At 67.6% G+C, this 55,527-nt stretch carries 56 protein-coding genes, 5 tRNA genes and 1 riboswitch (1 of these 62 running past the window's edge); of the genes, 19 read left to right on the top strand and 42 right to left on the bottom strand.

Annotated features, from left to right (window positions below; all coding sequences use genetic code 11):
• The 4 genes from pstC to AB6732_RS06430 all read right to left on the bottom strand — a co-directional run.
• Positions 1-413, bottom strand: the 5' portion of a protein-coding gene (pstC, locus tag AB6732_RS06445) for a phosphate ABC transporter permease subunit PstC (RefSeq protein WP_370959180.1). The gene continues 613 nt to the left of window position 1, outside the view; 413 of the gene's 1,026 nt are visible here — the first part of the coding sequence; the start codon lies at positions 411-413; the stop codon falls past the left edge of the window.
• Positions 410-3,193, bottom strand: coding sequence for a hypothetical protein (locus AB6732_RS06440; protein WP_370959179.1), 2,784 nt, complete (start codon positions 3,191-3,193; stop codon positions 410-412). Before AB6732_RS06440 ends, pstC begins: the two co-directional genes overlap by 4 nt.
• Before the next feature lie 64 nt (positions 3,194-3,257).
• Complete coding sequence (locus AB6732_RS06435; protein ID WP_370959178.1) at positions 3,258-4,601, bottom strand: Ig-like domain repeat protein; 1,344 nt, start codon at positions 4,599-4,601, stop codon at positions 3,258-3,260.
• 35 nt (positions 4,602-4,636) lie between these two features.
• Positions 4,637-5,701, bottom strand: coding sequence for a substrate-binding domain-containing protein (locus AB6732_RS06430; RefSeq protein ID WP_370959177.1), 1,065 nt, complete (start codon positions 5,699-5,701; stop codon positions 4,637-4,639).
• 730 nt (positions 5,702-6,431) lie between these two features.
• Here AB6732_RS06430 and AB6732_RS06425 point away from each other — a divergent pair.
• Genes AB6732_RS06425 through AB6732_RS06410 form a run of 4 tightly spaced genes read left to right on the top strand, consistent with a single transcriptional unit; the run spans position 6,432 to position 8,681 of the window.
• Positions 6,432-6,770 carry a PadR family transcriptional regulator gene (locus tag AB6732_RS06425; RefSeq protein ID WP_066212415.1) on the top strand — a complete coding sequence of 113 codons (339 nt, stop codon included), beginning with the start codon at positions 6,432-6,434 and terminating at the stop codon, positions 6,768-6,770.
• Between the two features lie 2 nt (positions 6,771-6,772).
• Positions 6,773-7,144, top strand: a complete 372-nt coding sequence (locus tag AB6732_RS06420; protein ID WP_144628562.1) for a DUF1048 domain-containing protein — start codon at positions 6,773-6,775, stop codon at positions 7,142-7,144.
• Complete coding sequence (locus tag AB6732_RS06415) at positions 7,141-7,917, top strand: ABC transporter ATP-binding protein (RefSeq protein WP_370959176.1); 777 nt, start codon at positions 7,141-7,143, stop codon at positions 7,915-7,917. The genes AB6732_RS06420 and AB6732_RS06415 overlap by 4 nt, the downstream gene beginning before the upstream one ends.
• Complete coding sequence (locus AB6732_RS06410; protein ID WP_066212411.1) at positions 7,914-8,681, top strand: ABC transporter permease; 768 nt, start codon at positions 7,914-7,916, stop codon at positions 8,679-8,681. The genes AB6732_RS06415 and AB6732_RS06410 overlap by 4 nt, the downstream gene beginning before the upstream one ends.
• Positions 8,682-8,762: 81 nt before the next feature.
• Here the strand turns inward: AB6732_RS06410 and idi are convergent, their stop codons facing one another.
• Genes idi through AB6732_RS06395 form a run of 3 tightly spaced genes read right to left on the bottom strand, consistent with a single transcriptional unit; the run spans position 8,763 to position 10,490 of the window.
• Positions 8,763-9,320, bottom strand: a complete 558-nt coding sequence (gene idi, locus AB6732_RS06405; protein WP_370959175.1) for an isopentenyl-diphosphate Delta-isomerase — start codon at positions 9,318-9,320, stop codon at positions 8,763-8,765.
• Positions 9,317-9,697, bottom strand: coding sequence for a hypothetical protein (locus AB6732_RS06400; RefSeq protein WP_370959174.1), 381 nt, complete (start codon positions 9,695-9,697; stop codon positions 9,317-9,319). The genes idi and AB6732_RS06400 overlap by 4 nt, the downstream gene beginning before the upstream one ends.
• Positions 9,698-9,701: 4 nt before the next feature.
• Entirely contained in the window at positions 9,702-10,490 is a 789-nt protein-coding gene (locus AB6732_RS06395; RefSeq protein WP_370959173.1) for a tryptophan-rich sensory protein, read from the bottom strand.
• Between the two features lie 121 nt (positions 10,491-10,611).
• On the opposite strand from AB6732_RS06395, the gene AB6732_RS06390 reads away from it, so the two are divergent.
• Genes AB6732_RS06390 through AB6732_RS06365 form a run of 6 tightly spaced genes read left to right on the top strand, consistent with a single transcriptional unit; the run spans position 10,612 to position 15,894 of the window.
• Positions 10,612-11,739, top strand: coding sequence for a polyprenyl synthetase family protein (locus AB6732_RS06390; protein WP_370959172.1), 1,128 nt, complete (start codon positions 10,612-10,614; stop codon positions 11,737-11,739).
• The gene (locus AB6732_RS06385) at positions 11,739-12,695 is read left to right on the top strand and encodes a phytoene/squalene synthase family protein (protein WP_370959171.1); all 957 of its coding nucleotides are present in this window, start codon (positions 11,739-11,741) and stop codon (positions 12,693-12,695) included. The genes AB6732_RS06390 and AB6732_RS06385 overlap by 1 nt, the downstream gene beginning before the upstream one ends.
• A complete protein-coding gene (crtI, locus tag AB6732_RS06380) occupies positions 12,692-14,323 on the top strand; it encodes a phytoene desaturase family protein (RefSeq protein WP_370959170.1) in 1,632 nt (543 codons plus the stop codon). Before AB6732_RS06385 ends, crtI begins: the two co-directional genes overlap by 4 nt.
• A complete protein-coding gene (locus AB6732_RS06375) occupies positions 14,320-14,658 on the top strand; it encodes a lycopene cyclase domain-containing protein (RefSeq protein WP_370959169.1) in 339 nt (112 codons plus the stop codon). The genes crtI and AB6732_RS06375 overlap by 4 nt, the downstream gene beginning before the upstream one ends.
• Positions 14,655-15,005 carry a lycopene cyclase domain-containing protein gene (locus tag AB6732_RS06370; RefSeq protein WP_370959168.1) on the top strand — a complete coding sequence of 117 codons (351 nt, stop codon included), beginning with the start codon at positions 14,655-14,657 and terminating at the stop codon, positions 15,003-15,005. Before AB6732_RS06375 ends, AB6732_RS06370 begins: the two co-directional genes overlap by 4 nt.
• The gene (locus tag AB6732_RS06365) at positions 14,989-15,894 is read left to right on the top strand and encodes a prenyltransferase (protein WP_370959167.1); all 906 of its coding nucleotides are present in this window, start codon (positions 14,989-14,991) and stop codon (positions 15,892-15,894) included. Before AB6732_RS06370 ends, AB6732_RS06365 begins: the two co-directional genes overlap by 17 nt.
• 54 nt (positions 15,895-15,948) lie before the next feature.
• On the opposite strand, the gene AB6732_RS06360 is transcribed toward AB6732_RS06365, so the two are convergent.
• From AB6732_RS06360 to AB6732_RS06345, 4 genes are all read right to left on the bottom strand, one after another.
• Positions 15,949-17,193: a lipase family protein gene (locus tag AB6732_RS06360; protein ID WP_370959166.1), complete on the bottom strand. Its 1,245-nt coding sequence runs from the start codon at positions 17,191-17,193 to the stop codon at positions 15,949-15,951.
• A gap of 282 nt (positions 17,194-17,475) precedes the next feature.
• Entirely contained in the window at positions 17,476-17,748 is a 273-nt protein-coding gene (locus tag AB6732_RS06355) for a DUF1345 domain-containing protein (RefSeq protein ID WP_370959607.1), read from the bottom strand.
• Positions 17,749-17,751: 3 nt separating this feature from the next.
• Complete coding sequence (locus AB6732_RS06350; protein ID WP_370959165.1) at positions 17,752-18,120, bottom strand: hypothetical protein; 369 nt, start codon at positions 18,118-18,120, stop codon at positions 17,752-17,754.
• Positions 18,121-18,267: 147 nt separating this feature from the next.
• On the bottom strand, positions 18,268-19,494 hold the full coding sequence (locus AB6732_RS06345; RefSeq protein WP_370959164.1) for a PucR family transcriptional regulator: 1,227 nt from the start codon (positions 19,492-19,494) through the stop codon (positions 18,268-18,270).
• 170 nt (positions 19,495-19,664) lie between these two features.
• Here AB6732_RS06345 and AB6732_RS06340 point away from each other — a divergent pair, with 170 nt between their 5' ends.
• The 3 genes from AB6732_RS06340 to AB6732_RS06330 all read left to right on the top strand — a co-directional run bounded on the left by AB6732_RS06340 (position 19,665) and on the right by AB6732_RS06330 (position 22,386).
• Positions 19,665-20,282, top strand: a complete 618-nt coding sequence (locus tag AB6732_RS06340; RefSeq protein WP_370959163.1) for a hypothetical protein — start codon at positions 19,665-19,667, stop codon at positions 20,280-20,282.
• A 4-nt stretch (positions 20,283-20,286) separates the two neighbouring features.
• A complete protein-coding gene (locus AB6732_RS06335) occupies positions 20,287-20,847 on the top strand; it encodes an HdeD family acid-resistance protein (RefSeq protein WP_370959162.1) in 561 nt (186 codons plus the stop codon).
• A 336-nt stretch (positions 20,848-21,183) separates the two neighbouring features.
• Positions 21,184-22,386 carry an NAD(P)/FAD-dependent oxidoreductase gene (locus AB6732_RS06330; RefSeq protein ID WP_370959161.1) on the top strand — a complete coding sequence of 401 codons (1,203 nt, stop codon included), beginning with the start codon at positions 21,184-21,186 and terminating at the stop codon, positions 22,384-22,386.
• Between the two features lie 379 nt (positions 22,387-22,765).
• Here the strand turns inward: AB6732_RS06330 and AB6732_RS06325 are convergent, their stop codons facing one another.
• From AB6732_RS06325 to AB6732_RS06315, 3 genes are read right to left on the bottom strand one after another with little or no spacing between them, the layout of a single operon-like run.
• Entirely contained in the window at positions 22,766-23,623 is an 858-nt protein-coding gene (locus AB6732_RS06325) for an aldo/keto reductase (protein ID WP_370959160.1), read from the bottom strand.
• A complete protein-coding gene (locus AB6732_RS06320) occupies positions 23,620-24,048 on the bottom strand; it encodes a cupin domain-containing protein (protein WP_370959159.1) in 429 nt (142 codons plus the stop codon). Before AB6732_RS06320 ends, AB6732_RS06325 begins: the two co-directional genes overlap by 4 nt.
• Before the next feature lie 12 nt (positions 24,049-24,060).
• Positions 24,061-24,948, bottom strand: a complete 888-nt coding sequence (locus AB6732_RS06315) for a helix-turn-helix transcriptional regulator (RefSeq protein WP_370959158.1) — start codon at positions 24,946-24,948, stop codon at positions 24,061-24,063.
• Positions 24,949-25,079: 131 nt separating this feature from the next.
• Here AB6732_RS06315 and AB6732_RS06310 point away from each other — a divergent pair, with 131 nt between their 5' ends.
• Entirely contained in the window at positions 25,080-25,418 is a 339-nt protein-coding gene (locus AB6732_RS06310; protein WP_370959157.1) for a carboxymuconolactone decarboxylase family protein, read from the top strand.
• Between the two features lie 168 nt (positions 25,419-25,586).
• On the opposite strand, the gene AB6732_RS06305 is transcribed toward AB6732_RS06310, so the two are convergent.
• A tRNA-Leu gene (locus AB6732_RS06305) sits at positions 25,587-25,668 on the bottom strand.
• Positions 25,669-25,824: 156 nt separating this feature from the next.
• On the opposite strand from AB6732_RS06305, the gene AB6732_RS06300 reads away from it, so the two are divergent.
• Positions 25,825-26,439 carry an ANTAR domain-containing response regulator gene (locus AB6732_RS06300; RefSeq protein ID WP_370959156.1) on the top strand — a complete coding sequence of 205 codons (615 nt, stop codon included), beginning with the start codon at positions 25,825-25,827 and terminating at the stop codon, positions 26,437-26,439.
• 251 nt (positions 26,440-26,690) lie between these two features.
• On the opposite strand, the gene pyk is transcribed toward AB6732_RS06300, so the two are convergent.
• From pyk to hisI, 11 genes are all read right to left on the bottom strand, one after another.
• Positions 26,691-28,184: a pyruvate kinase gene (gene pyk, locus AB6732_RS06295; RefSeq protein WP_307496970.1), complete on the bottom strand. Its 1,494-nt coding sequence runs from the start codon at positions 28,182-28,184 to the stop codon at positions 26,691-26,693.
• A 71-nt stretch (positions 28,185-28,255) separates the two neighbouring features.
• Positions 28,256-29,713: a glutamate synthase subunit beta gene (locus AB6732_RS06290; RefSeq protein ID WP_370959155.1), complete on the bottom strand. Its 1,458-nt coding sequence runs from the start codon at positions 29,711-29,713 to the stop codon at positions 28,256-28,258.
• Positions 29,706-34,322 carry a glutamate synthase large subunit gene (gltB, locus tag AB6732_RS06285; protein WP_370959154.1) on the bottom strand — a complete coding sequence of 1,539 codons (4,617 nt, stop codon included), beginning with the start codon at positions 34,320-34,322 and terminating at the stop codon, positions 29,706-29,708. Before gltB ends, AB6732_RS06290 begins: the two co-directional genes overlap by 8 nt.
• A 202-nt stretch (positions 34,323-34,524) precedes the next feature.
• Complete coding sequence (lgt, locus tag AB6732_RS06280) at positions 34,525-35,634, bottom strand: prolipoprotein diacylglyceryl transferase (RefSeq protein WP_370959153.1); 1,110 nt, start codon at positions 35,632-35,634, stop codon at positions 34,525-34,527.
• 9 nt (positions 35,635-35,643) lie between these two features.
• Complete coding sequence (gene trpA / locus AB6732_RS06275) at positions 35,644-36,438, bottom strand: tryptophan synthase subunit alpha (RefSeq protein WP_066212376.1); 795 nt, start codon at positions 36,436-36,438, stop codon at positions 35,644-35,646.
• Positions 36,435-37,841, bottom strand: coding sequence for a tryptophan synthase subunit beta (gene trpB / locus AB6732_RS06270; protein WP_370959152.1), 1,407 nt, complete (start codon positions 37,839-37,841; stop codon positions 36,435-36,437). The genes trpA and trpB overlap by 4 nt, the downstream gene beginning before the upstream one ends.
• A gap of 77 nt (positions 37,842-37,918) precedes the next feature.
• Entirely contained in the window at positions 37,919-38,731 is an 813-nt protein-coding gene (gene trpC, locus AB6732_RS06265) for an indole-3-glycerol phosphate synthase TrpC (RefSeq protein WP_370959151.1), read from the bottom strand.
• Positions 38,732-38,734: 3 nt separating this feature from the next.
• Positions 38,735-38,995 (bottom strand): HGxxPAAW family protein, encoded by a 261-nt coding sequence (locus tag AB6732_RS06260; RefSeq protein WP_066212372.1) that lies wholly within the window; start codon positions 38,993-38,995, stop codon positions 38,735-38,737.
• A gap of 95 nt (positions 38,996-39,090) precedes the next feature.
• Positions 39,091-39,723 carry a Trp biosynthesis-associated membrane protein gene (locus AB6732_RS06255; RefSeq protein ID WP_370959150.1) on the bottom strand — a complete coding sequence of 211 codons (633 nt, stop codon included), beginning with the start codon at positions 39,721-39,723 and terminating at the stop codon, positions 39,091-39,093.
• A complete protein-coding gene (locus AB6732_RS06250) occupies positions 39,723-41,300 on the bottom strand; it encodes an anthranilate synthase component I (RefSeq protein ID WP_370959149.1) in 1,578 nt (525 codons plus the stop codon). The genes AB6732_RS06255 and AB6732_RS06250 overlap by 1 nt, the downstream gene beginning before the upstream one ends.
• Positions 41,300-41,773, bottom strand: coding sequence for a phosphoribosyl-AMP cyclohydrolase (hisI, locus tag AB6732_RS06245; protein ID WP_370959148.1), 474 nt, complete (start codon positions 41,771-41,773; stop codon positions 41,300-41,302). The genes AB6732_RS06250 and hisI overlap by 1 nt, the downstream gene beginning before the upstream one ends.
• 152 nt (positions 41,774-41,925) lie before the next feature.
• Here hisI and AB6732_RS06240 point away from each other — a divergent pair, with 152 nt between their 5' ends.
• Positions 41,926-42,567 carry a TIGR03085 family metal-binding protein gene (locus AB6732_RS06240; RefSeq protein ID WP_370959147.1) on the top strand — a complete coding sequence of 214 codons (642 nt, stop codon included), beginning with the start codon at positions 41,926-41,928 and terminating at the stop codon, positions 42,565-42,567.
• A 109-nt stretch (positions 42,568-42,676) separates the two neighbouring features.
• On the opposite strand, the gene hisF is transcribed toward AB6732_RS06240, so the two are convergent.
• From hisF to AB6732_RS06160, 16 genes are all read right to left on the bottom strand, one after another.
• Positions 42,677-43,456 carry an imidazole glycerol phosphate synthase subunit HisF gene (hisF, locus tag AB6732_RS06235; protein WP_370959146.1) on the bottom strand — a complete coding sequence of 260 codons (780 nt, stop codon included), beginning with the start codon at positions 43,454-43,456 and terminating at the stop codon, positions 42,677-42,679.
• A gap of 28 nt (positions 43,457-43,484) precedes the next feature.
• The gene (gene hisG / locus AB6732_RS06230; protein WP_370959145.1) at positions 43,485-44,327 is read right to left on the bottom strand and encodes an ATP phosphoribosyltransferase; all 843 of its coding nucleotides are present in this window, start codon (positions 44,325-44,327) and stop codon (positions 43,485-43,487) included.
• A 137-nt stretch (positions 44,328-44,464) separates the two neighbouring features.
• A complete protein-coding gene (locus tag AB6732_RS06225; RefSeq protein ID WP_066212354.1) occupies positions 44,465-44,728 on the bottom strand; it encodes a phosphoribosyl-ATP diphosphatase in 264 nt (87 codons plus the stop codon).
• Positions 44,729-44,823: 95 nt separating this feature from the next.
• Positions 44,824-45,315: a 6,7-dimethyl-8-ribityllumazine synthase gene (gene ribH, locus AB6732_RS06220; protein ID WP_370959144.1), complete on the bottom strand. Its 492-nt coding sequence runs from the start codon at positions 45,313-45,315 to the stop codon at positions 44,824-44,826.
• 34 nt (positions 45,316-45,349) lie between these two features.
• Positions 45,350-46,006, bottom strand: coding sequence for a GTP cyclohydrolase II (ribA, locus tag AB6732_RS06215; RefSeq protein ID WP_370959143.1), 657 nt, complete (start codon positions 46,004-46,006; stop codon positions 45,350-45,352).
• 34 nt (positions 46,007-46,040) lie between these two features.
• The gene (gene ribB / locus AB6732_RS06210; protein WP_370959142.1) at positions 46,041-46,697 is read right to left on the bottom strand and encodes a 3,4-dihydroxy-2-butanone-4-phosphate synthase; all 657 of its coding nucleotides are present in this window, start codon (positions 46,695-46,697) and stop codon (positions 46,041-46,043) included.
• Positions 46,694-47,314 carry a riboflavin synthase gene (locus AB6732_RS06205; protein WP_370959141.1) on the bottom strand — a complete coding sequence of 207 codons (621 nt, stop codon included), beginning with the start codon at positions 47,312-47,314 and terminating at the stop codon, positions 46,694-46,696. The genes ribB and AB6732_RS06205 overlap by 4 nt, the downstream gene beginning before the upstream one ends.
• Before the next feature lie 9 nt (positions 47,315-47,323).
• The gene (ribD, locus tag AB6732_RS06200; protein WP_370959606.1) at positions 47,324-48,340 is read right to left on the bottom strand and encodes a bifunctional diaminohydroxyphosphoribosylaminopyrimidine deaminase/5-amino-6-(5-phosphoribosylamino)uracil reductase RibD; all 1,017 of its coding nucleotides are present in this window, start codon (positions 48,338-48,340) and stop codon (positions 47,324-47,326) included.
• 69 nt (positions 48,341-48,409) lie between these two features.
• Complete coding sequence (pnuC, locus tag AB6732_RS06195) at positions 48,410-49,120, bottom strand: nicotinamide riboside transporter PnuC (protein ID WP_370959140.1); 711 nt, start codon at positions 49,118-49,120, stop codon at positions 48,410-48,412.
• Between the two features lie 75 nt (positions 49,121-49,195).
• A riboswitch (FMN riboswitch) is annotated at positions 49,196-49,330 on the bottom strand.
• 110 nt (positions 49,331-49,440) lie between these two features.
• Positions 49,441-50,115, bottom strand: coding sequence for a ribulose-phosphate 3-epimerase (rpe, locus tag AB6732_RS06190; RefSeq protein WP_208188896.1), 675 nt, complete (start codon positions 50,113-50,115; stop codon positions 49,441-49,443).
• 26 nt (positions 50,116-50,141) lie between these two features.
• A complete protein-coding gene (locus AB6732_RS06185; protein WP_370959139.1) occupies positions 50,142-51,734 on the bottom strand; it encodes an RsmB/NOP family class I SAM-dependent RNA methyltransferase in 1,593 nt (530 codons plus the stop codon).
• The gene (fmt, locus tag AB6732_RS06180) at positions 51,731-52,651 is read right to left on the bottom strand and encodes a methionyl-tRNA formyltransferase (RefSeq protein WP_370959138.1); all 921 of its coding nucleotides are present in this window, start codon (positions 52,649-52,651) and stop codon (positions 51,731-51,733) included. Before fmt ends, AB6732_RS06185 begins: the two co-directional genes overlap by 4 nt.
• A complete protein-coding gene (gene def / locus AB6732_RS06175; protein ID WP_370959605.1) occupies positions 52,648-53,247 on the bottom strand; it encodes a peptide deformylase in 600 nt (199 codons plus the stop codon). Before def ends, fmt begins: the two co-directional genes overlap by 4 nt.
• A 124-nt stretch (positions 53,248-53,371) precedes the next feature.
• Entirely contained in the window at positions 53,372-54,214 is an 843-nt protein-coding gene (locus AB6732_RS06170; RefSeq protein WP_307496992.1) for a cytochrome, read from the bottom strand.
• A gap of 147 nt (positions 54,215-54,361) precedes the next feature.
• The gene (locus AB6732_RS06165) at positions 54,362-54,697 is read right to left on the bottom strand and encodes a hypothetical protein (RefSeq protein ID WP_370959137.1); all 336 of its coding nucleotides are present in this window, start codon (positions 54,695-54,697) and stop codon (positions 54,362-54,364) included.
• 289 nt (positions 54,698-54,986) lie between these two features.
• A tRNA-Val gene (locus tag AB6732_RS06160) sits at positions 54,987-55,058 on the bottom strand.
• 172 nt (positions 55,059-55,230) lie between these two features.
• Between AB6732_RS06160 and AB6732_RS06155 the strand changes: the two genes are divergently transcribed.
• The 3 genes from AB6732_RS06155 to AB6732_RS06145 all read left to right on the top strand — a co-directional run bounded on the left by AB6732_RS06155 (position 55,231) and on the right by AB6732_RS06145 (position 55,517).
• Positions 55,231-55,303 (top strand) — tRNA-Gly (locus AB6732_RS06155).
• 34 nt (positions 55,304-55,337) lie between these two features.
• A tRNA-Cys gene (locus tag AB6732_RS06150) sits at positions 55,338-55,408 on the top strand.
• Positions 55,409-55,445: 37 nt separating this feature from the next.
• Positions 55,446-55,517 (top strand) — tRNA-Val (locus tag AB6732_RS06145).
• Positions 55,518-55,527: the final 10 nt, after the last annotated feature.

Genomic DNA, 55,527 nt, shown 5'->3' with positions numbered 1-55,527 from the left:
GAAGGCACGGCCGCCATCAGGTCGATCACCGACGTGAGGATGCTCCGCACCCGTCCACCGGCGACTTCGGTGATGAACAGCGCCGTGCCGAGTGCCAGCGGCAGGGAGACCAGCAGCGCGACGGCGGCGATCAGCACCGAACCGGTGATCACCGCCGCGATGCCGAAGTTGTTGTTCTCGGGAGCCCATTCCTGAGTGACGAGGAAGTTCCCCAGACCCACCGAGTTGATCGCCGAGATGCCGTTCCCGGCGAGGAACAGCCCCACCAGGGCCATGACCGCCAGGACGACCACGCCGCCGCTGCGGGTGAGCGCCCTGAACCACAGGTCCTTCCGTTCGAGCACCTGGCGGATCTTGCGGGGGCCGGAGGGCGGCGCTCCGAGAGCCGCCTCGTTGCGGATCGACGTGCTCATGCCTCTCCCCCGCCCCGGAGCCGCTTCAGCACGGGTGACACGATGGCCGCCACGAGCCCGAGCCCCAGGAGGACGAACAAGCCGTAACTCGCCCATGCGGCCGGCGTCACCGCGGTGACACCGTTGCTGACGGGGCTCGCGGCGTCGGCCTGCTGGGCGCCCTTGCCCCCGGTCGGTGCGGCTGGACCGGCGGCTGCCGCCTCGTCGGCCGGTTCCGCAGCGGGCTTTGCGCCGCCGTCGTCGCCCTTGGCGCCCTGCAGGAGGGGGGCAAGCGGGCTCTGCACACCGCTGATCGGCCGTTCCCTGGCCGGGAGGAGCGGGCTGGTCCCGGTGGGTTTGTTCGCCTCCGGCGTTACGGTGGCACACCCCGCCTTCTTCGCACCCGTGAAGGTGACGAGCGCGCACGAGGCGTGTGCCTTCATGGCGGCCGTGACGGGGGCATAACCCGGCGGAAGCTGCCCGACGCCGAAGCCCGGCTTCTGCCCCGGGCCCGTCATGTAGGTGATGACCGTGTCGATCTGCTTCACCACCTCCGGGGTGGCTTTCGCTCCCGGCTTGAGTGCCGCGTACACCGGCACCGTGAGGGGGTATGCCCCCGCGGCCAGGGCCTTGGCGGGATCCGGCTGTGGCGCCGCGTCCGAGGTGAACGTCGACGCCGCCTTGGTGAGGGAGGACTCATCGGCGCCTATGCACTTCTTGCCGTCGTCATCGCAGAGGAGGGCGGTCTGCACCTGGTAGTTGGCGGCCGTCGCGGTGTCGGTGACGCCGAAGACCGATGAGGTGCCTTCCTTGGGGTTCTTGCTGCCATCCGCCGTCCACTTGCCGGGAGGAGGGACCTGGCATCCTTCCGCGGTGCTGCACCACTTGTCCGTGTTCTGGATGAAGAGCATCCGGGAGGTGCGGAGTCCCGCCGTCTCCATGGTGTCCACTCGCGGGTAGGAGTCGGGCAAGGTGCGCGGAAACGACAAGCCGTCGACGACCTTGACCGGGTCACCCTGCGTCCAGAGGACCTGAGGATAGGCGCCGGAATACGGCGGGTAGATCTGCGGTCCATCCACGAACTCGGGGACCTTGGACGCTGCCGCACGCTGAGCCGACGCGCTAGCCTCCAGCGTCTTCGCCTGGGACTCGCAGCCGGTGTAGGTCCTGCTCGAGTAGAAGGGCTGCACCGTCATGCCGTCCGGATCGGGGCATCCGCTGAGGAAGGACGCCGCCGCCTTGTCCTGGCCCAGCCAGGTCCACAGGACCTGGGCCGCATCCGAGTTGAGCGATTCGAGGTTGAAGTTCTGGTTCTGCAGTTCGGCGAGATACGGCGGCTTGGCCGGATCGAAGTTGTAGTCAGGATTCAGCCGCCGGAACTCAGGATCGTCCGAAAGAAAGTTGGGCGAGACGTATCCCGGCGGCTGTGCGATGTCCTTGATCGCCTGTGCATAACTGCTCGTGAGCATCTTGGCGAGCAGCCGGGCGTTGAGTTTGAGTCCTGTCACCGCGCCGTCGAACCGGGGCTGTCCGGGCGCCGGCTCATTCGTGTAACCGGCCCGGTAGGCGATGACGACTCCGGAGAGCGCCACCGGCACATGCTGTGCCCCGTCGGACGGCCGCGTCGTGAACGCCAGTGGATTGCCGCCGGCCTGCTGGTTCCTCGCCGTGGCGTCCGACACCTTGGCGAGAGCAAGTCCCTGTCCTTGACCGCAAAGAGCGGGAATCCAGGACGACCCAGACCTCGAGATCAGTTCGGAACCGGAGGAGATCAGGCGTTGCTGCGTGCTGGAGCAGGGCTTGGGAATGTCCCGGAAGCCGAGTTTGACCTGCAGGCGCTGAGCCCACGCGGCCGGGCTCGCGACCTTGCTGAGCTGGAGCTGACCGACCCGGGGAACCGCCACGAGCCAGCAGCTGCTGGTCGACGGCGCGTCGTCTCGCTTGCCGCAGCCCATGAACTTCGCCTCGGTGCCGGTGTGGACTTCAAAGGGCGCGCTGACGCTCCCCGTCTTGTTCACGGTCAGACGGGACACCTCGTTGGTGGAACTCTGGTTGATGACCGGGCTCGTGAGCGGGTACCCGGACACCACCGATCCGTCGATTCCGGTGACCTTCAGATAGCCGTCCTGGTCAATCAGACCGCGGCGCTCCCAATCGCCGCCTGCAAGCAGCGGATCCCCTCCGACCTGCTGGGCGAACGACGTCGGGCCGTCGGTTGCCCACCGTCCCCACCCCGCAGCCCCGAGCTCGCAGGTGGAGGGATCCGGAGCCTGGGCCCGGGGGTCCGGTTTGCCGTCGGGCCCGGGCGCTCCCCAGCACTGGAAGACCTGGAACTGGTCGTTGTCTGGAGCCGTTCCGCCGGGGTTGATGTCCGGGGACGGATCCGCGAGCCCCTCCAGCCGGACGGAAATGGTCTGGTTCGTCAGTCCCCTGCTCTGGGAGACCGTCATGCGCATCCCGCCGCGGCCGTTGTCCGGCCCGAGGAGGGACTGCACCGAGTTCCTGATCCGGGCCGGGATGTCCGCGTACGTCTTACCCGCGGTGTGGGGCAACGGGGTGTCCCGCTCCCGGGGCACCGTGTTCTCCGGGGCGTTGCCCGTGTTGTCCCACCGGACGGAGACGACGGAATCCGAGTCGAAGGTGCCGTCCGGTCCCCAGGAGCTGTCGTTCGACGGCGGGGGCGCCGCTTGGGACGACGCAGGCACGGTCAGCGGCAGAGCCACGGCAGCGAGCGAGGCCATGGTCACCGCTGCGATGGACGCGCGACGTCGGAGGGCGGACGGAAGAGTTCGCAAGAGCATGAGGTGAGATCTTTCGTGGAACACGAGCTGGAAGAAGGCGGGAACGAGACCGGCGGGTGGTGCCTCAGTGCCCGCGTTTCCGCGCCCGCCGAGTCAGGATGTTGAAGCCGAAGGCGAACCCGGTGACCAGGACCAGGGCGGCCGCGAACAGTCCGGTGATCCCTTCGGGTGAGGAGACCGTCTGGCCGATCCAGCCGGTCAGCGGGGCGAAGCCGCTGTTGACCCCGGGAGTGTGAGCGCCATCGCCGGGAAGAGGAGCTGCGCCGCTGGCCGGACTGCCGGAACCGGGATCGGAACTGTTCTCACTCGGAGAGGACGACGGCGTTTCCGACGTCTCGCTGGGTGTCGGCGTGGCCGAAGGGGTGCCGGTGGGTGTCGGCGTCGTGGGTGTCGTCGCAAGGACCGTCACGGACACCGCCGTCGACTCGGAACCCCTATAGGAGGGCCCGGAACCGCTCGGTTCGGCGGGGACGAACTTCGCGGTGTAGCTGTGGACGGAGCCCGGGACCAGGTTCTTCACCGTGAGGGCGGCTTTGCCGGCCGAAACCGTCTGCTGACCGACCTTGGTGGCACCCTCGTAAAACTCGATGACGCCCTGAGCGTCGTCGGCGAGTCCGCCCACGACCTCCGCGTCGACCTCTGCCGTGAGATCCACGGAGCTCGCCTTGCCCGCACCGCTCAGCTTGGTGGTCGTGGGATTGAGCTTGGCTGGAGTGCTCCAGTTCTTCACATCGGCGCCTGTGATCAGCGTGGTCCAAGCTGCAATGGGTTTTCCGTTGAGACTCTGTACCGTCGTCGTGCCGGTCCAGGTGTTCGTATCGAGAACATTCTCTGTGCAGAAAACCCCGAAGCTATACCGATGAGAAGGCTTCAGGGACGCTGGAACGGCCGACGGCGAATTCCAGTTCTGAACGTCGAAAAGCGTGGTGGAATCAGAGGCGACCACATCTCCCCTGGTTTCCAGCTGAAGGTTGGAGAACGCGACGATTGAGCCTGAATCGAGCAAGGATTGAGGAGTCGTGCCATCGTTCACCGATGGCAACTCATTTCCGCTTTCCGCGATGAAGGGAGACCCCTTCACCGTGATGATCTCGGAGGGGGTTCCTGAACGCGGCGGCGCACATTCGAGCTTTCCGACCGCTGCAACGTAGAACCCGCTCGGGGGGACTCCCGGGTCTCCGGATCGGTACCAGATTCCCGAAGGGGGATCGAGCGAGATTTCTCCGGCCCCCGAACCATCTCCGGGCGCCGCCGCGACAGGAGGGACGGCCAGCGAACCGGCGAGGACGAAAGAGCCCAGGAATGCCAAGCCGAGCGCGCGGCCGATGCGGGGCAGAGAGTATTTCACGATGCTGCTTTCAGAAGTGGGATGCGAGTGAGGTTGGCCAGGGCCGTGGGCCGGGATCATGAATCCCGGCCCACGGCCGCAGGGTGAATCGATCGTCAGTGCTTGTATGCCGACTGGTGGGCGGCCAGGCCCGCGCCGATGGTCGGGTTGCCGACGTAGGAGAGGTTCTGGAATCCGAAGGCCGTGATGGCGTTCTTGGCGTTGGTGGTCGCCAGGTTCGCCTTCAGCGTGGTGGTCGCCAGGGTGGTGCTGCCGGTGTATTCGCTGGTCTTGACGACGTTGTACGTGTCACGGGCGAAGGTGCCGACACCGGCGGCGGGTTCGGTGGTGGTGGAGCCGTACAGGGCGCCCGGAGCGAGGCTGGGGGCGGTGCCGGTGGTCGGGGCCTGGCCGTTGAGGGTGGCCAGTTCCAGACCTGCGGTGGTGTTGGTGACGCGGTTGTTGCGCTGCGCGATCCACTGCGCGGCGGAGAACGGGATGACATCGCCCGCGGTGGTGAGCTGGCCGCCGTCGTTCTCCGCGCCGACGGTGGTGACGCAGGTGCCCGGGGTGGTGATGCCCAGGGCGGAGAGGAAGAACGCCCGGGTGCCGGAGTTGGCCTGGGGAAGCTTCGGGTGGACGGTCACGGTGCTGGTGCCGGCGGTGATGGTGGTGACCGTGCAGTTGTAGATGCCCTGCAGCTGGGCGGTGGTCAGGGACACGGGACCGGCCGTGGTCTTGACCGCCAGGCTGACGGCGTCACGAGCGAACGGCAGGTAGGTCAAATCGGTGCCGTTCTTCGCCGCAGCGGAAGACGAGCGAGCGAAGCTGATCTTGCCCTGGACGTTGACGTTGCCGGAGGGGCCGGGGTATCCACCGGTCCATGCGGGGTCAACGGCGGCGCTCAGAGCCTGCACGCCGGCGCCGGACCCGGCCGGACGGTTGATGGTGGTGGAGGCGTCGAGGTTGATGGTCGTGCTGGTGCCGAGGAACGCGTTCCAGGAGGCGACGTTGGTGTCCAGATTGGACAGGCCGTTCCACACATCCTGCGTGGTGTCGGAGCCGACGGCGTTGATCGGACGGGGGGACGAGGTCGGGTCGGCCTGGGCTGCGCCCGTACCGATCAGGGTGGCCGTCACAGCGGCGACGGCGAGGGTTGAAAACTTGAGAGCCTTCTTCATGGCTGCTCGTCTCCTTGATAAAGTGGGTTCGAGTGCTGAAACTGAGCTCCGGACATGCGAATGCCCGGGCGCTTTGTGACTTCATTGCTCCAGGAACGGTTTTCCGTTCCTGCGGGAACTCCGGCTTGGTCGTCCAAAACTCTTGCCGGAGTTCCCACCTTCAATCCTTGGGCCGCCCGATTCGGGACACCAGCAACAGCAGGTGAACCAGACGCGAAGTTCTGATGAATCGCTTGCGGGACCAGAGGCGCAGCTGCTAGACAAAACTTGTCCCGTGTTTTGTCACTTCGTCAGTGTTACGGAGATCACCGAGACCGTTGTCTCGCCCGGCGCCCGCGAATGTCCCGCCCAGCGGCCGGAATTCCGAGGATCTGACAGGCCGGTCTCAGTTCGCAGCGGCCACAACGGCTCCAGATGCCCACGAGGCGCGAACTCCGATTGTGACGAAAAGGGTTCATACGAGTCGGCCTCGCGCAGCTGTTTGCTGTGAAGAAACCATGAATCCCGCCGGCCCCAGCCCCCGCAAACCAACCTCTAACGGTTGCCCGAAAGTGCGAAGGTTAACGGGAGGTGCCGCTCCCCCGGTCGCAGTGAGCGCCCCCGGAGGCCCGCCCCGCCCGCCACGGAGGATTTTTTTCCACTTCTTCACTATTCAGTCTTGCTAGGTACCGGTACTCAGTGATACTTTCTAGTAGTACCAAGTATTACTGAGTAGTGAAGGGAGGAACCGATGGGCAAGCAGATGACCGAGATGCTCAAAGGCACCTTGGAGGGCATCGTCCTCGCCCTCCTGGCCGAGCAACCGGCCTATGGATATGAGATCACCGCACGCCTGAGGGACCGGGGCTTCGCCGACATCGCCGAGGGCACCATCTACGCCCTCCTGGTGCGGCTCGAGCAGAAAAAGCTCGTGGACGTCCAGAAGGTGCCGAGTGAAAAGGGACCGCCTCGCAAGGTGTTCACCCTCAACGCGCAGGGGGCCCAGGAACTCGACGAGTTCTGGAAGACCTGGACATTCCTCGCACAGCACATCGAACAGCTGAACAAGACCGGAAACAAGGAGAACTGATCATGGCCGCGAAGTGGATCGAAGCGCTCACCGGATCGCTCGAACAGAAGAAGCAGTACCGCCAGGCGAAGGCCCGGCTGGACGCCCTCCCCTCGCCGTACCGGGAGGTCGCGAACGCCCAGCACCGGTACTCGATGTACTACGGCGGGATCACCGACGGCGACACGCTCGTCCAGATGTTCCTGGACCTGGCCGACCTCTGGGAGCGCGCCGCCGTGGACGGCACCCCCATCAGCGCGATCGTCGGAGAGGATCCCGTGGAGTTCGCCGAGAACTACGCCCAGTCCTACGGCGGCGCCCAGTGGATCGACAAGGAACGGGCCCGTCTCATCAAGGCCGTCGACGACGCGAAGACGCAGGAGGACAGGCCATGAGCGCGCCGGCCATCTCCGTCCGCGGGATCGAGAAATCGTACAAGGACCTCCCCGTGCTCCGCGGCGTCGACTTCGACGTGGAGCGGGGCGGGATCTTCGCCCTCCTCGGCTCCAACGGCGCCGGGAAGACCACCATGGTCCGGATCCTCTCGACCCTGCTCCAGGCCGACGCCGGCACCGCCACGGTGCTGGGCCACGACGTCGCGCGTGAAGGCCTGAGCGTCCGCGAAGTCATCAGCCTCACCGGACAGTTCGCGGCAGTGGACGAAATCCTCACCGGCCGGGAGAACCTGGTGCTCGTCGCGAAGCTCCGCCACGTCCCCGATCCGGGCGGCGTCGCCGACGAACTCCTGGCGGCCTTCCGTCTCACGGAGGCCGGTGGGCGGAAAGCCGGAAGTTATTCCGGAGGCATGCGGCGCCGTCTCGACATCGCGATGAGCCTGGTGGGGCATCCCGAGGTGATCTATCTGGATGAGCCGACCACCGGACTCGACCCCGAGGCGCGTCTCGAAGTCTGGGAGGTCGTCAAAGGTCTCGCCGCCGGCGGCACCACGGTCCTGCTGACCACGCAGTACCTCGACGAAGCGGAGCACCTGGCCGACCGCATCGCCATTCTGCACGAAGGCCGGATCATCGCCAACGGCACCCTGGCGGAGCTCAAGCAGCTCCTTCCGGCCGCCACCGTGGAATACGTCGAAAAGCAGCCCACGCTCGAGGAGGTCTTCCTCCGGCTCATCGGGCCGCGCCAGACTCAGAAGGAGGACGCGTCATGAGCACCCATGCGCTCGCGGACACCGCGACACTCACCGGCCGATCCCTGCGGCACATCTTCCGCAGCGCGGACACGATCATCACTACGGCGGTCACCCCGATCGCCCTGATGCTGCTCTTCGTGTACGTGTTCGGAGGAGCACTCCGGCAGAGCACCGGGACCGAGAACTACGTCAACTACCTGCTGCCAGGCATCCTGCTCATCGCCATCGCCTCCGGCATCGCGTACACGGCATTCCGGCTGTTCACCGATCTGCAGAGCGGGATCTTCGAACGCTTCCACTCCATGCCGATCGCCCGGTCCAGCGTGCTCTGGGCCCACGTGCTGACGTCGATGGTGGCCAACGGCATCACGCTGGTGATCATCTTCGGCGTCGGGTTCCTCATGGGCTTCCGCACCGGGGCGAGCGTGCTCGCGTGGCTCGGCGTCATCGGCATCCTGCTGCTCTTCACGCTGGCCCTCACCTGGCTCGCCATCATCGCAGGCCTGAGCGCCAAGACCACCGACGGCGCCAGCGCCTTCTCCTACCCGCTCATCTTCCTGCCATTCATCAGCTCGGCCTTCGTGCCGACCGCCACCATGCCCGGTCCGGTGCGGTGGTTCGCCGAAAACCAGCCGGTGACCTCAATCGTGAACACGATCCAGGCGCTGTTCGCCGGGCAGCCGGTGGGGAGCGACATCTGGGTCGCGCTGGCCTGGTGCGTCGGCATCCTCGTGGTCGCCTACGTGCTGGCGATCGCCGCCTACCGGAAGAAGATCAGTTGAGCACAGCGAGCGATACGGAACGCTCCGCCCGGGCCCTTGCCCGGACGGGGCGTTTCGCCGCGCTCGCAGCCGGTCCGGGGGCTACCCGCGGTCCGAGACCTGCCAGAGTCCGCGGCCGAGTTCCGCATGCTGCAGCACGAGCCACGGACTAAAGACGAACGGCGTCGCGGTGATCGCCTGACCTACGCGGTCCGGGGTCGCCCAGGCCCACGAATCGACCTCCTCCGGGGCAGGTTCAGGGTCGCGGGTGGCCGTGGCGACGAACACCGGGCAGATCTCGTGCTCCACCACGCCACTGGAGTCCACAGCGCGGTACCGGAAATCCGGCAGGACGGTGCGCACGTCGGCGATCTCGAGTCCCAGCTCCTCCAGCGCGCGTCGCCTCACGGCCTCCTCCAGCGGCTCCCCCGGCGCCGGATGGCCACAGAACGAGTTCGTCCAGACGCCCGGCCACGCCGTCTTGGACAGACTGCGCCTCGTCAGCAGCACCCTGCCCTGCCCGTCGAGGAGGTGACAGGAGAAGGCAAGGTGGAGCGGCGTCGTCGTCGTGTGCACGGTTGCCCGGGACGCCGTCCCCAGCGGTTCGCCCCGCTCGGAGACCAGCTGGACGAGTGACGTGTCATACGCTGGAGCGCTCATGGGTGCCTTTCCGTGGGGGCATGGAGGGACCGGTTCAGGCGCTCGCCGACACCGCGGAGCACGCTCCGCCGGAACGGGAGCAGCCTCGCCCAGTGGAACCGGGCGAACCGGTCGTGATGCGGCAGGAAGATCACCCGCTGCCGGCAGACGCATTGGCCTCCGATATCCGCGAGCGACAGCTCCAGCCAGAGACGGCCCTGCCGGAGGTGGCCCGCTCGCAGGAGCAGGGACTTCCCCGGCTCCCGTGACTCGATGCACCAATAGCTCTTGCCCTGGCCGCCCGGCATGGCGATCCCGGACGATCCGTAAGCGTCGATCACCCGCCAGACGTCCTGAGCGCTGGAGGTGGAGCGCCATTCCCTGGTCTCCGTCAGCACCGGACTATGCCTTGACCGTTCGGCGCCGCGCGAGGAGCAGCGCCGCTCCGAGCACCAGCGCGACGACGGCGAGCAGCGCCACAAGCGCCACGTCCGGCGAGTAGCGGGGGCCCTGCCACCGCGCGACGGCGATCCAGGCGACGCCCCAGATCATGGAGACCAGCGGCGTCCAGGCCCCGCGGCGTGCCAGGACGAGCCCGATCGCCACGACGACGGCGAACACGACCACTGCCGTCGGAACCTCAGGCCAGTCGACACCGCTCCAGGCGAGCATCGCAGCCACATTCGCCACCGTGGCGACGCAGATCCAGCCGAGATAAAGGCCGAAGACCGCCACACTCAGCAACCATTCCACACCGGCCCGGGGCGCAATACCCTCGGTCAGCACGAGAATCCGGCACAGCACCGCGAGCAGCAGGACCATGACCACCAGGGTGGCCGGGAGACTGCCGAGCTGGGCCGCCCAGAGCCACCCGGCATTGAGCAGCATCGACGCGGCGGCCCACGGCCTGAGCCGCTGCTGCAGGGCGTCCGCTCGGGCCCGGCGGCCGAGCTGCCAGACCGCATAGGCCAGGAGTCCCAGGTAGATCACGCTCCAGATGCCGAACGCGGCGTTGGCCGGGGCCAGTGGAGTGGCGGTGCTGGAGAGATATCCTCCCGCCGCGGACGCGACCGGGGTGAGACCGAACGCGCCGGACCCTCCTGCCGCGAGCAGCAGCGCCAGAAGGGCTGCCGCAAGGGTGGCCGCGGCGGGGGCGAGGTGCGACTTCGGGGACTGTAGTGCCATCGACATGATGTCCTCCTCTGGACAATCGAGCGTTCCTAGACAACCATATTTGTAGATAGTCGAGATATACAACAAGCTAGATGTTCTAGGAGCTAGGCAGTTCTGCCGGCCGAGTCAAGGAGTGGACATGAGCAGTGTGACCCAGACGGCGTGGACGGCGCCGGACCATCACCTCCCCGAGACCCAGACCTCGCACCATCCGGTCACGTCCGCTTCTGCGGTCGCGACCTGGCCCCGCACCTCCCGCCTGGTCGACGAGCAGATCGTGGACATCATCACCTCGGCGATCGACGCCACCAACTCCGTGCAGGCCCGCGGACTGTGGCGTCATCTGGCGGACTCTTTCGAAGGCGGCAAGCGGCTCCGGCCCCAGCTCGTCTGGACGAGCTACGCGGCGTTCGGCGGGACAGATGAGGTCCGCTGCTCGGCCCTCGGAGCCGCCTTCGAACTCCTCCATGCGGCGCTCGTGATCCACGACGACGTGATCGACCAGGACCTCACCCGGCGGGGACGCAGCAACATCGCCGGCATCTACGGCCGAGGAGCCCTCGAACGCGGATTGCCGGAGGAGGAGGCTCGCCACGTGGGCCGCTCGGTCGCCATCGTCGCCGGGGACATGCTGCTGGCCGCCGCCTTCCGCGCGGTGCGGGAACTGAACTGCCCGGAGCCTGCACGCCAGGCTATCGCCGACCTCATGGACCGTGCCGTGGCCGACGCGGCCGGCGGGGAACTCGAGGACATCCTCATCGCCCAGGACACGTCGATCTCGCTCGGGGACGTCCTCGAAATGGAGCGCCAGAAGACCGCCGTGTACTCCTTCGCGGCTCCCCTGGCCGCCGGGGCCCTGCTGGCCGGAGCCCCCGTGGCGTCGGCCGCTGCCCTCGAGCTGCTGGGCGAGAAGGTCGGCATCGCCTACCAGGTCATCGACGACGTCCTCGGCACTTTCGGCGACCCGGGCCAGACCGGGAAATCCGTGACCTCGGACCTGCGCGGCGGCAAGATGACGGCCCTGACGGCGCTCGGCAAGCGGGACCCGCAGGTCTCCTCCCGCCTGCGCGCCGCCACGGACTCCGACGACGCCGCCGAGGCCCTGAAAGCGGCGCTGCACCACGCAGGGGCGGACGACTCGGCCCTGGCACTGGCCCATGAACTCGTCAGCGAAGCACTCCGCGACGCGGCGGACGCCGGCCTGCCGGCGCCCCTGCGCACCGATCTGACACGCATCTGCAACCACGTCCTGCACCGGGAGAACTGATGACCCTCTCGCTGAAATCCCGCACCGGCCCACGGACGGCACGGCACGATGTTCCCGATCCCCTCGCGCGCTACTCCTCGGCCGCGAGCGCGGGGTCGGTCGTGATCATCCGGCGTTATTCGACCTCCTTCTCCCTCGCATGCCGCCTGCTCCCCCGGCCGGTCCGGCAGGACATCGCCAACGTCTACGCTCTCGTCCGCCTGGCCGATGAGGTGGTGGACGGCGCGGCCGCTCATGCCGGGTTCTCCGCCGAAGAGGTCCTGGCCTGCCTCGACGGTCTGGAGCAGGAGACCTTGCTGGCCCTCGACCGCGGGTACAGCGCCAACCCGGTCGTGCACGCCTTCGCGGAGACGGCCCGGAGGACGGGGATCGACCCGGCCCTCGTGACACCTTTCTTCGCGTCCATGCGACGGGACTGCGTCGCAGTGCCCCACACGGAGGATTCCGTGGAGACGTACATCTACGGCTCCGCCGAAGTGGTCGGTCTGATGTGCCTGCGGGTGTTCCTCAGCTCGGATGAGGACGCTCCGGAATCCGCCGGGCAACGGTGGGAGGAGCTGGCCGAACCGGCACGACGCCTGGGCGCGGCGTTCCAGAAGGTCAACTTCCTGCGGGACCTGTGCGAGGACACCGTGGAACTGGGCCGCGGGTACTTCCCCGGCATCGAGGACGGCACCCTGACCGAGACGCAGAAGAACGTCCTCGTCGACGGCATCCGGGATGATCTGCGCGCCGCGCTTCCTGGCGTGCGGCGCCTGCCGGCGTCGTGCCGTAAAGCCGTGGAGCTCGCCTATGCCTTGTTCGCGGCGCTCACCGACCGGCTCGCGGCCACCCCCGCAGCCGTGGTGGCACACGAGCGCGTCCGCGTGCCCGGACGGGAGAAGGCCTGCCTGGCAGGCGCGGTCTTGCTCGGACTGGGTCCGGCGCGCGGTGCGGGACGGCAGGTTTCCGCATGAGCGCCCGGACGCAGGACCGTTTGCGGGTCGCGATCATCGGCGCCGGCGCTTCGGGGCTGGCGACGGCGGGCTTGCTGGCCCGTGACGGCCACGACGTCACCGTGTTCGATCAGTGCGAGCAGGTCGGCGGACGGGCAGGGCGCTGGGAGAAGGACGGGTTCCGGTTCGACACCGGCCCGTCCTGGTATCTCATGCCGGAGGTCATCGACCACTGGTTCCGGCTCATGGGGACCTCAGCCGAGGCCGAACTGACCCTGACGCGGCTGGACCCGGGATACCGGACGTTCTTCGAAGGTGAGGCGGTACACCGGGACGTCCCGGTCGGCGCCGCCCGGGCGGCAGCGCTGTTCGACGAGCTCGACCTTGGGAGCGGTGCGAAACTCGCGGGCTACCTCCGGGAAGCTGGGGACCTGTACGACACGGCGCTGCGGCACTTCCTGTACGACGATTTCTCCTCGGCCCGGTTCCTGACCCATCCGGAGGTGCTGCGCAGGGTCCCGCGCCTGCTGTCGGCGCTGGGCCGGAGCCTCGCCGGCGTGACCCGGCACCGGTTCCGGGACCACCGGCAGCAGCAGATCCTCGGCTACCCCGCCGTCTTTCTGGGGACCACGCCCTACAAAGCCCCGGCGCTGTATCAGCTCATGAGCCACCTCGACCTCGAACAGGGCGTGCTCTATCCGCAGGGCGGTTTCGCGGCGTTCATCGACGCGATGGCCCGGCTGAGCGTCGCGGCGGGCGCCGGGATCGTCACGTCGGCGCGCGTGGAGCGCATCCTCACCTCCACGGGCCCTGGCGCCACCGCCGTCACGGGCATCGAATGGACGGACGACGCCGGCACGGTGCATCGCCACGACGCGGACCTGGTGGTGGGCGCGGCGGATCTCCACCACCTGGAGAACGCCCTCCTGCCCGAGGAGCTCCGCACCCACCCCGAAAAGGCCTGGAGCCGGCGGGACCCCGGCCCGGGGGCGTTCCTCGCGTGCCTCGGCGTCCGGGGCACGCTCCCGGAACTCAGCCACCACAACCTCTTCTTCAGCCGGGACTGGCGCGAGGACTTCGACTGGATCAGCGACTCGCGGTCGCCGCACACCGTCCCGGACCCCGGCGCGCTGCCGAAGACCACCTCGATCTACGTCAGCAGGACGAGCGCGAGCGACCCGGGCGTCGCCCCGACCGGGGACGAGAGCCTCTTCGTGCTCGTCCCGTCCCCCGCCCGCCCCGAATGGGGACGCGGGGGCATGGACGGCAACGGCTCCGCCATGGTCGAAGCGGCCGTGGATCACGCCGTGGATCAGATCGCCGCCTGGGCCGGCATCCCGGACCTCGCCTCACGGATCGTGGTGCGGAGAACCCTGGGGCCGGCCGACTTCGCAGCGGACTTCAACGCCTGGCGCGGCGGCGCTCTCGGACTTGCCCACACCCTGCGGCAGAGCGCCTTCTTCCGGCCCGGCAATGTGAGCCGGAAGGTCCAGGGGCTGCACTACGCCGGGGCCTCGGTCCGTCCCGGGATCGGCTTGCCGATGTGCCTGATCAGCGCGGAACTCGTGCTCAAACGGGTGCGCGGTGAACGGCGTCCGGGACCCGCTGAGCCGGCGCCGGACCGGGCCTCCGCCCTGGAGGCACGGTGACCTATCTGCTGGCTCTCCTCGTGAGCGCCGCCGGAATGGCCGTGCTCGACCGGCGCTGGAGCCTCGTGATGTGGCGCGCCCCGCGTTCAGCCGCCGTGGTGGTGCTGTTCGGCACCGTGTTCTTCCTCGTGTGGGATCTGATCGCGATCGGACTGGGCATCTTCCGGCACGGCGACTCCGCGCACATGACGGGAGTGCTCCTCGCCCCGGAGCTTCCCCTCGAAGAGCCGGTGTTCCTGGCGTTCCTCTGCTACACGGCGCTCGTGCTGTTCGCGGGCGCCGAGCGGGTCCTCGAACACGTCCAGGAGCGACGGCGGAAACGGGTGGGCCCATGAGTTACCTCGCGCTGGACGCCGTGTTCCTCGTCGTCTGCGGTGCGGTAACCGCGGGAGTGGCGGTGGCCCTGCGCCGACGCTCCGGGCGGCGGGCCGACGCCCGGCTGAGCTGGCCCGCGGTGGTGGTTGCCGGCGTCGTGCTGCTCGCGCTGACGGCGGTGTTCGACAACGTGATGATCGCCGTCGGGCTGTTCTCCTACGACCCGGCGAGCCTCAGCGGCGCGCACCTCGGCAACGTCCCGCTGGAGGACTTCGCCTATCCGGTGGCGGCGGCGCTGATGCTCCCGGCGCTCTGGGTTCTCCTTCGTGGACGCGAGAGGCGGGGTGGCCATGACAGTGACCGCTGATCTGCTGCGCAAGGTCTTCGTGGCCTCGCGCCCCATCTCCTGGCCCAACACCGCCTTCCCGTTCGCCGCCGCGTACTTTCTGACGGCCGGAGTGGTCGACTGGAAACTCGTGGTGGGGACGCTCTTCTTCCTCATCCCCTACAACGCGGCGATGTACGGCACGAACGACGTGTTCGATTACGAGTCCGATCTGCGCAACCCTCGCAAGGGCGGCGTCGAGGGCGCAGTGCTGGACCCCTCGCTGCACCGGCCCGTCCTGTACCTGGTGTGGGGCTCGTGCGTGCCGTTCGTCATCGCCTTGGTGCTCGGCGGCGGACCGTGGAGCTGGCTCGTGCTGGCCGTCTCGCTGTTCGCCGTCGCCGCGTACAGCGTCGCGGGGCTGCGGTTCAAAGAGATACCGGTCCTGGACTCCATCACGTCCAGCACGCACTTCGTCTCCCCCGCGCTGTACGGCCTGGTGCTCGCGGGCTGGGCGCCGGGCGGCTCGGCGGTCGTGACGCCCGACGCCGCCGCGATCGGCGTGAGCGTGCTCTGCGCCTTCTTCCTCTGGGGCATGGCGAGCCACGCCTTCGGGGCGATCCAGGACATCCTCCCGGACCGCGCGGCCGGCATCGACTCGATCGGCACCCTGCTCGGCAGCCGCGTGACCCTCGGGCTGGTGCTGGTCTGCTACACCGCCGCGGGAGTGGTTCTTCTGGTGACCGGAGGACCGGCCCGCTGGACGGGGCTTCTGGCGATCCCGTATCTCCTCAATGTGGCCCCGTATCGCGGTGTGCGGGATGAGACGTCGGAACGGACCCGTCCCGGCTGGCGGAGGTTCCTGTGGCTCAACTACCTGACGGGCTTCGCGGTGACCCTGACCATGATCGGGCTCAGCCTGGGGATCTGAGGTCAGCGGTCCGTCCCGGAAGCTTCCTGAACCGGGACGGACCGCTCTCTGCGGTCAGAGCGTCCAGCAGTTGTTCGTCGCCGGCAGGCCCCGGAACCGCGCCTCGAAGAACGCCAGCGTCGCCGCGAAGTGCGGCGCCGCTCCGCCGACGTGGGTCGGGACCGGAGTGGGGACGAAGTTCACGGTCGCACCGGCGGTGCACCAGCGCTGCGCCAGACCCTTGCCCACGCGGTACGGGATCACGTCATCCGCCACGGAGTGCGTGATGAGGACTGGAGCACCGGGACGCGCGCGTCCGATGAGCTGGTCCGCCAGCATCGTGGAGATGGGCGCCTGCTGAGCGAGCTGCGTGAACGACTGCCCCGAGGAGGACAGGTTCGACATCTTCACATAGCTGTTCTGCGGCAGGTTCCAGACGCAGTGGCCGGAGACTTCGGCGGCCTTCGCCTGCCCGGCCGCGTTGAGGAACGACGCCGGGTCGACACCGTACGAGCTGAACAGCCCGTCCAGCGCAAAGAGCATGAACTCGGCGTACAGGCCGCCGTCCAGCGACGTTCCGACCGCGGTGAGGTCCGCGGGGACGGCCCCGGCGGACACTCCCTTGATCTGGAGCTCCGGCGCATAGCTCGGGGCGAGCTCGGCCGCGGCGGCCGCGGCCCCGCCGCCCTGCGAATATCCGTCGACACCGATCGGTGACTGCGGGCTCAGTCCGGTGCCGGGAAGCGAGATGGCCGCCCGCGCCATGTCCAGCACTGCTCGGCCCTGAGACACCCGATCCATATAGGTATGGATCCCTGCGGTGCCCAGCCCTTCGTAGTCGGTGATCGCGACGGCGTAGCCCCGGCTCAGCAACGTCCCGACGAACACCTCCTCGTACTCCGCGGCGAAGGCCAGCAGACGGGAGGGCGCACACTGATCGGCGAGGCCCTGCGTGCCGACCGCGAACGAGATCAGCGGCCGCTTTCCGGGGCCGGACCACGCGGTCTTGGGGGTGATCACGGTGCCGGTGACGCCGACCGGGGTCCCGGTCCGGTTCGTCGTCTTGTACATGATGCGCTGGGACGTGATGAGCGTGCCGCGCAGATTGAGAGGATCCAGGTGGAAGGGCTCAGGTTCGGCCTTGATGACGGCGCCGTTCTGGGCCGGGAGCTGCGCCGGCGCCTGATAGAACGCCGGCCGGGTCGCGTCACCCGGATCGGTGAGAGGTGCCGCCTGGGCCGGGGCCCCGGGCAGTAACGAGAGGACGGTGAGCAGTGAAACCGTGGCCGCAGTGGCGACTCGGCGGGTCAACGATGTCATGGTGGCCTTTCGGGACGTCTTTGTTCCGTGAGTGTCAGGCCCACGAAGCCGTGAACCCGGGGTAAGGCGCGGTGATAGCTTGAAACCTACTTGTCGGTAACTTACTGGTCAAGAGTGAGACTGAAATTTCATTTCTTGTTGACATCCGGGTTGAGCGGCTGCGCGCGGTCCTGTCGGGCGGGCGCTACTGCCGGTACTTCGCGGCAGCGGAGGACCGAACTGCAGATGATGCCTGGTCAGCGAGGTTGGAGGCACCTGTCGTCACAACGAGCGCCTGTCGGCTCACCCGGACGCGAGGCCTTGCAGGACCTGGAAAGCGACTGCGACCACCAACGCGTTGTAAAAGAAGCCGACGATGCTGTGCACCAGGACCACACGCCGGGTTCTGTCACCGACCACCTCGACGTCGGAAGTGGCGAAGGAGGTGCCGATCGTGAACGAGAAATACAGGTAGTCGAGAGATGACAGCGGACGTTCGTCCGGCATCCTCAACTCAGGTTTCCTACCCGCCTGAGCGAGCACTTCATAGACTTCAGCGAACCCGACCTGCAGCATCATTCAGGAAAGCACGATGCCGAGGCAGGCCGCGATCACCAGGAAGGAGTCGAGGCCATCACTGGTGCCGCTGTTCTTGATGAGGAGGGCCGTCACCGCCGAGTTGGCGCCGACGATCGCGGAGAGCACCGGGGGCAGCCACATCCATCGCATGACGGCGGACGTTTCGTGCCGGTCCAGCAAGGGCCGTGGGTTTGCTCGCCACATCACGATGCCGCCGACGAGGAGATACAGAGCTGCGATGAGCTCCCAGACCATCAGGGCCCAGATCTCATTCGTCACGACGTAAAGAAGACTCGCGAGGAGGATCACGGTCTCGATGACCGTGCCGGCCTTCTTAAGGTTGCCCCGTCTGATCGGCCTGATGCGCATTGCTCCCCGTTCTGGTTTTAGGCCTGACCGTATGACATCCGCATGGTTGCTGCAAGGGTGACTCACCCACACACCGCAGGGGCTCTCGTCCACCACGACAGATCCGCTGCAAGCAATGAGCCAGTGTGGGGGCGACCGCAGGCGCTGTCATTTAGCGGCAGCGCCTTCCACATTCCATCCGCGGGAGAGTGCGATCCTGGCCGCCAGGGCCAGATCAACCACGTCTGCCGGGTTCTTCAATGATCGCGACGTCAATGTCTCAAGCCGTCGGAGCCGGTATTTCACCGTGTTGGGGTGGCGATACGTGAGACGTGCGACCTCGGAGACCTCACCTCGATGATCAAGCCAGCTGAGAAAGGTCTCCAAGAGACTCCGGCGTGCATCATCACCAAGAGAGTCAAGACCGGAGAGCGTCGCCTCCACGAGCGGGTCAACGATCGCAGGGGATGCCGCGGCCACGACGGATTCCGCGAAGTGATCGCCGAACACGACCACGTCCGCGCGCCCGCCGGCGGATTCCATGGCGTTCCGCGCCTGTCGATGGGCGCGTGCGATTTCCCCCGGGGCACGGGCCGTGCTCACTCCAACGGCCCCCACCACGGAGCGGCTCAACTCCTGGAGGAGGATTGCCAGAGACCTCTGGCTGTCGAGCGCGACGAGCCCGGTGGTTTCGCTCAGATCGACCTGCCAGCTGGACCGCTGGCCGCTTTCCGCAAGTTTCGCGCGGATTCCAGGCAGCGCCGACACCTCCCCGTCAGGAGCCGCGCGGGCGACGATCAACGCGAAGCTCTTGGCGCCGTCGAGCCCGAGCGCGAGCAGTGATTGCTGAGTCGTGTCCGGGTCCAAGAAGCCGTCTGCAAGGAGTGCGCGGAACAGGGCTGACGTTTGCCTCTCCCGTTCCACGGCCCGGCGCACCGCTGAGGTTCGATAGGCGTCCACCACGCTGGCTGAGGCCGCCCTCGCGAGTGACCACAGGACTTCGGCGCCTTCGACGAGATCCCGCGCGGCGATGTCGTGACCCTTGGCGGCCTCCGTGAGCTGCCACCAGTCGGATTCAAACGCGATCCACAGCACCGCGTACACATCGACCAGAGGAATGTCGGCCTGTGCATGCGCGCGTCCGAATTCCTCGAAGATCCGGACGTCCAGCGGCCTGCCATGCTGGAGTCTCGAGAGAACCCCATCTTCGAGCTTGTCCAGCCAGGCGCCGAGGTCTGATTCCGGAAGCCCGCCAGACAGCTGAAACGACGGGACTTCCTTAGCAACCCGCTTCAGGATGCGCTCGCGCCACGGGGCTGTGTCTTCGGCCAGGATTGCTGCCAGCCGAGCGACGACGGAAGAGCGCGAAGACTCGCTGCCGGTGAAGCGCACCATCGTCCAATGTTAACCAATCGAGTGAGCCGATCGGAGAATCGCACATGGTGGCGGAACCAAATATCGGCGATGAATATTGACACCCAGAACGAAGTCCGCGGCACAACGCCGGTGTTACGGTCGTCCCACCGCATTTCGAGCCACGTCGTGTCCCCAGGAAAAGGATGATCATGACCGAGTACATCGCCGCCATCACCCTGCCGAAAGACGCTGTGAAAGACGCCTACGACAAGCTGATCGTGGACGGTAAAGACCTGACGATCTCCAGCCTCGCTCTCGTCGAACGCAAGCCAGGGGGCAAGGTCGAAATCGTCGACCATGAGGATGTCGATCTGTCGGGCAAGGTGGCTGGCGGCGCGCTGATCGGACTGTTGGCAGGTGTCCTTGGAGGTCCGCTGGGCGTTCTCTTCGGTGCCGGAATCGGCGCAGCTGTCCCGGCCGTCACGTCCCTAGCCGAAGTCGAACAGACCGAGGACGCCCTCTCCGGCTTGAACCGTCTCGTCGCTCCCGGCTCGGGGGTCATCCTCGCCTATACGAAGAACGAGTCCGGGGCCCTGGACGAGTTCGTTGCGCGACTCGACGGAACCATTGAGCGCCACAAGGTGTCGGATGTGATCGCCGAGCTGGAGGCGCAGAAGAAGGCGGAGAACGCGGCCAAGGAAGCCGCCCGGAAGGAACTCTGGGAGAGCCGGGCCAAGGAATGGGATGCCGACCTCGGCAAGCGCTGGGAGCATCTCAAGGCCGCATTCACAGGGCAGGAACCCGCTGCCGATGAGAAGAAGGGTTGAGTCGGTGACCACTCAGGAAGCATCAGGCCGGACCGGACAGTGGGAATCAGCCCTTCTCCCCTGGCTGTGGTTGCTCCTGACCGGGCTGTTCTCGGTGATTGTCGGGCTCCTCGTAGTGTTCGTGCCAGCCGCGACTCTTGCAACAGTCGGCATGTTCTTCGGGCTCTTCCTTCTCGTGAACGGCGTTCTCGCGATCGTCGGGTCGCTCGTGAGAACGCGGTGGGATGGTGTCTCCCGGGTTCTCACGGCTCTTGCCGGTCTGCTGTCGATTGCGCTCGGACTCATGAGCCTGCGGAACGAACTTCAAAGCGTTCTGCTTCTCGCGACGTGGATCGGGATCGCATGGCTGACCACCGGGGTGGCTCGGATCGCCACAGGCGTGGAGTCACGAAGGTCTGGCGGCGGATGGCTGATCTTTGGCGGGGCCGTCCTTTCGATCGCGGGAATCATCGTGCTCGTGTCGCCGTTTTCCTCAATCGTCGCGCTGACCCTCACCACTGGCTGGCTTCTGGTCATCGGCGGGATTGTCGAGATGGTCGAATCGTTCTTCTTCAGGCAGAAGTGATGAAGTGCGGGGCTCATCAGTAGTTGCGCCCCCACACTCGCGTCCGGATCCGATGGCTCAAACGATGGTGATGGCAGCTGCGCAATTCGGTGACAACGAGGCGGATCTTTGCCGGATGGATGGTAATTAGACCTGGGCGCGCTTAACAGCGCCCAAACCAGAAGGTGGAGGCGCAGTTCGCGGCTCCACTGCATCAACTGTGAACAACTGTGAACAACTGAGGAGGATGTCATCGCCAGGAACTCGAACCCAGGAGTCAGTTACTCGGCTTTCACCGGGTGGAGTGAGGAACCCACCGATATCGCGCCCTCGCTCAAGGGCGAAGTCCGCTGCGACGTGGCAGTCATCGGCGGAGGTCTCGCCGGCATGTCCACCGCACTTCGACTTGCCGAGCGCGGCGTCGTCGTCGTCCTCCTCGAGGCAGGCTATTGCGGCTGGGCCGCAAGCTCGCGCAATGCCGGGTACCTCTCCAACGAGCTGGCCGGTGAGGCTGAAAAGCTCCGCGCGCTGTACGGCAGCAAGCTGCGCAATCTCACCCAGTACGCGGAGAATTCGGCCCATTTCACTGAGGGACTGATCGGAAAACTCGGCATCGACTGCGACTACGAGGCCACCGGCAACATCAAAGCTGCACTGAATCCCGCACAGCTCAAGCGACTGCGGCACAACGCCGAGATCCTGCGCGACGCCGGCGCGGACATCGAGTTCGGCGATGGCGCCGACCTCGGGCTGCCCAGCACCTTCCTCGGCGGCATCTTCATCCGCGGCGGCGGACTGATGAACCCTGGAAAATTCACGGCCGGAATCCGCAGCACCTTGCTGGGCTCCAGCGCGAGGGTCTTCGAACGGACGACCGCCCTCTCCGTAGAGGCGAACGGCTCCCGTGTATCGGTCAAGGTGCCCGGTGGCCATGTCGACGCCGAGCGAGTCGTCCTCGCCACGAACGCGAACACCCGCGACCTCACGGCGGGTCCTTCGAATGTTGCGCCGGTGTTCACGAGCGTGGTCGAAACCGAACCCGTGGATCCCGGGCAGCTCGAAGCCATCGGCTGGACGAGCCGGGCAGGCATCGTGACGCCGCACCAGATCCTCGAGAACTACCGCCGTACCCCTCGCGGAACGCTTCTGTTCGGAACCCGGCGCCTGCGCGGGGCGCCGGCTGCCCTGGGCGCACGCGAGCCCGACCGGGCCGTGGTCAACGACCTGATCAACGGCTTCCACCAGCGGTTCCCGTCGCTGAATTACCTCGGAGCCGAACGAGCCTGGGGCGGCTGGGTCGCCATGACCTCGTTCCTGCCGGTCGCCGGAGAATCCGAGAAGAACGTCTTCTACGCGATCAGCTGCAACGGCCACGGACTGGCCCAGTCCCCGTACATCGGGACACTGCTGGCCGATCACCTTGCCGGCGATGAGATGCACGATGACCTCAAGACCCTCTGGCGGCCGAACCCGCCCAAGGTCCCCGCCGCCCTCCTCAATACGGCCCTGTTCGAAGCGGCCTGGGCTTTCGACCGCGTCACCGATCGCTTCCGGATCTGAGGCTCTGCCTCCCACGATCACCTCACGGCGCCAGCGACGGCCCAGCAGCTTCTGCTTCTGGGCCGTCGCTCGTTCGTGTTCGGGGGTATCCGCCGGGCTGACGATAACGGTCCGCCGCGGCGAGGCGCCGGTGGTGTGCGGCTGGGCATTAGACGCCGACTGCTCCATAGGATGCGATTTTCCACCTGTTTCGGGGTGATTTAGGCATCCTATGGAACAGTCGATCGGGGCCTGTGGGCTGGAAGTGTTACTCGGCGTCCAGGTCGGTTTCGACGAGGGTGGCCCATCCTCGCGATACGGGGACATCTGAAAGTCATCGTGTGCCGCGATCGCGTCAAGCTGCTGTGGTGTCCATTCGATCATGGTCGGTTCTCACGGATCATGTGCCGCTGTACACAGGAAAAACGCTGTGCTCGCCGTAGTCCTGCGCCCGCAGACCTCGCAGAGCCTCCATGTCCGCCGCGGAGATGTCAAAATCGACCTCGGCATTCGCGCGCATGTGCTCGGGGTTGGCGGTCTTCGGCAGGGACACTGCGCCCAGCTGCAGCGTGTAGCGGATGCAGAGCTGTGGAACGCTCACCCCGTAGCGCTCGGCCATCGCGGCCACTTCCTGGTTCTTCAGGATCTCGCCGTGCGCGATCGGTGAGTACGCCTCGACGAGGATGCCCTGGGAGGCGCAATACTCCAGCAACTCGGACGGGGTATTGCCCGCGTGGACCAGCAGCTGGTTCACCTGCGGGACCACCGCGGCGGTCTCCAGCAGGCTCTCCAGATCCTCCCGCAGGAAATTGGAGACGCCGATCGCGCGGATCTTTCCGGCCTGATACGCCTCCTCGAGCGCCTTCCACGCAGCCCTATTGCCCTCGGCGTAGTCGCCGCCGCGGAAATCATTCCAGGGCTGCGGGGAATGGATCAGCATCAGGTCGAGGTAGTCCAGCCCCATCGTGGCCAACGATCTCTCGACGGCCGCCACTGCGCCGTCGTAATCCTTGATCTCCGCGGCGAGCTTGGTGGAGACGAACAGGGTGTCCCGCGGCACGGCTGCCGTGCGCACGCCCTCACCGACGCCGCGCTCGTTCCCGTAGGCCTGAGCCGTGTCGATATTGCGGTACCCGATCTCGGACGCCGCGCGCACGGCGTCCACGGCCTTGTCGTCGTCGATGAACCAGGTGCCGAGCCCGAGCTTGGGGATCTCGACGTCGTTGGACAAGGTGTAGGTATCGTTCAAGATGGTCATGCGTTTTCTCCGTTCTTCGGCAGCCGTCCGTACACCTCATCGGTGACCGGCTCGAGCCATTCGTTGCTGATGCCCTCCCCCGGCGTGATGAAAGCCAGGTGCGAGAACCACGAATCAGCCTTGGCACCGTGCCAATGCTTCGTGCCTGCAGGAACCCGGATCACCGTTCCCGGCTCCATGCTGACCGGTTCGGAGCCTTCGGCCTGGAACCAGCCGGAACCGGCCGTGCACATCAGGATCTGGTCGCCGCCGCCCTCGGTGCCGTGGTGGATGTGCCAGTTGTTCCGGCAGCCCGGCTCGAACGAGACGTTGCTGACCGGCACGCTCCCCGAGGCCAGCGGCGCCAGATAACTCCGGCCGATGAAGTACTGCGCGTAGGCGTCGTTGGGTTCCCCCAGCGGGAAGATCTGTTGGAAATCGTTCATGGTGTTCTTCTCTCAGTTCTCCGTGACGGTTGTCGGTCGGTGGCTCAATTCCTGCTGGTTTGTCGCGGCAAGACTTGCCAGCAAGTCAAGGCGTTCCTGGCTGGGTGAGCCGGGCTGGGCGGTGTAGATGAGCAACGAAAGACCGGGTTCTGCGGTGAGTTCCAGACCCTCATAGCTGAGGGTGAGGTCTCCGACGGAGTGGTGGTGGAAGTTCTTCGTGCCCGAGCCGTGGCGTCGGACATTGTGTGCACCCCAGCGGGTGCGGAACGCATTGCTGCAGGTGGAAAGCTCGCCAATCAAGTCGTGGAGTTGTTTGTCGTGCGGGTCGTGGCCGGCCTCAGTGCGCAGGATGGCCACGGTGACGTCAGCTGCGGCCTCCCAGTCCGGATAGAAGGCAGTGGCGCGCTCGTCGAGGAAACAGTGCCGCGCGAGATTCCCTCTACCAGGCCCGTCGAAGACCTCGTCGTAGAAGGTTCGCCCGAGAGCATTGGTCGCAAGGATGTCCATCCGTCCGTTCCGGACGAAGGCCGGCCCATTCACGATCACGTCCAACGCGCGGGTCAGACTTTCCCTGGGAACCCAGGTCTTCGGCTTGCGACGTCGCACGGGTTGCGCGCCACCGTTGGCAGCCCGGGCCAGGTCGAAGAGGTGCTCACGTTCGGCGTCGTCGAGTTGCAAGGCCCGGCAGATCGCTTCCAGCACGGCATCCGAGACCCCGCCCAGCTGACCACGCTCGATCTTGGCGTAGTACTCCGGGCTCACGCCGGCGAGCATCGCCACCTCTCCGCGCCTCAGTCCCACCACCCGCCGGTGGCCCGTGACGGGCACTCCTGCCTGTTCCGGGCTGATGTTTGCACGACGGGACATGAGGAACTGTCGCGCTTCGTCCGTGGTGTTCATGGCTACAACGCTAATTCGACAAAAGCACCGCAGGGAGTCTCCACTGGTACACCCTTCACTGGAGACTCCCTCCTGCGCCTCCCGTGCGCTGGACTGGAAGCACTCAGCCATCACATTTTCAGGAGACCCAGATGAGCAGCAACGAACAGACCACCGGCTGGACTGGCGGGAAGAACGCTTTCGGCGACTTCGCACCCGGCATAGTGCATTACACGGACAAGGTCCTTTTCGATGAGGTCTGGGAGCGCCCTGGTCTCTCCACGCGAGACCGGAGTCTGATCACCGTGGCCGCACTGACAGCGATGGGCAAGATGGATCAGCTGAAATTCCACCTGGGATATGCGCGTCAGAACGGCGTCGCCGATGAAGAACTCCAGGAAGCACTCCTTCACCTGGCGTTCTACGCGGGGTGGCCCAACGGCATGGGCGCGACCGGTGTGCTGAAGAGCGTCGTCGACACCCAGAGTTGAGCTGACGGCCCACTGATGCGGAGCGTCAGTGCGCCGGAATCCGATTGATTGCGCCCCTCACCGCATGCCCGTCGCACGAAAAGAGCACGTGTCCCGTCCGGATGGCCGGGGCACGTGCTCGTTCTCTTCACCTCTCAGAGATTTCAGCAATCCCAGAAGAGGTTTCGGTGCCCGAGAAGGGACTCGAACCCTTACACCTTTCGATACCGCATTTTGAGTGCGGCGCGTCTGCCAATTCCGCCACTCGGGCAGGCACCGAAGCGTTCCGCGACATCACGCGGGCCGCATACGCGTGATAACTCTACATGGCGATAGGCTAAGAGCGTCAAATTGCCCATCAGGGCCACTGGCAACGGCGCCATAGACCTGACACGTTGTCCCCGTTCCCCTCGTTAAAGGAGACCCTGTGAGCGAATCCCCTGCCCAGGACACCACTGAAATCACCAACGGCCCCGCCAAGCGCATCGTGGTCGCCGAGGATGAGACCCTCATCCGCCTCGACATCATCGAGATCCTCCGCGGTGAAGGCTACGACGTCGTCGCCGAAGCCGACAACGGCCAGCGTGCCGTCGAGCTCGCCGAAGAGCACAAGCCGGATCTGGTGATCATGGACGTCAAAATGCCCGTCATGGACGGCATCAGCGCCGCCGAGCAGATCGCGAAGGCCCGGATCGCCCCCGTGGTGCTCCTGACCGCCTTCAGCCAGAAGGAACTCGTCGAGCGTGCCCGTGAGGCCGGCGCCATGGCTTACGTGGTCAAGCCCTTCACCCCGGCTGACCTCATCCCGGCCATCGAGATCGCCCTCTCCCGCCACGAGGAGATCAAGGCCCTCGAGAAGGAGGTGGGCGACCTCAAGGAGCAGTTCGCCACCCGCAAGCTCGTCGAGCGCGCCAAGAGCCTCCTCACCACCAAGATGGGTCTCTCCGAGCCCGAGGCCTTCCGCTGGATCCAGAAGACCTCCATGGACCGCCGCCTCAGCATGCGTGAAGTCGCGGAGACCATCATCAACCAGGTGAACTGAGCTCCCGCTCAGCCGACCGACGACGACGGCGGCGCACCTACCCGGTGCGCCGCCGTCGTCGTTTTCTCACCGCCGTCGTGGCACCATGGCAGCCGAGTCCGCTATGAGGGGCGTGAGTCCGCTAGACCATGTAGCTGACTCACACCCTTGATAGCGGACTCGACCGAAGGACGGCGTCCGTGGGACTCCCCCGGGAACGCCCGAGGGGGCGGCCCTTCCGGACCGCCCCCTCGGGGAAACGCAGCGTGACGCTACTTCTTTTTCTTCTTCTTGGCGGGCCAGGGGCCGATGGGCTCCCGGCGCTCCTCCTGGCCGGCACGGCCGGTGTCTGCCAGGTCGCCCACCTTGTGGACCTTGATGGAGTTGGTGGTGCCGGCCTGTCCGGGAGGCGAACCGGCGGCGATGACCACGAGGTCGTCCTCCTGGACCAGCTCCAGATCCGCCAGGAAGGTGTCCACCTGGGCCGTCATGGCGTCGGTGTGGTTCACCATGGGGACCTGGATGGGCTGGATGCCCCAGGTCAGTGCCAGGAAGTTGCGGACCTGGTCCACCGGGGTGAACGCGAAGATCGGCTTCTTCGGACGCAGACGGGACAGGCGGCGGGCCGAGTCGCCGGACTGCGTGAAGGTGCAGATGTACTTCGCGTCGAGCTGGTCGGCGATCTCCACGGCGGCCAGGGTGATGGCGCCACCACGGGTCTTCGGCTTGGAACCGAGGGCCGGAACGAGGTCCAGAGCCTTCTCCTCGGTGTACTCGATGATGCGGGCCATGGTCTTGACCGTCTCGATCGCGTACTTGCCCACGCTGGTCTCGCCGGAGAGCATGACGGCGTCAGCGCCATCCAGCACGGCATTGGCGCAGTCGGAGGCCTCAGCACGGGTCGGGCGGGGGTTCTCGATCATGGACTCGAGCACCTGGGTGGCCACGATGACCGGCTTGGCCCAGCGACGGGCTTCGGCGATGGCCTTCTTCTGGACGACCGGCACCTCTTCGAGGGGCAGCTCGACGCCGAGGTCGCCACGGGCCACCATGATCGCGTCGAATGCGTCCACGATGTCGTGCAGCTGGTCCACGGCCTGCGGCTTCTCGATCTTGGCGATGACCGGGATCTTCCGGCCTTCCTCGTCCATGATCTCGTGGACACGGGTGATGTCGGTGGCATCGCGCACGAAGGACAGTGCGATCATGTCGACGCCGCGCTGCAGGGCCCAGCGGAGATCCGTCTCGTCCTTCTCGCTCAGGGCGGGAACGTTGACGGCGACGCCGGGCAGGTTGATGCCCTTGTTGTTGGACACGTAACCCGGAACGGTCACCTCGGCGACGACCTTGACCTCGTCGACGCTGACAGCGCGCAGGGCGACCTTGCCGTCGTCGATCAGGAGGGTGTCACCCGGACGGACGTCCTCGGTGAGGCTCTTGAGCGTGGTGGAGCAGATCTCCTTGGTGCCCGGCACGTTCTCCGTGGTGATGGTGAACTGGTCCCCCACCTCCAGGAAGTGCTTCTCATCGTTGACGAACTTGCCCAGGCGGATCTTGGGTCCCTGAAGGTCCGCCATGATGCCCACGGCGACACCGAGCATCGACGAAGCCTTGCGGATGTTCTCGTAGTTCACATCATGCATGGAGTGATCGCCGTGGCTCATGTTCAGGCGGGCCACATTCATGCCCGCCTGGATGACCTCGAGGGCCTTCTCATAGGTGCCCAGGGCGGGGCCGAAAGTGGCCACAATCTTTGCGCGTCTCATATACCTAACCTAGTTCATCGCTTTTTACGGAAGGTTGACTTCTGCTGAAAATCTCGTGCAGGCCTTTGGGCCTAAAGCAGCGAGATCGCTCGATCGGTGGGTGCCACGGGGGCCGGGAGGATGGTGCCCCCGGTCAGGAACCTGTCCACCGAGGCCGCGCACGCACGGCCTTCGGCGATGGCCCACACGATCAGTGACTGCCCACGGCCGGCGTCGCCGGCAACGAAGACGCCTTCCGTGCTGGTCATGTACTCGGCGTCGCGGCTGACATTGCCGCGGCCGTCGAACTCCGCCTTGATCTGCTCGGTGATCCCGGCCGGCTCGGCGCCGGTGAATCCGAGAGCGAGGAAGACCAGGTCGGCCGGGATGATCCGTTCGGTGCCCGCCTTCGGCAGGCGCTTGCCGTCCACGAATTCGGTCTCCGCGACCTTGATCCCCGTGAGCTGACCGTTCTCGCCCACGAACTCGACGGTGGACGCCAGGTAGGTGCGCTCACCGCCTTCCTCATGAGCACTGGCCACCTCGAACAGGGTGGGGAACAGCGGCCAGGGCTGGTGCGCGGGGCGCTCGGCAGGCGGCTGCTTGCCGATCGCGAGCGTCGTCACGGAGGCGGCCTGCTGCCGGTGGGCGGTGCCGATGCAGTCGGCGCCCGTGTCACCGCCACCGAGGATGACCACGTGCTTGCCGCGGGCGTCGATGTGGTTCTCGGGCTGCTCCCCCGCCACCACACGGTTGGAGGGCACCAGGTAGTCCATGGCGTAGTGCACACCGGACAGCTCGCGGCCCGGGATCGGGAGGTCACGGGGCACGGTGGCGCCGGTGGTGACCACGACGGCGTCGTAGCGGCGGCGCAGCTGCTCCCACGTGACGTCGACGCCCACGTTGACGCCCGGACGGAACCGGGTGCCCTCGGCCTTCATCTGTTCCAGACGACGGTCCAGGTGGTCCTTCTCCATCTTGAAGTCCGGGATGCCGTACCGCAGCAGGCCGCCGATCTTGTCGTCGCGCTCGTACACGGCCACGGTGTGGCCCACGCGGGTCAGCTGCTGCGCGACGGCGAGGCCCGCCGGGCCGGAACCGACGACGGCCACCGTCTTGCCGGTCAGACGGGTGGGCGGCAGAGGCGTGACCCAGCCTTCCTCGAAGGCCTGGTCGATGATGGAGACCTCCACCTGCTTGATCGTCACGGCGGGCTGGTTGATGCCCAGCACACAGGACGACTCACACGGGGCGGGGCACAGACGGCCGGTGAACTCCGGGAAGTTGTTGGTGGCGTGCAGGCGCTCGATGGCCTCCTCGCCACGATCCCGCCACACGAGGTCGTTCCACTCCGGGATGAGGTTCCCCAGAGGACAGCCCTGGTGACAGAACGGCACACCACAGTCCATGCAGCGGCCGGCCTGGCTCTTCAGGACGCCATTCTCCTGCGCCTCGTACACTTCCTTCCAGTCCATGATGCGGACCGGAACGGGGCGGCGAGGCTGGGTCTCGCGTTCGCGGACCTTCAAAAAGCCACGGGGATCAGCCACCGGTTACCTCCAAAATACGGGACCAGACCTCTTCGCCATCCGGGTCGAGACCCTCTTCGAGGGCGTCCAGTCGAGTCTGCAGTACGGCCGCGTAGTCGCGGGGCAGGACCTTGGTCACCCGTGCGGCCGTGTCGTCAAAGTTCTCCAGCAGGCGTGCGGCCAGCTGGGATCCGGTCTCCTCCGCGTGACGCTTGAGTAGGCCGTGCACGATGTCACGGTCCTCGGCGTCGAGCTCCAGGAGCTTGAGTTCGCCGTTCTCCAGCGCCTCCTTGTTGACCTTCTCCGGCCGCAGATCCAGCACGTAGGCCGTTCCGCCGGACATGCCGGCGCCGAAGTTGCGGCCCGTGCGTCCCAGGATCAGCGTCTGACCGCCGGTCATGTACTCGCAGCCGTGGTCGCCGATCCCCTCGACCACCGCGGTGGCGCCGGAGTTGCGGACCAGGAAACGTTCGCCGACTTGACCGCGCAGGTAGATCTCACCGCTCGTGGCGCCGTAACCGATCACGTTGCCCGCGATCACGTTCCGCTCCGCCGGGAACACGTTCTGGCGGTCCGGGCGGACGATGATGCGGCCGCCGGAGAGGCCCTTGCCGACGTAGTCGTTCGAGTCGCCGTCGAGCCGCAGCGTGATGCCGGCCGGCAGGAAGGCGCCGAGCGACTGACCGGCCGTGCCCGTCAGGGTGATGTCGATCGTGTCGGTGGCGAGGGTGTCGATCCCGAAGGTCTTGGTGACCACATGGCCGAGCATGGTGCCCACGGAGCGGTCCGTGTTGACCACGCCGAGCGTGATCTTGACGGGCTCGCGGCGTTCCAGAGCATCCGCCGAGAGACGGATGAGCTGCTGGTCGAAGTGCTGGTCCAGCTCGTGGTTCTGCCCGGTGGTGTTGCGCAGCGGGGCGTCCTCATCGAAGTCCAGGCCGTTCAGGATCGGGTCGAGATCCAGACCGGAGGCCTTCCAGTGCGTGATGGCCGCTTCCTTGTCCAGGTACTCGGAGTGCCCGATCGCCTCGTCCAGCGTGCGGAAGCCGAGCTCGGCGAGGATCTCGCGCACCTCCTCCGCCAGGAACTCGAAGAAGTTCACCACGAACTCCGGCTTGCCCGTGAAACGGGACCGCAGCTCGGGGTTTTGGGTGGCGACGCCCACGGGGCAGGTGTCGAGGTGGCAGACGCGCATCATGATGCAGCCCGACACCACGAGCGGCGCCGTGGCGAAGCCGTACTCCTCCGCGCCCAGGAGTGCCGCGATGACCACGTCACGCCCGGTCTTGAGCTGGCCGTCCACCTGGACGACCACGCGCTCGCGCAGGTTGTTGAGCATGAGGGTCTGCTGGGTCTCGGCCAGGCCGAGCTCCCACGGCACACCCGCGTGCTTGAGGGAGTTGAGCGGCGAGGCGCCCGTGCCGCCGTCGTGTCCGGAGACGAGCACGACGTCGGCCTTCGCCTTGGTCACGCCGGACGCCACGGTGCCGATGCCGACCTCGGAGACCAGCTTCACGTGTACGCGGGCGGACGGGTTCGACCGCTTGGCGTCGTAGATCAGCTGCGCGAGGTCCTCGATCGAGTAGATGTCGTGGTGCGGCGGCGGTGAGATGAGCCCGACGCCGGGCGTCGAGTGACGCGTGCGCGCCACCCAGGGGTACACCTTCTGGGCCATGAGCTGTCCGCCCTCGCCCGGCTTGGCGCCCTGGGCCATCTTGATCTGGATGTCGTCGGCGTTGCTCAGGTACAGGCTCGTGACGCCGAACCGGCCGGAGGCGATCTGCTTGATCGCGGAGCGGCGCTCGGGATCCAGCAGGCGGTCCACGTCCTCGCCGCCCTCACCCGTGTTGGACTTGGCGCCCAGACGGTTCATGGCGATGGCGAGCGTCTCGTGCGCCTCCTTGGAGATCGAGCCGTAGCTCATGGCGCCCGTGGAGAAGCGCTTGACGATCGAGGAGACGGACTCGACCTCGTCGAGGGGCACCGACGGGCGCAGACCTTCCTTGAACTTGAGGAGGCCGCGGAGCGTCATGAGCTTGCCCGACTGGTCGTCGATGCCGCGCGTGTACTCCTTGAAGATGTCGTAGCGGCGCTCACGCGTGGAGTGCTGCAGACGGAACACCGTCTCCGGGTTGAACAGGTGCGGTTCGCCGTCGCGGCGCCACTGGTACTCGCCGCCGCCGTTGAGCGGGCTGTGCGGGAGTTCGATGCCCTCTTCCGGGTACGCGAAGCGGTGCCGGGTGAGGACCTCCTGGGCGATGACGTCCAGGCCGACACCACCCAGCTGGGAGTGGGTGCCGGAGAAGAACTCGTCGACCAGGTCCTGGGAGAGACCCAGGGCCTCGAAGGTCTGCGCGCCGCAGTAGGACGCCACGGTCGAGATGCCCATCTTGGACATGATCTTCAGGACACCCTTGCCGAGGCCCTTGATCAGGTTGTAGACGCCGGTCTCCGGAGTGACCCCGCGCAGCTCGCCCGTGCGGATGAGCTCTTCGACGCTCTCCATGGCGAGGTATGGGTTGACCGCGGAGGCGCCGTAGCCGATCAGCACGGCCACATGGTGGACCTCGCGGACGTCGCCGGCCTCGACCAGTAATGCCGTCTTGGTGCGGTTCGCGCTGCGCAGCAGGTGGTGGTGCACGGCGGACAGCAGCAGGAGCGACGGGATCGGCGCCCACTGGGCATTCGAGTCACGGTCCGAAAGGACCACGTACTGGACGCCGCGGTTGATCGCGCTGGAGATCTGCTCACAGATCTCCTTGATGCGCGTGCGGAGGGCCTGCTCTCCGCCCTCGGGGCGGTACAGGCCGCGGACCTTCATGGCCACGCGGTCGCCGTCGGCGTTCTCCATGTTCGCGATCTTCGACAGCTGGTCGTTGTTGATCACGGGGTACGGCAGGGCGATCTGCGGCTGGCGGATGAGGCCCGTGTCCAGCATGTTGCCGTTGGGGCCGACGGCGCAGCGCATGGACGTCACGAGCTCTTCGCGGATGGCGTCCAGCGGAGGGTTGGTCACCTGGGCGAACGACTGCACGAAGTAGTCGAACAGGACGCGGGGGCGCTCGGAAAGCACGGCCACCGGGGTGTCCGAACCCATCGCGCCGAGCGGTTCCGCACCGGTGCGGGCCATGGGCCCGAGGAGGATCTTCAGCTCCTCGGTGGTGTAGCCGAAGGTCCGCTGGCGGATGTTGACCGACGCCGGGGTGTGGACGACGTGTTCGCGCTCGGGGAGGTCGTCCAGCTTGACGAGGTTCTGCTCCACCCATTCGGCCCACGGGTTCGAGGCGGCGATCTCCGCCTTGACCTCTTCGTCAGCGATGATGCGGCCTTCCCCGGTGTCGACCAGGAACATCTTGCCCGGCGAGACGCGGCCCTTCTTGACCACCTTCGACGGCTCGATGTCCAGGACGCCCACCTCGGAGGCGAAGACGATCATGCCGTCCTCGGTGATCCAGTAACGGCCGGGACGCAGGCCGTTACGGTCCAGCGTCGCGCCGACGAGGTTGCCGTCGGTGAAGGACACGGCGGCAGGACCGTCCCACGGCTCCATGAGCATGGAGTGGTACTCGTAGAACGCGCGGCGGGCCGGGTCCATGGCGGTGTGGTTCTCCCACGCCTCCGGGATCATCATCATGATCGCGTGGCTGATGGGACGGCCGGACAGCCAGAGGAGCTCGGCCACCTCGTCGAAGGACGCGGAGTCCGAGGCGCCCGGGGTGCAGATGGGGTACAGGTCCTCCGGGGAGTTGCCGAGCAGCGGGCTGGCCAGCTGGGACTGACGGGCACGCATCCAGTTCCGGTTGCCCTTCACGGTGTTGATCTCACCGTTGTGGGCGATGGTCCGGAACGGCTGTGCGAGCGGCCAGGAGGGGAACGTGTTGGTCGAGAAGCGCGAGTGCACGATCGCGAGCTTGCTCTTGAACCGCGTGTCCGAGAGATCCGGGTAGAACGGCTCGAGCTGAGCCGTGGTGAGCATCCCCTTGTAGACGATGGTCCGGCTGGACAGCGACGGGAAGTAGACGCCGAACCGGTTCTGGGCACGCTTGCGGATGCGCCAGACGCGGCGGTCCAGGTCATCGCGGCTCAGTTCCGTGCCGTCGGGCGCCGCGAAGAAGGGCTGAGCGAAGAACGGCATGCAGGCACGGGCCATGGACCCGACCAGCTCGGCACGGATGGGGACCTCACGCCAGCCGATGACGGACAGGCCCTCTTCGCCGGCCAGGCCTTCGATGCCCTGACGGGCGGCGTCGGCCTCGGCCGGGATCGCCGGAAGGAACGCGGTGCCGACGGCGTACTGCCCCTGCGCGGGGAGCTCGAAGTCGAGGACCGCGCGGAAGAACTCGTCGGGGATCTGCGTCAGCAGGCCGGCGCCGTCGCCGGTGCCTTCGTCAGCGCCGACGGCGCCGCGGTGCTCGAGGCTCCGCAGGGCATGGAGGGCGTTGGACACGATGTCGTAGCCGGGCTCACCGCGCAGGGTGGCGATGATGGCGAGGCCACAGGCGTCCTTCTCCTCCTCGGGGCGGTAAAGCCCTGAGGCGGCAGGCTGAGCCGCGAACCGCACGAAAGGGTTCTCCGGCTGCCCGGGGGCTGCCGGTTCCACTTCGGGTGCGTGGTGCCGCGTATGAGTCATGACGGAGCGTCCTTCCTCCTGGTCGAGCTGGTGGAGGGGACAACATTGGCCCCAGTCGTTCGCGCGTCATTGTGACGAGCGCAACAAGGCGATTGATACTAGCGATTGTAGGTCACCAGCGGTCACCGAACGAATGGTTACACCCCTCTGAGGGGCGGCATCAGGCCGCCCCCGTCGTGACGGGGCGGGGCCGTGGCTGGATTCAGTTCCGGGTTTCCTGGTCGGTGGACGAGGAGGAGGCTTCCGGGCCCGCGGACTGGGGGGTGGCGTCCGCTTCGGGCTGGGCTGCTGCAGGGTCATCATCGGTTGCAGCATCGCTCGGTGTTGCAGCGACACTACCACGAGGACCACCATCTGAGACGGAACCTTCCGCATCCTGGATGGTAACTTCCGGTTCATGACTGTCGGCCAGTGCTTCAGGCTCCGGCTCGTGACCCTTCAGGTACGGGGTGTCGCCCCGCTTCGAGCGCCCGAATCCGGCGATCACGAAGTACAGCAGGGCCGCGATGAGGACGAAGATGCTCGTCCAGACGTTGAGCCGGGTGGTGACGCCGAAGAGGGCGATGTGCTCGGCGTCGTCGATGCGGAGCAGCTCGATCCAGACGCGGCCCAGGCAGTAGTAAGCGGCGTACAGGGCGAAGAGGCGGGCGCGGCGGAAGTGGAACCGGCGGTCCAGCAGCAGGAGGATGACGACGCCGATCAGGTTCCAGAGGCTCTCATAGAGGAACGTCGGGTGGAACAGCGTGCCCGGAGCCGCATCCGCGGGGAAGTTCGGGTTCTGCGGATCGATCTGCAGGCCCCAGGGCAGGTCCGTGGGAGCGCCGAAGAGCTCCTGATTGAACCAGTTGCCCCAGCGGCCGATCGCCTGTGCGAGGAGCAGGCCGGGCGCCGCAGCGTCCATGAACGCGCTCAGCTTCACCCCGGACCGGCGGCAGCCGATCCAGGCGCCGATCGCACCGAGGACCACCGCGCCCCAGATGCCCAGGCCGCCGCGCCAGATCTGCGGGATCAGGCTGAGGTCACCCGTGCCGTCGAAGTTCGGGCCGAAGTACTGTGCCGGCGAGGAGAAGACATGGTAGAGGCGACCGCCGATGATGCCGAACGGGATCGCCCAGATCGCGATGTCCCACAGGCTCCCCTCGGGCGTGCCACGGCGCTTCCAGCGCACCGCGGTGAGCCAGAGGCCCACCACGATGCCGAGCAGGATGCACAGGGCGTACGCCCTGATGCTGAGCGGCCCCAGCTCGAACCCCGACCAGCTGGGGCTGGGGATGCTGGCAGGGAGCTGGGTCGCCATCAGGGCGGTCTGCATACCGGGTTCCTATCCGGCCGGGGTGAATCCGGCGCTGAGTTCCTGAGTGAGCTGTGCGACGGCGGGGACGCCGCCGTCGCGAAGTGCCGAGACCAGGGCGGAGCCCACGATCACGCCATCGGCGTAGGAGGCGATCTCCCGGACATGCTCGGCCCGGGACACGCCCAGCCCGACGCACACGCGTTCCGCCCCGGCGGCGTGGGTCGCCGCCACGAGGCTCTCGGCGAGGTTGCTCACGGCACCACGGGCGCCGGTGACGCCCATGACCGAGACGGCGTACACGAAGCCGCGGCTGGCCTGGACCGTCATGCTGAGGCGCTCCGGCGTGGAGGACGGGGCCACCAGGAAGATGCGGTCCAGCGAGTACTTGTCCGACGCGGCGACCCACTCGGCAGCCTCGTCCGGGATGAGGTCCGGCGTGACCAGACCCGCTCCCCCGGCCTCCGCCAGGCGGCGCGCGAACTCGTCGACGCCCAGCCGCATGACCGGGTTCCAGTAGGTCATGACCACGACGGCGGCGTCGCTCGCCTCCGTGATGCCCTTGACGACGTCGAAGACGCTCGCCACGTGGAAGCCGTTCGCGAGGGCCTCGGTGGTCGCGGCCTGGATGACGGGGCCGTCCATGACGGGGTCCGAGTACGGGATGCCGATCTCGATGATGTCCGCGCCGTTCTTCGCCAGGGCGATGCCGGCGTCGATGCTGGTCTGGACGTCCGGGTATCCGGCGGGCAGGTAGCCGATCAGGGCGGAGCGCCCCTCGGCCTTCGCCTTGTCGATGGCGGCCGCGGCCTTGGAGTGGATCATGCCGGGGACTCCTCACCCGTGGTGCTGTGACGTGTGGAAAGCGTGGTGCCGCGGACGTTGCCGTCCTCGTCGAGCATGTCGAACCACTCGGCGGCGGTCTGGACGTCCTTGTCACCGCGGCCCGAGAGGTTCACCACGACGATGACCTCGCTGGGATCGTCCTTGCCCTCAGTCAGCCGCTGGCCGACCTTGATGGCGCCGGCCAGGGCGTGCGACGACTCGATGGCCGGGATGATGCCCTCGGTCTGCGACAGCAGCTTGAAGGCGTCCATCGCCTCGGTGTCCGTGATCGGCTCGTACGTCACCCGGCCGATGTCATGCAGGTAGGAGTGCTCCGGCCCGACGCCCGGGTAATCCAGGCCGGCGGAGATGGAGTGGGACTCCACCGTCTGGCCGTCCTCGTCCTGCATCAGGTAGGAACGCGCGCCGTGCAGCACGCCCGGGCGGCCGAGCGTGATCGTGGCCGCATGCCGTCCGGTCTCCACACCGTCTCCTCCGGCCTCGAAGCCGTAGATGGCGACCTCGGGGTCGTCCAGGAAGCCGTGGAAGATGCCGATCGCGTTCGACCCGCCGCCGATGCAGGCACAGACCGCGTCCGGCAGACGGCCGGTCTGGGTCAGGATCTGCTCGCGGGCCTCATCCCCGATGACCTCGTGGAAGAAACGGACCATGGCCGGGAACGGGTGGGCTCCGGCCGCCGTGCCGAGCAGGTAGTGGGTGTTGTCCACATTGGTCACCCAGTCGCGGAGCGCCTCGTTGATGGCGTCCTTCAGCGTCTGGGAGCCGTTCGTGACGGGGATGACCGTGGCGCCGAGCAGCTGCATGCGGGCCACGTTGAGGGCCTGACGGCGGCAGTCCTCGGCACCCATGTAGACGACGCACTCCAGACCCATGAGGGCGGCGGCCGTGGCCGAGGCGACGCCATGCTGACCCGCGCCGGTCTCGGCGATCACACGGGTCTTGCCCATGCGCTTGGCCAGCAGGGCCTGACCCAGCACGTTGTTGATCTTGTGCGAACCGGTGTGGTTGAGGTCTTCGCGCTTGAGGAAGACCCGGGCGCCACCGGCGTGCTCGGAGAAGCGCTTGGCCTCGGTGAGGAGGCTCGGGCGCCCCGAGTAGTTCTTGTTCAGCTCGGAGATCTCCGCGAGGAAATCGGGATCCAGCCGGGCCTTGTTGAAGGTGTCCTCCAGCTCGTCCAGGGCGGCGATGAGGGACTCGGGCATCCAGCGTCCGCCGTACTCACCGAAGTAAGGTCCTTCCGCGTGGCGCAGCGGGCCGCGGCCGGCGCTGCCGGCCTCGGCCTGCTCCGCCAGCCGTCCCGCCAGGAATGCCTCAGCGGGGTCCCCGAACGCCTGCTCTTCAGCCGCGCCCTGCCCGGGGTTCTGCGATGCGTTCTCCGCCATCGCGCTCACCGTCCTCTGTGTTTCGGTTCGGACCGGCGACGCCGCGTGGGCATCGCCGGGCGTGTTCGTAGAGCTGTTCAGTCGCGCCGGGCCGGCATGGCCCGCGTGCCGGCCTCCCGGAAGTCCTGCAGCAGCCGGCGAGGGTCCTCGGTGGTGACGAGAGCCTCGCCCACCAGGAGCGCCTGGGCGCCCTGGGACGCGTAGTGCACGGCGTCCTCGACCCCGCGGACTCCCGACTCCGCCACGGCGATGGCTCCTGCCGGAATGGCCGAGGCCAGCCCGCCGAAGACGCCGCGATCGACGTCGAGGGTCTTCAGATTCCGCACGTTGACGCCGATGATGCGAGCCTCCACGGCCGCGGCCCGCTCGATCTCCTCGAGCGTGTGGGTCTCCAGCAGGACGTTCATGCCCAGTTCGTGGGTGAGGTCGCTGAAGTCCTTGAGCTGCGCGTCATCGAGAGCGGCGGCGATCAGCAGGATGAGGTCTGCGCCGTGGGCGCGGGCCTCCCAGATCTGATACTCGTCCACCGTGAAGTCCTTGCGGAGCAGCGGCACGTCCACCCGGGCGCGCACCGCGTCCAGATCGGCGAGGCTGCCCTTGAAGCGGCGCTGCTCGGTCAGGACCGAGATGACGGAGGCTCCCCCGGAGACGTACTGCTCCGCGAGAGCCGCCGGATCGACGATGCCCGCCAGCTCACCCTTGGAGGGGCTGCTGCGCTTGATCTCGGCGATGACCTTCAGCCCGGCGTCGGGCTGACCGCCACCGAGTGCGGCCCAGGCGTCCCGGGCGGGTGCCGCGGCGCGCGCGGCGTCCTCGATCTCGGCCTGGGGCAGCCGACGGGCCTCAAGGTCTTCGCGGACTCCCGCGATGATGTCGTCGAGGACAGTCACAGATCAGTGGCTGTTCTTGAGCTTGCTGCCGCCGACGCCGTAACCGGCCTTGCGCATGGCGAAGCCGGCCAGGAGACCGATCACCATGACGCCGATGCCGCCCCAGAAGACCGGCGCGCTGGCCAGGACGAAGGCGATGGACGAAACCAGGGCGCCCACCAGCATGATGGCCACGCAGGTCCAGGCAGCCGGGCTGTTGCCGTGTCCGATCTCGTCCGCGTGGGACTCGGTGGACTGGCTGGCGGAAACAGTGGCTTTGCTCATGGTGATACTCCTCAGGAATGAAACTAACTACATTCTGCCATTGATTGTGCAGGTCCAGGCGCAGCGGAGCCGCCGTGCCCACCTGCCGGACAGGCCTAGCTGGGGTCGTGACCCTTACTGAGCTGATCCCAGCTGTCGATCGCATCCAGGGGCTCGTCGTCGTCGGCCTCCTCGGCTGCGGCGGAAGGGCTCGCGGAGCCCTTGGCCGCCGCACGGGACCGGCCCGCGGCGCCGTCGTATTTCGAGCTCCCCGCCCAGTGCCGCGAGGCGAGAACCAGCCACACCGCGCACAGGATGAGGAGCGCGCCGAAGATCACGGCGAGCACCGGGAAGGTGGTCAGGCTGACGTCCGCCGGTCCGTTCGCGACGCCGGTCTGGCGGCTGATCTCGCCCTGAGCCGCGGACCGCGGGTCGTTCAGGACGGTCAAGCCGGCGGACACGATGCCCACGCCGGAGAGCGCGATCGCCACGGCGACCACCCAGCGGGCCACGCGGCCCGCGATGCTGCTGGCGATCGCTCCGGCCACCGCCACCACGGCGAGGGCCGTGACGGCCGTGGCGGCCTTGCTGCCGGCGACGTGGATGTCGGGCATCCTGACGCCACTCTGTGCCAGGACGACATTCACCCAGCTCTGGGTCGTGGTGCCGAAGACCGCGACGGCGCACAGCACCGTCACGAGCACGACGGTGGCCTTCCGGGACCAGCGGGGAGCTGTGGTGCGGCTCATCACTGACCTTCCGCGAGGGACGTGGCGAGCCCGGGCTCCGCATCCCGCAGAGCGGAGGCGAGATGCGCGGCACGCAGCGGCGCCGCGGCCTTGTTCACGGTCTCCAGCGCCTCGTCCGGCTTGTGGGAATCGGCGACGATGCCGCCACCGGCCTGGACGTATGCTTTCCCGTCCAGCAGCAGCGCCGTGCGGATGGCGATGGCCATGTCCATGTCCCCGGCGAAGTCGAGGTAGCCGACCACTCCCCCGTAGACGCTGCGCCGGTGCGGCTCCAGCTCGTCCAGCAGACTCAGCGCCCGCGGCTTCGGGGCGCCCGAGAGCGTGCCGGCCGGGAACGTGGAGGCGAGCACATCGTAGGCCGTGGATCCCGGGGCCAGCTGCCCCACCACGGTGGAGACCAGGTGCATGATGTGACTGAAGCGCTCCACTTCCATGAACTGCGTGACATCCACGGTGCCGGCGGTGCAGACCCGCGAGAGGTCGTTGCGGGACAGGTCCACCAGCATGAGGTGCTCGGCGCGTTCCTTCGTGTCCGCGAGGAGCTCCTCGGCCAGCGCGACGTCGGCGTCATGGGTCTTGCCGCGCGGCCGGGACCCGGCGATCGGGTGGGTGATCACCTCGCGGTCGGTGACCGTCACGAGCGCTTCGGGGCTGGAGCCCGCGATCGCGTACTCCCGGCCCTCCGGATCCTCGAAGTTGCAGAGGTACATGTACGGGCTGGGGTTGCTGTTGCGCAGCATCCGGTAGACGTCCAGGGCGCTGGCGGCGCAGTCCAGCTCGAAGCGCCGGGAGATGACCACCTGGAAGACCTCGCCGTCGCGGATGGCCTCCTTGCCGCGGTCGATGGCCTCCAGGTACTGCGGTTCCGGCCAGCGGTGCTGCACGGATTCCTGGTAGTCACGGCTCGGAGCCAGGGCGGCGATGGCCGGCGCGGCCGGACGCTGGAGGCGTTCCAGCATGGCGTCGAGCCGGTTCACGGCGTCCTGGTAGGCCTCGTCGACCCGTTCCGGGCTGTCGTCCATGTTGATGGCGTTGGCCACGAGCAGCACCGAACCGTCCACGTTGTCGTGGACCGCGATGTCGCTCACCAGGTTGAGGGCGAGCTCCGGCAGGTTCAGATCATCCTGCGGCGGGTGGACCAGCCGCTCCCAGTGCCGGACGGTCTCCCAGCCCACGAAACCGACCAGGCCGGACGTCAGCGGGGGCAGATCGGCGTGGCGCTCGGTGCGCAGCGCTTCGAGGGTGAGGCGGAGGGCCTCGGCCGGGTTCCCCGAAGTGGGGACGCCCTGGGGCGGCTCACCCTGCCAGAAGGCCTCGCCGTCGCGCGTCGTCAGCGTGGCCCGGCTGTGCGCGCCGATGAAGGAGTAGCGGCTCCACGACCCGCCGACCGCGGCGGATTCGAAGAGGAACGTCCCGGGCTTCGCGGCGCCGTCGTCGGCGAGGGCGAGCTTGCGGTAGAGGCTGATCGGCGTCTCCGCGTCGGCCAGCACCTTCAGCGTCACCGAGATGACCCGGTGCTCGCGCGCCAGGGTCCGGAACTCGTTCAGGCTCGGGGTCAGTGCGGTGGTCTCCAGCACTAGCGTGCCCCTTCCGTCGTCGCGTCGTCAGCGGTCGGTTCCTTGGCGGTGGTGTGCCCGGCGTCCCGGGACCCGACGACGGCGGGCAGCTCCCGGCCGTCAAAGCAGGTCCGCGTTCCCGTGTGGCAGGCGGCGCCCACCTGGTCGACGCGCACCAGGAGCGCGTCGCCGTCGCAGTCCAGCGCGACGGACTTCACCCACTGCACATGGCCCGAGGTGTCCCCCTTGCGCCAGTACTCCTGCCGCGAGCGGGACCAGAAGGTGACCCGGCCCGTGGTGAGCGTGCGGCGGAGCGCTTCGTCGTCCATCCAGCCGAGCATGAGGACTTCTCCGCTGTCATGCTGCTGGATGATGGCCGCCACCAGACCGTGGTCGTCGCGCTTGAGGCGGGACGCCACGTCAGAGGCGAGCTCGGTGGTCGGCTCGGAGCCGGTGGACGCGCCGGAAAGAGGGGGAATGGGCTGTTCAGACATCGCGATCCAGTCTAGTACGGCGAGCCCTGCCGCCCCGCCTCCACCCGGCTCGGTGACGCCGACCGGCACCGTGGTCCGCCCTGTGCGCAACGCCGCGTCGCGCGGTGTGCCATGCACCGCCGGAAACCCCCTCTCGTGTTAGGTTCACAGTGATGCGTTTTGTGGCCCCCTCCCGAGAATTCCTGGCCGAGACTTTGCTCGCGGCCGGTCCCGACGCGCCCACCCTCTGTGAGGGGTGGAAGACGCGCCACCTGCTGGCGCACCTGCACCTGCGGGAGAACAGCCCGCGGGTCGCCCTGGGTCTCGCGGTGAAGGCGCTGGCGCCCGCCACGGATCAGGCGATCGAAGAGCTCGCCTCCACCCTGGATGACGGCGCTTACGTCAAGCTCGTGGAGCGGTTCCTCGCCGGCCCGTCCCGCTTCTCCCCCTGGGGCATCCCCGCGGTCGCAGAACTGGCCAATCTCGCGGAGTACTTCGTGCACGCCGAGGACGTCCGGCGCGCCGGGGACCGCTGGGCGCCGCGCGCGCTCGATGACTCGTACGCCGAGGCTCTCTGGGCGGATCTCGTGAAGCGCGCCGCCCTGCTCTACCGCGGCGTCGACCTCGGGATCGTGCTGGTCCGTCCGAACGGTCCGCGTCACGTGGCCCGCCGGGCGCCGGACTCGGTGGCCATCCTCGGCGATCCGGCCGAGCTCATGATGCATGCTTACGGCCGCGCCTCGCATGCCCTGGTGTCGTTCGAGGGGCAGCCCGACGCCGTCGCCCTGCTCCGCTCGGCGACGCTCGGCGCCTGAGACGAGCCCTCGCAACACTCATGAACTGAAGAGGGACTGAACTCAAGAGGTACCCTGCCAGACGGCAGGGTCCCTCTTCAGTTCCGGTGGAACGCTCTGCGCCCCGAGGTCAGCGGACTTCGTACCCGGCCTCGCGGATGGCGGTCTTGACCTGGGCGATCATGTCGTCCGGCCCGAAGTGGAACATGGACGCGGCGAGCACGGCGTCCGCGCCGGCTTCGATGGCGGGCGGGAAGTGCTCCGGAATCCCGGCGCCGCCCGAGGCGATGAGCGGGATGTTCACGGCGGCCCGCACGGCACGGATCATCTCCAGATCGAAGCCGTCCTTGGTGCCGTCGGCGTCGATGGAGTTCAGCAGGATCTCCCCCACACCCCGGTCGGCGGCCTCCCGTGCCCAGGCGATGGCGTCGATTCCGGTGCCCTGACGTCCGCCGTGGGTCGTCACCTCGAAGCCCGAGGGCGTCGTGCTGCCCGCACCCTCCGGGACACGGCGCGCGTCCACCGAGAGCACCAGGACCTGGGAGCCGAAGTGCCGGGTGATCTCATCGATCACGTCGGGACGCGCGACGGCGGCCGTGTTGATGGATGCCTTGTCCGCGCCGTAGCGCAGCAGCTTGTCCACCTCGGCCACGCCGCGCACGCCGCCGCCGACCGTGAGGGGGATGAAGATCTCCTCGGCGGTGCGACGGACGACGTCGAACGTGGTCTCGCGGTTGCCGGAGCTCGCGGTGACGTCCAGGAACGTCAGCTCGTCCGCCCCGGCGCGGTCGTAACGGTGAGCCAGCTCGACCGGATCTCCGGCGTCGCGAAGGCCCTTGAAGTTGACTCCCTTGACCACGCGGTCGGCGTCGACGTCAAGGCAGGGGATCACGCGGATGGCGACGGCCATGGTTCCTCCTGGGTTCTCGTCCGGTGGCTCAGATGCGGCAGGCGTGGATGCTGCTCACCAGGATGGCGCGGGCGCCCAGATCGTAGAGCTCATCCATGACCTGATTGGTGGATTTCTTGAGCACCATCGAGCGCACGGCCACCCAATCGGAGTCACGCAGCGGCGACACCGTGGGAGATTCCAGGCCCGGCGTCAGGGCCGCGGCCTCCTCCACCAGGTCTTTGCGGATGTCGTAGTCCACCAGCACGTACTGACGCGCCACGAGCACGCCCTGCAGGCGGCGGATCAGCACCTCGGCGGCGGGGTTGTTCTCCCCCGGCCGTCCGATCAGCACGGCCTGGGACTTCAGGATCGGCTCGCCGAAGATCTCCATGCCGGCGGCCTTCAGGGTGTTGCCGGTCTCGACGACGTCGGCGATCGCATCGGCGACGCCGAGGCGCACCGAGGACTCGACCGCGCCGTCGAGGCGGACCACCTTGGCGTCGATGCCGAGGTTCGCGAGGTAATCGCGGAGCAGGCCGTCGTAGCTGGTGGCGAGGCGCTTGCCGGCCAGCTGCTCGACGCTCTGGAAGTCTCCGACGGGCCCGGCGAACCGGAAGGTCGAAGCGGCGAACCCGAGTTCGAGCATTTCGACCGCCTCCACCTGGGCGTCCAGCAGAAGATCGCGGCCGGTGATGCCGACGTCGAGGGTGCCCTGCCCCACGTACACCGCGATGTCGCGGGGACGGAGGAAGAAGAACTCCACATCGTTGTCGGGATCCACCATGACGAGTTCACGGTTGTCCCGGCGCTGGCGGTAGCCGGCTTCGGCCAGCATCGCCGCGGCGGCTTCGGAAAGGGAACCTTTATTGGGAACTGCTACGCGCAACATATGTCTTCAAGCATCTTTCGTGTCCGGGCCCTCGGCCCGCAGTGGTCTGTGAACTGGAGAGACGTGAGCCGTCCCGTCCCGCGGGAAGGCAGGGCCGGGAACGACGCCAGCCGCCGGGCGCTTGCCGCGCCGAGCGGCTAGAGATGCTTGTAGACGTCTTCGAGGGTCAGGCCTTTGGCAAGCATCAGGACCTGAAGGTGGTACAGCAGCTGGGAGATCTCCTCCGCAGCGGCCTCGTCGGATTCGTATTCCGCCGCCATCCAGACTTCGGCGGCCTCTTCCACAACCTTCTTGCCGATCCCGTGCACGCCCGAATCCAGTTCAGCGACGGTACGCGAACCTTCGGGCCGGGTGTCGGCTTTTTCGCTCAATTCAGCGAAGAGCGCCTCGAAATTCTTCACGTGTCATACCCTACTGTGAACCGGGCCCCCGGCCCGAAACGGGCCGGGGGCGTTACAAAACCGCCAGGGGTGATCTTCCCCACCCCTGAGACGGTTCAGTCCTGCGGTGCGAGCGTGGACCGCAGCGTCAGCGCGGTGGCCACGGCTGCCTCGAGCGCCTCGCGGCCCTTGTCCTCGGACGAACCCGGCAGGCCAGCCCGGTCCAGGGCCTGCTCCTCGTTGTCACAGGTCAGAACGCCGAAGCCGACCGGCACTCCGGTGTTCACCGACACCTGGGTGAGACCGAGGGTCGCGGACTGGCACACGTAGTCGAAGTGTGGGGTGCCGCCACGGATCACGACTCCGAGTGCCACGAGGGCGTCGTAGTGCGGGGCCAGACGCGCCGCCGCCACACTCAGTTCGAACGTGCCCGGGACGGTGACTACCGTGACGTCGGTGAGTCCGGCGTCGGCGGCCGCCGCCTGGGCGCCGGCCAGCAGACCGTCCATCACCTCCCGGTGCCAACTCGCGGCGATGACGGCGACGCGCAGCGGCTGCTGCTCCGCGCCGGCGTCGAGGGTGATGGTGGGTGCTCCGTGGCCGCTCATGCGGTGCTCGCTTTCTGTTCGGGCTGGGTGGTCATCAGGAGTTAGCTCCGGGGATCTCCACGTCCGGGACTTCCAGGGTCAGGCGGTGGTCCATCCGGTCCTTCTTGGTCCGAAGGTACCGGAGGTTCTCCTCGCGGCTCGGGACCTCGGTGGGGACCATCTCCACCACCCGGACACCGGCGGCAGCGAGGCGCTGTTCCTTGTCCGGGTTGTTGCTGAGCAGACGGATCTCCGTCAGCCCCATCTCCGCCAGGATCTGGGCCGCGGCGTTGTAGCAGCGGGCGTCCACGGGCAGACCGAGCTGCTCGTTGGCCTCCACCGTGTCGAAGCCGGCTTCCTGCAGGGCGTACGCCTTGATCTTGTTGGCCAGCCCGATGCCGCGGCCTTCCTGCCCGCGCAGGTAGAGCAGCGTGCCGCCCTGTTCGCGGATCAGGTTGAGCGCCAGCGCGAGCTGCTCGCCGCAATCGCAGCGGTAGGAGCCGAACACATCGCCCGTGAGGCATTCGGAGTGCAGCCGCACGAGCGGCGCCTGCCCGTCGCTGGGCGGGCTGGGGGAACTGACGGCCAGATGTTCCACACCGGTTGCCTCATCGGTCCAGGCCTGGGCCACGAACTCCCCGAAGGCCGTGGGCAGTTTCACGATGGGCCCCGAGCTGACGGGGTGCTTCCCACTGTGCTGTTCCGGACTCATAGTTCCTCCTCTGGTTGCACCATGCTGCGCTCTGTCATCCTGCCTGTCCTGCCTGCTCGCCTCCGGACCGGAGGTACGCCGCGAGATCGGCGATGGACACCAGAGGACATCCATGAATGGCTGCGAAGTCACGCAGCGCATCCAGGCGCATCATCTCGCCGTCGTCGTGGACGATCTCGGCGATCACGCCGGCCTCCTGGACTCCGGCCAGACGGCAGAGGTCCACGGCCGCCTCGGTGTGTCCAGGGCGTTCGAGCACTCCACCCTTAACGGCGCGCAGCGGGAAAATATGCCCGGGACGGGTGAGTTCCTCGGGCCGGGTCTGGGCGCTGGCCAGGAGATTCACCGTCAGCGACCGGTCCGTCGCCGAGATGCCTGTGCTCACGCCGACCGCCGCGTCACAGCTGACGGTGTACGCGGTGCCCTTGGCATCCTGGTTGACCTCGACCATGGGAGGGAGCTCAAGACGGTCCGCCTGGTCCCCGGTCAGGGGCACGCAGATCACGCCGGAGCTGTGCCGGATGGTCCAGCCCATGAGCTGGGGCGTGGAGTGCTGCGCGGCGAAGATGATGTCGCCTTCGTTCTCGCGGTCCTCGTCATCCACCACGACGACGGCGCGCCCCGCCGCGATGGCGGCGACGGCGTCTGAGATGGGGTCCAGGCCGTGCGGACCGCTGGGCTGCCCGCTCACCGGCGCTCTCCGTCCAGGAAGGAGAGCAGACGCTCGGCGTACTTCGCGAGCACGTCGACCTCGAGGTTGACGCCCTCCCCCGGCTTCTTGTCGCCCAGCCCGGTCTCCGCGAGGGTGATCGGGATCAGCCCCACTTCGAACCACTGCTCCGCCTCGGTGGCGGGACTGACGGCGGTGACGGTGAGGGACACGCCATCGATCGCGATGGAGCCCTTCTCGGCCACGTAACGGGCCAGCGGCGTCGGGATACTGAAACGCAACCTGTCCCAATTGCCCTGGTTCTCGCGCTCCAGAAGAGCGCCCACGCCGTCGACGTGGCCCTGCACGACATGCCCGTCCAGGCGTCCCCCTGCGGGAACGCAGCGTTCGAGGTTGACCTGATCGCCCGGCTGGAGCGAGCCGATCGTGGTCCGGACGAGGGTCTCGCCCATGACGTCCACGTCGATGCGGCCGCCCTCACGGGAGGTGGCGGTGAGGCAGACACCGTTGACGGCGATGGAGCCGCCCAGGCCGAGGTCCTCGGCCAGCGTGGGGACGTCGAGGGTCAGGACGGCGCTGCCGTCCTGCTGCTGGAACGCGGCGACGGTGCCGCGTTCGGCGATGATTCCGGTGAACATGACTATTCCTTAATGCTGCGGCGTGGCCGGCTGAAGATGAAGGCGGAGGTCGCGGCCCAGGTGCCGCACGGAGCCGCCGTCCGAGTGATCCCAGTCCCAGGACTGGGCGTCGGCGAGGGTGTGGATGCCCAGCCCGGCCACGGAGTTCTTCCCGGAACCGAGGAGGGTGGGGGCCTGGTAGACGACGAGTTCGTCGACGAGGCCGGCGCTGAGGAAGGCCCCGATGATCCGGCTGCCGCCCTCGACCATGACGTGACGGACTCCCCGTTCGAAGAGCTCCGCAAGGGCCTCGCCCGGCTCCCGCGTGGCCAGATGGATGGCACGGCCGTCATCGCCGAGGATCGCGGCGCCCTCCGGGATCGGGCGCACTCCCATCACCGCGCGGAGCGGCTGATGCTCCGCGAGCTCGCCGTCAGGGGTGCGCGCGGTGAGCCGCGGATCGTCGATCTCCACGGTCCCGGTTCCGACGAGGATCGCATCGATCCGCTGCCGGATCGCGTGGTTGTCCCGCAGCGACTCCGGACCGGAGATCCACTGGCTGGTGCCGTCCTCCGCCGCGATGCGCGCGTCCAGGGTCTGGGCGATGTGCAGGGTCACGAACGGCCGGCGACCGTCGACGGCGGCGAGCCACCGCGCGTTCAGCTCCCGGGCCTGCTCGGCCCCCAGTCCACTCTCCACCTGGATTCCCGCGGCGCGCAGCGTGGCTGCGCCTCCTGCGGCGGGATCGTGGGGATCGTCGATCGCGTAGATGACCCGGGCCAGCCCGGCGGCGATGATCGCCTGGGCGCAGGGTCCGGTGCGGCCCTGGTGGTTGCAGGGCTCCAGGGTCACGAGGATGGTCCCGCCCGCGACATCGATGCCGTGCTCCTGGGCCTTGGCCAGCGCGTCCGCCTCGGCATGTGCCGTGCCGGCCCCTCGGTGGTGCCCGACGCTGAGGACCCTGCCCTCGGGGTCGAGGATCACGGCCCCCACGAGCGGGTTCGCTCCCCGGGGGCCGCCGAGCGCGGCGTCCAGGGCCTGGTGCATCGCGGAACGTTCGACCTCCGTGAAGGAGGCGCCGCTCTGGTGCTGCCCCCCCACGTCATGCTCGCCCACTCAGCGCACCTCCGCCGTGACGGGGGCGCCGTCGTCGTGGGTGTATCCCGGAGGCGCCTGCGCCTCACGCTTCTGGGCGCACATCCAGACGAAGAAGCCGACCAGCGTGAAGACGCCGTAGAAGAGGTACATGAAACCGCTCGCGTAGTACCCGGCGCTGAACAGCAGCGGCACCCCGACGATGTCCACGGCCACCCAGATCAGCCAGAACTCGGTCCAGCCCTTGGCCATGCCGAAGGTGGCCAGGAGCGAGCCCACGAAGGTCCAGGCATCCGCCCACACCGGAGGGTAGGAGCCGAGAAGCGAGAAGAGCGGGGTCAGAAGGCCAGTGCCGAGCAGGAGCGCTGCGATGAGGGCCACGCGGGCCCGGCCGCCTGCCCAGCGGGGCACGAGGGCCACGCCGTGACTGTCGGCGTCGCGCTTGCCCTGACGCCAGCGGATCCAGCCGAAGACGGCCACCGCGATGAACATGATCTGGCGGCCAGCCTGGCCCCACAGTGTGGCGGGGGCGGCGGCGCCGAAGACATTGCCCAGGAAGACCGTGAGCAGGAGCAGATTGCCCACGATGCCCACGGGCCACGCCCAGACGCGGCGGCGCATGCCACCGAGGGCACTCGCCAGACCGAAAACATTACCGAGAACTTCACGTAGCAGAAGCGCCGTCCCACCGACTGGGATCTGCGCTTCGAAGAGCCACCGCAAGAGGTCCATGTCTCACCCTTTCCAGAGAACCGCGGCGGCTCCGGGGGCGACAACAAGGACGCACGGGACAGACCCGTGGCTTGTGTTCGTGCTTCTCCCATCCAGACTTTAACTGTCGGTGCCGGAATTTCACCGGCTCAACCGTCCGACCGATGAAGGTCAGGCGGGTCGCGGACTATAACCGCCGGTTCGGACTTTCACCGACCCCGGAGCACGATTGATCAAATTGTGTCTGTTCCCCTCACCGTGAGGTGCTGGGAGCAGGATTACATAGTGTCATAAGTCCGGTAGCCGCCGGTTCATTCCCGACGGCCACCGGAAACATTTCGTCAGGAACGTGCGCCGGCCCAGACGCTCTCCGCCACCTCGCGCAGCCGCGTGATGGCCCGTTCCGGATCCTCCGCCCCATAGACCGAGCTGCCCGCCACGAAGACGTTCGCCCCGGCCTCTGCGGCCCGCACGATCGTCTCCTCCGTGACGCCGCCATCGACCTGCAGCTGCACCGCCGCGCCGCTGCCGTCGATCGCCGCACGGGCGCGGCGGATCTTGGGCAGCGTGACGTCCAGGAAGCTCTGACCGCCGAAGCCCGGCTCCACGGTCATCACCAGGATCATGTCGAATTCGTGGAGGAGATCCAGGTACGGCTCCACCGGGGTGGCCGGGCGGAGTGCCAGGCCGGCCTTGGCGCCACGGGCCCGCAGCTCACGGGCCAGTTTGATGGGAGCGGTCGCCGCCTCGGCGTGGAACGTGACGGAGGCCAGGCCCGCGTCCGCGAACCCGGGAGCCCAGCGGTCCGGGTCTTCGATCATGAGGTGGGCGTCCAGCGGAATGGGGCTCACCGCCTGGATCCGGGACGCCACGGGCAGTCCCAGGGTCAGATTCGGCACGAAGTGGTTGTCCATGACGTCCACGTGGACGGCGTCGGCCGCGGCGATCCTGTCCAGCTCCGCCTGGAGGTTGACGAAGTCTGCGGACAGGATGCTCGGATTGATGCAGCAGCGCATGCGTTCTCCTTTGAGGGCTGATCCGCTCAGGCCTGGGCCGCGGCGGGATTCTTCTTGCGGAGCAGCGCCAGGAACATGGCGTCCGTCCCGTGCTGATGGGGCCAGAGCTGAACGTATCCTCCGTGGTCGGCGGACAGTGATTCCCCGCGGGCCACTCCGTCGATCACGGGGCCCGCGTCGACGAGTTCCAGATCGTCGCGGCGCTTGAGGACGTCGTCCACCACCATGCGCGTCTCGGCGAGGTGCGGGGAACACGTCACATAGGCGATCACGCCGCCCGGCCGGGTGGCCTGGATCGCGGAGTCCAGCAACTGACGCTGCAGGGGGCCGAGTTCCGTCAGGTCCTGGGGCGTACGCCGCCAGCGGGACTCGGGCCGGCGGCGCAGGGCACCGAGGCCAGTGCACGGAACGTCGACGAGGACACGGTCGAACTGCTCCGGGAGCTTCTCCCCCACGTCACGGCCGTCTCCGGTGCGGACCTCCCAGCGTTCCTCCGGTACCGGCTGAAGGGCGCGCCGGACGAGCTCGGCCCGGTGCTGCTGAGACTCGTTGGCCAGCAGTGACGCGTCCGCGTCGATCGCCAGGGCGGCGAGCAGGGCGGCCTTGCCACCCGGTCCGGCGCACAGGTCGAGCCAGCGTTCCGGCTCGCCGTCGCCGCCCTCGAGGGGCGCGGCCACCAGGGCCCGCGCTACCAGCTGGGACCCGACGTCCTGCACACGCACGACGCCGTCCCGCACCGCCGGGATACGGCCCAGATCGCCGCCTGCCGACAGCCAGGACCCCTCCAGGAGCGGGCCGGGCTCGGCGCCGCTGTCGTCGAGGTCGTGTGCGGACGCCAGCGACGGCAGAGCCACGAGGTTCACCACGGGGGCTTCGTTGTCGGCCGCGAGGAGGTCTTCGATCTCGGCCACGTCGTGGCCGTGGCCCACCAGCGCCTGGCGCAGGGCCCGCACGATCCATGCCGGGTGGGCCTGGCGGAGGGCGAGCTGCTCGATGACATCGGGCGTCCGGGACGAGATCTCGTCCAGCCACTCCTCCAGCGTGTGGGCGCTGACCTTCCGGAGCACCGCATTGACCAGACCGGACGGCCCGGCGCCGATCACCGCACGCGTCAGACCGACGCTCTCGTCGAGGGCCGCGTGCGCGGGAACCCGCATGCCGAGGAGCTGGTGCGCTCCGAGCCTGAGGACGTCGAGCACGGCCGGGTCCAGGTCTTTCAGAGGCCGGTCCACGGATTCGGACAGGATGGCGTCGTAGCTGCCCTGACCACGGAGGGTCCCGTAGGCGAGTTCCGTGGCGAACGCGGCGTCCCGGCGTTCCAGCCGGTGCTCGCGGATGAGACCGGGCAGCACCAGGTTGGCATAGGCGTCCGCGCCGGAGACGGCCCGGAGCACCTCGAAGGCGACCAGGCGGGCCGGATCGGCGCGGCGGGAACGCTGCGAGGGCGCGGCCGAGCTGAACTGCCGGCCACCTCCACCGTTGCCACGGTGCCGTTCGCGACCCTGCGCGTTCCTGCGGCCGGAATCCCGGCCACCGCCGGAGCGGCCCGCGCCGCCCGAACCTGAACCACCCGAACTTGAACCACCCCTGGACTGGGGCGTGCCCCGATGCTGACTCATGCGAAGGTCACTTTCTCCAGGGCGGCCAGGCCACGGGCCCAGTCGCGTGCTGACATCATGCGTTTGCCGCTGGGCTGCACCTCGAGCAGCTCCAGGCCGTGACTGCCGGTGCCGACCACCACGGACTTGCCCACGAGCCGCAGGGTGCCCGGCGCCAGATCCCGGACGTCCGGCCGGAGCGCGAGAGCCCCGATCTTGAAGCGCTGGCCGTCGAGTTCGGTCCATGCGCCGGGTTCCGGAGTGACGCCCCTGGCGCGGCGGTGCAAGGACAGCGCCGGCAGGGACCAGTCGAGCCGGCCGTCCTCCAGCGTCAGTTTAGGGGCGAGCGTCGGGGTGCCCTCCTGGGGCCTCGCCTCCGCGCGTCCCGCGGCGATCGCCGACAGCGTCTGGGCGAGCAGGACCGCGCCGCTCACCGCCAGACGTTCGAGGACAACGCCACTCGTGTCATCCGGTCGCGCCGTCTCGGTCATGGTGCCGAACACCGGACCGGTGTCCAGGCCCGCCTCCAGCTGGAAGGTCGAGGCGCCCAGGACGTCGTCGCCGTTGATGAGGGCGTGCTGAACGGGGGCCGCTCCGCGCCATGCGGGCAGCAGGGAGAAGTGGAGGTTGATCCAGCCGTGGTCGAGGGCGTCGAGCGCGGACTGCGGCACCAGACCGCCGAAAGCCACGATCGCGCCCACCTCGGCGCCGGTCGCCACGATCTGTTCCGTCACCTCCGGGGTGATGCGCGAGGCCTTGATAGTCTCCAGCCCGAGTTCTTCGGCGCGCTGCGCCACCGGCGACGGGGTCAGGACGCGCTTCCGGCCGAGCGGCGCATCGGGACGGGTCAGGACACTCACCACCTCGAAGCCGGCCTCGAGCAGCCGGTCGAGGGACGGCACGGCCACGGCGGGCGTTCCCGCGAACAGGACCTTCACAGCGCCTGCCCGAAGGAGCCGCGGCCGCTGGAGGCCGACGACGGCGCCTTGCTGAAGGCGGAGGCCACGGAACTGGCGCGCTGATCCACCGTCGCCCGCTCGGCTGCCGAGTATTCGCCGCTCCGGAGGGCCTTCAGGGCTCGACGCCGTTCCTCGCCGGACAGCCGGTCGATGAACAGGATGCCGTCCAAGTGGTCCGTCTCGTGCTGGAAGCACCGCGCGAGCATGCCTTCGGCCGTCAGCTCCACAGGATTGCCATCCCGGTCGATCCCGCGGACCGTGGTCTGGCGGAAGCGGCGGACCGGGGCGGAGATGCCGGGCACCGAGAGGCACCCTTCGCGTTCGTCCGGCTGATGGTCCTCGCTGTTGACGAGGACGGGATTGATGACATGGCCCTTCACACCGTCGATGTTGAAGGTGAAGATGCGCTGGCCCACGCCCACCTGGGGCGCGGCGAGGCCGGCGCCATGCACGTCCTCCATGGTCTCCAGCATGTCGTCCACCAGCTGATGGACCGCCGGTGAGATGTCGGTGACTTCCTCGGCCCGGGTCCTGAGGACCGGGTCGCCGAGAGTCCTGATGCCGAGAACGGCCATGGAGTGGACCTCCTGTATAAGGTGCTGACGGATCACTGCGGCGCCGTGCGCCACGCTGTCTATTCTACGGACCGGCGGTCCCCGGGCCTCCCGGCGAGGGGTCCCAGCAGCGCCCGGACTCCGTTCAGGCCCGCGGCGGGGCCAGAGGAAGGAGAGCGGACCGCTCCTGCAGCAGGTCCTGGTTGAGCTGCCACACCCTCTTCAAGGCACAGAACTTCCACCAGTGATGCTTGAGGACCTCGGGGTTGGCCCGCTGCGGACGAACCTCGGTCTCTCCCACCGCGACCGCGATGAGCAGTGGACCGGCGCCATGCTGCCAGGCCTCCCACTCCCCCAGCTCAGGATCCACCAGGCTCTCCTCCGCCTTCATGCCGGCGACGAGCTGCATGACCACCTTGTCATCGAGCGCCTTGACCTGACCGTCCCGCGTGGTGCCCTTGGTCTTGTAGTCGATCAGGCAGGTGCGCCCGTTGATCTCGGCCACCAGATCCAGAGTGCCCGCGTAGCCGACCTCGTGGTTCCAGACCGTGATCTCGGGGGCGATCGGGCGGACGTCGTACGCCTTCCACCATTCATCGAATCGGTCCGCGAACGCCTGCTCGCCGTTCTGAGCGAGAAGCTCCCGCGCGCCGTCGACGTCGTGCTCGCGGTCCAGATGACGCAACGCCACCTGCTCGCAGTAGTTGTGGACGCGGTCACCGCGCTCGGCGGCGGCGTCCCGGTAGAGAGCGGCTGCATTGGCCGCGCGCTGAACCGCCTGGCGGAGCTTCGCCGGGCTGTTGAGGGCGGATTGCAGGGTGACGTCCTGCGCCAGCGCGTTCGCTCCCATGTATCCGAACCAGCCGTCCAGACCGTGGGGCTGCTGCGCGATCACCGTGGTGATCGACGGGACGACGGGTTCTTCGCGCGTGCTGCGCGCATACATCCGGCCCGTATCGGTGGCCCGGGCAAGCATTGGTGCGGTCATGTCTTCACTTTCCCATAACGCGCCGACATTCCTTCAGGCAGCCCACGGTGAGCGGGGAACGAGCCCGGGGTCTGCGACGGGCTGGAGGTGATGAATCCGGAGAGTGCACCATCCGGCCCGGCCGACGCCATCCTTGAATGCGGGACGTTAATGCCCGGAGTCCTCGTCCTGGAGCAGCCAGACGACATCCTCATACACTGACGATGTCAATCGTGCGAGCCGTTGGTTGGCGGCGGCCGCCTCGGAGTCGGTCAGGAGCTGCCCGTGATGCTGACTGATGACCACATCGTTGAGGCTTCCCATGCCCCCGAAGGCGCTTCTCACCCCTTCCAGAGCCCGAGGGTCACCACTCTGAAGCAGGGCCAAGCAATGATCGGCCCAGGAACTCCAGCGTGAGACGCCGTACTTCTCCAGGAACCGGGCCAGGGCCGATAGCTCACGCCCGAGCCGCGCGACATGACGGCTGCGCTGTTTACTGCTCATGAAACCGGCACGCGGCTGCGGAGGCGCCCCGCTCCGGTCTGATGAACTGTCTCTGCGTCGCTCTCCATCTCAGTCCACTTCCGTCTACGAATGGTGCATACAGCCTGCTCGGCGAACGACAGGACAACGGCTTCGCCGCCCGGAGCGGCATCGCGTCCGCCGGAGGCAATGCCACGGAACAGCGAGGGCGGGCGCGCGGAGGAAATCCGACTTCAACGGAGTCGATGAGCGACCACGAAAAAGCCCCCTTTTCCCGTGATATATCGCGGGAAAAGGGGCTTTGCAAGGGTGGGCGATACTGGGTTCGAACCAGTGACCTCTTCGGTGTGAACGAAGCGCGCTACCACTGCGCCAATCGCCCTTGCGTTCTGCAACGCTTAGAAACTCTAGACCATGATCGGACGGAACGCCAATTGAGCGGGACGACGCGCGGAAGGCCGCGGGATTTGAACAAACAGGCCTCCTTCCTATAGAGTTTTTCTTCGTTGGAAAGCGGCCCTAGCCCATAGCGGGACAGGGCCGGAAAACCTTCTGCGGACGTAGCTCAGCTGGTAGAGCACCACCTTGCCAAGGTGGATGTCGCGAGTTCGAATCTCGTCGTCCGCTCGCAGGACACTGTCTGAAGAGAAATCTTCTGCACGGTGGGTTGGCCGAGAGGCGAGGCAGCGGCCTGCAAAGCCGTATACACGGGTTCGAATCCCGTACCCACCTCGGTGAAAACCCTGGTTCCACTTCGGTGGAAAGCTAGGGGCGATTGGCGCAGCGGTAGCGCGCTTCCCTGACACGGAAGAGGTCACTGGTTCGATCCCAGTATCGCCCACGGACACGCA

Source organism: Arthrobacter sp. RCC_34, from assembly GCF_041360795.1.
In the GTDB taxonomy this organism is placed as follows: Bacteria; Actinomycetota; Actinomycetes; order Actinomycetales; family Micrococcaceae; genus Arthrobacter_E.
This window is presented reverse-complemented; position numbering and strand designations above follow the sequence as displayed.

Coding starts and splice junctions, on each gene's coding strand:
- AB6732_RS06440 (WP_370959179.1), bottom strand. CDS start 3,193: ATGCTCTTGCGAACTCTTCCGTCCGCCCTCCGACGTCGCGCGTCCATC.
- AB6732_RS06435 (WP_370959178.1), bottom strand. CDS start 4,601: ATGATCCCGGCCCACGGCCCTGGCCAACCTCACTCGCATCCCACTTCT.
- AB6732_RS06430 (WP_370959177.1), bottom strand. CDS start 5,701: ATGAAGAAGGCTCTCAAGTTTTCAACCCTCGCCGTCGCCGCTGTGACG.
- AB6732_RS06425 (WP_066212415.1), top strand. CDS start 6,432: ATGGGCAAGCAGATGACCGAGATGCTCAAAGGCACCTTGGAGGGCATC.
- AB6732_RS06420 (WP_144628562.1), top strand. CDS start 6,773: ATGGCCGCGAAGTGGATCGAAGCGCTCACCGGATCGCTCGAACAGAAG.
- AB6732_RS06415 (WP_370959176.1), top strand. CDS start 7,141: ATGAGCGCGCCGGCCATCTCCGTCCGCGGGATCGAGAAATCGTACAAG.
- AB6732_RS06410 (WP_066212411.1), top strand. CDS start 7,914: ATGAGCACCCATGCGCTCGCGGACACCGCGACACTCACCGGCCGATCC.
- idi (WP_370959175.1), bottom strand. CDS start 9,320: ATGAGCGCTCCAGCGTATGACACGTCACTCGTCCAGCTGGTCTCCGAG.
- AB6732_RS06395 (WP_370959173.1), bottom strand. CDS start 10,490: ATGTCGATGGCACTACAGTCCCCGAAGTCGCACCTCGCCCCCGCCGCG.
- AB6732_RS06390 (WP_370959172.1), top strand. CDS start 10,612: ATGAGCAGTGTGACCCAGACGGCGTGGACGGCGCCGGACCATCACCTC.
- AB6732_RS06385 (WP_370959171.1), top strand. CDS start 11,739: ATGACCCTCTCGCTGAAATCCCGCACCGGCCCACGGACGGCACGGCAC.
- crtI (WP_370959170.1), top strand. CDS start 12,692: ATGAGCGCCCGGACGCAGGACCGTTTGCGGGTCGCGATCATCGGCGCC.
- AB6732_RS06370 (WP_370959168.1), top strand. CDS start 14,655: ATGAGTTACCTCGCGCTGGACGCCGTGTTCCTCGTCGTCTGCGGTGCG.
- AB6732_RS06365 (WP_370959167.1), top strand. CDS start 14,989: ATGACAGTGACCGCTGATCTGCTGCGCAAGGTCTTCGTGGCCTCGCGC.
- AB6732_RS06360 (WP_370959166.1), bottom strand. CDS start 17,193: ATGACATCGTTGACCCGCCGAGTCGCCACTGCGGCCACGGTTTCACTG.
- AB6732_RS06355 (WP_370959607.1), bottom strand. CDS start 17,748: ATGCTGCAGGTCGGGTTCGCTGAAGTCTATGAAGTGCTCGCTCAGGCG.
- AB6732_RS06350 (WP_370959165.1), bottom strand. CDS start 18,120: ATGCGCATCAGGCCGATCAGACGGGGCAACCTTAAGAAGGCCGGCACG.
- AB6732_RS06345 (WP_370959164.1), bottom strand. CDS start 19,494: ATGGTGCGCTTCACCGGCAGCGAGTCTTCGCGCTCTTCCGTCGTCGCT.
- AB6732_RS06340 (WP_370959163.1), top strand. CDS start 19,665: ATGACCGAGTACATCGCCGCCATCACCCTGCCGAAAGACGCTGTGAAA.
- AB6732_RS06325 (WP_370959160.1), bottom strand. CDS start 23,623: ATGACCATCTTGAACGATACCTACACCTTGTCCAACGACGTCGAGATC.
- AB6732_RS06320 (WP_370959159.1), bottom strand. CDS start 24,048: ATGAACGATTTCCAACAGATCTTCCCGCTGGGGGAACCCAACGACGCC.
- AB6732_RS06315 (WP_370959158.1), bottom strand. CDS start 24,948: ATGAACACCACGGACGAAGCGCGACAGTTCCTCATGTCCCGTCGTGCA.
- AB6732_RS06310 (WP_370959157.1), top strand. CDS start 25,080: ATGAGCAGCAACGAACAGACCACCGGCTGGACTGGCGGGAAGAACGCT.
- pyk (WP_307496970.1), bottom strand. CDS start 28,184: ATGAGACGCGCAAAGATTGTGGCCACTTTCGGCCCCGCCCTGGGCACC.
- gltB (WP_370959154.1), bottom strand. CDS start 34,322: ATGACTCATACGCGGCACCACGCACCCGAAGTGGAACCGGCAGCCCCC.
- lgt (WP_370959153.1), bottom strand. CDS start 35,634: ATGCAGACCGCCCTGATGGCGACCCAGCTCCCTGCCAGCATCCCCAGC.
- trpA (WP_066212376.1), bottom strand. CDS start 36,438: ATGATCCACTCCAAGGCCGCGGCCGCCATCGACAAGGCGAAGGCCGAG.
- trpB (WP_370959152.1), bottom strand. CDS start 37,841: ATGGCGGAGAACGCATCGCAGAACCCCGGGCAGGGCGCGGCTGAAGAG.
- AB6732_RS06260 (WP_066212372.1), bottom strand. CDS start 38,995: ATGAGCAAAGCCACTGTTTCCGCCAGCCAGTCCACCGAGTCCCACGCG.
- AB6732_RS06255 (WP_370959150.1), bottom strand. CDS start 39,723: ATGAGCCGCACCACAGCTCCCCGCTGGTCCCGGAAGGCCACCGTCGTG.
- hisI (WP_370959148.1), bottom strand. CDS start 41,773: ATGTCTGAACAGCCCATTCCCCCTCTTTCCGGCGCGTCCACCGGCTCC.
- AB6732_RS06240 (WP_370959147.1), top strand. CDS start 41,926: ATGCGTTTTGTGGCCCCCTCCCGAGAATTCCTGGCCGAGACTTTGCTC.
- hisF (WP_370959146.1), bottom strand. CDS start 43,456: ATGGCCGTCGCCATCCGCGTGATCCCCTGCCTTGACGTCGACGCCGAC.
- hisG (WP_370959145.1), bottom strand. CDS start 44,327: ATGTTGCGCGTAGCAGTTCCCAATAAAGGTTCCCTTTCCGAAGCCGCC.
- ribH (WP_370959144.1), bottom strand. CDS start 45,315: ATGAGCGGCCACGGAGCACCCACCATCACCCTCGACGCCGGCGCGGAG.
- ribA (WP_370959143.1), bottom strand. CDS start 46,006: ATGAGTCCGGAACAGCACAGTGGGAAGCACCCCGTCAGCTCGGGGCCC.
- AB6732_RS06205 (WP_370959141.1), bottom strand. CDS start 47,314: ATGTTCACCGGAATCATCGCCGAACGCGGCACCGTCGCCGCGTTCCAG.
- ribD (WP_370959606.1), bottom strand. CDS start 48,340: ATGCACCAGGCCCTGGACGCCGCGCTCGGCGGCCCCCGGGGAGCGAAC.
- pnuC (WP_370959140.1), bottom strand. CDS start 49,120: ATGGACCTCTTGCGGTGGCTCTTCGAAGCGCAGATCCCAGTCGGTGGG.
- rpe (WP_208188896.1), bottom strand. CDS start 50,115: ATGCGCTGCTGCATCAATCCGAGCATCCTGTCCGCAGACTTCGTCAAC.
- AB6732_RS06185 (WP_370959139.1), bottom strand. CDS start 51,734: ATGAGTCAGCATCGGGGCACGCCCCAGTCCAGGGGTGGTTCAAGTTCG.
- def (WP_370959605.1), bottom strand. CDS start 53,247: ATGGCCGTTCTCGGCATCAGGACTCTCGGCGACCCGGTCCTCAGGACC.
- AB6732_RS06170 (WP_307496992.1), bottom strand. CDS start 54,214: ATGACCGCACCAATGCTTGCCCGGGCCACCGATACGGGCCGGATGTAT.
- AB6732_RS06165 (WP_370959137.1), bottom strand. CDS start 54,697: ATGAGCAGTAAACAGCGCAGCCGTCATGTCGCGCGGCTCGGGCGTGAG.